The 56,151-nt window shown below is 71.4% G+C and carries 57 protein-coding genes and 1 tRNA gene (2 of these 58 running past the window's edge); 19 read left to right on the top strand and 39 right to left on the bottom strand.

Going from position 1 to position 56,151, the window contains the following annotated elements:
• Positions 1 to 325 carry the beginning of an enoyl-CoA hydratase/isomerase family protein gene (locus tag OG992_RS23170; RefSeq protein WP_238683049.1) on the bottom strand. Its footprint begins 443 nt before the window's first position, so the window shows 325 of its 768 coding nt (coding positions 1–325); it begins with the start codon at positions 323 to 325; its stop codon lies off the left edge, out of view.
• Positions 326 to 545: 220 nt separating this feature from the next.
• Positions 546 to 2,939, bottom strand: coding sequence for a M4 family metallopeptidase (locus OG992_RS23165; protein WP_266304293.1), 2,394 nt, complete (start codon positions 2,937 to 2,939; stop codon positions 546 to 548).
• Positions 2,940 to 3,090: 151 nt separating this feature from the next.
• On the opposite strand from OG992_RS23165, the gene OG992_RS23160 reads away from it, so the two are divergent.
• A complete protein-coding gene (locus tag OG992_RS23160) occupies positions 3,091 to 3,648 on the top strand; it encodes a hypothetical protein (protein WP_266304292.1) in 558 nt (185 codons plus the stop codon).
• On the opposite strand, the gene OG992_RS23155 is transcribed toward OG992_RS23160, so the two are convergent.
• The 6 genes from OG992_RS23155 to OG992_RS23130 all read right to left on the bottom strand — a co-directional run bounded on the left by OG992_RS23155 (position 3,636) and on the right by OG992_RS23130 (position 7,137).
• Positions 3,636 to 4,280, bottom strand: coding sequence for a histidine phosphatase family protein (locus OG992_RS23155; protein WP_266304291.1), 645 nt, complete (start codon positions 4,278 to 4,280; stop codon positions 3,636 to 3,638). The genes OG992_RS23160 and OG992_RS23155 overlap by 13 nt on opposite strands.
• 235 nt (positions 4,281 to 4,515) lie before the next feature.
• On the bottom strand, positions 4,516 to 4,935 hold the full coding sequence (locus OG992_RS23150) for a VOC family protein (RefSeq protein WP_210780869.1): 420 nt from the start codon (positions 4,933 to 4,935) through the stop codon (positions 4,516 to 4,518).
• A 35-nt stretch (positions 4,936 to 4,970) separates the two neighbouring features.
• Entirely contained in the window at positions 4,971 to 5,372 is a 402-nt protein-coding gene (locus tag OG992_RS23145) for a helix-turn-helix domain-containing protein (RefSeq protein ID WP_266304290.1), read from the bottom strand.
• Between the two features lie 111 nt (positions 5,373 to 5,483).
• On the bottom strand, positions 5,484 to 5,966 hold the full coding sequence (locus tag OG992_RS23140; RefSeq protein WP_266304289.1) for a hypothetical protein: 483 nt from the start codon (positions 5,964 to 5,966) through the stop codon (positions 5,484 to 5,486).
• Between the two features lie 172 nt (positions 5,967 to 6,138).
• Complete coding sequence (locus tag OG992_RS23135) at positions 6,139 to 6,708, bottom strand: hypothetical protein (RefSeq protein WP_266304288.1); 570 nt, start codon at positions 6,706 to 6,708, stop codon at positions 6,139 to 6,141.
• A gap of 352 nt (positions 6,709 to 7,060) precedes the next feature.
• Positions 7,061 to 7,137 (bottom strand) — tRNA-Thr (locus OG992_RS23130).
• Positions 7,138 to 7,479: 342 nt separating this feature from the next.
• Between OG992_RS23130 and OG992_RS23125 the strand changes: the two genes are divergently transcribed.
• Complete coding sequence (locus tag OG992_RS23125) at positions 7,480 to 8,571, top strand: ABC transporter ATP-binding protein (protein WP_091403085.1); 1,092 nt, start codon at positions 7,480 to 7,482, stop codon at positions 8,569 to 8,571.
• A gap of 141 nt (positions 8,572 to 8,712) precedes the next feature.
• On the opposite strand, the gene rlmB is transcribed toward OG992_RS23125, so the two are convergent.
• The gene (gene rlmB, locus OG992_RS23120) at positions 8,713 to 9,846 is read right to left on the bottom strand and encodes a 23S rRNA (guanosine(2251)-2'-O)-methyltransferase RlmB (RefSeq protein WP_238683042.1); all 1,134 of its coding nucleotides are present in this window, start codon (positions 9,844 to 9,846) and stop codon (positions 8,713 to 8,715) included.
• On the bottom strand, positions 9,846 to 11,261 hold the full coding sequence (gene cysS, locus OG992_RS23115; protein ID WP_266304287.1) for a cysteine--tRNA ligase: 1,416 nt from the start codon (positions 11,259 to 11,261) through the stop codon (positions 9,846 to 9,848). Before cysS ends, rlmB begins: the two co-directional genes overlap by 1 nt.
• 186 nt (positions 11,262 to 11,447) lie before the next feature.
• On the opposite strand from cysS, the gene OG992_RS23110 reads away from it, so the two are divergent.
• Positions 11,448 to 12,134, top strand: a complete 687-nt coding sequence (locus OG992_RS23110) for an IclR family transcriptional regulator (RefSeq protein WP_266305259.1) — start codon at positions 11,448 to 11,450, stop codon at positions 12,132 to 12,134.
• Positions 12,135 to 12,257: 123 nt separating this feature from the next.
• Here the strand turns inward: OG992_RS23110 and OG992_RS23105 are convergent, their stop codons facing one another.
• A complete protein-coding gene (locus OG992_RS23105; RefSeq protein WP_266304286.1) occupies positions 12,258 to 12,704 on the bottom strand; it encodes a hypothetical protein in 447 nt (148 codons plus the stop codon).
• Positions 12,705 to 13,112: 408 nt separating this feature from the next.
• Here OG992_RS23105 and OG992_RS23100 point away from each other — a divergent pair, with 408 nt between their 5' ends.
• On the top strand, positions 13,113 to 13,721 hold the full coding sequence (locus OG992_RS23100; protein WP_266304285.1) for an endonuclease domain-containing protein: 609 nt from the start codon (positions 13,113 to 13,115) through the stop codon (positions 13,719 to 13,721).
• A gap of 205 nt (positions 13,722 to 13,926) precedes the next feature.
• Here the strand turns inward: OG992_RS23100 and OG992_RS23095 are convergent, their stop codons facing one another.
• The 3 genes from OG992_RS23095 to OG992_RS23085 all read right to left on the bottom strand — a co-directional run bounded on the left by OG992_RS23095 (position 13,927) and on the right by OG992_RS23085 (position 17,581).
• Positions 13,927 to 15,621: a S8 family serine peptidase gene (locus OG992_RS23095; RefSeq protein WP_266304284.1), complete on the bottom strand. Its 1,695-nt coding sequence runs from the start codon at positions 15,619 to 15,621 to the stop codon at positions 13,927 to 13,929.
• A 179-nt stretch (positions 15,622 to 15,800) separates the two neighbouring features.
• Positions 15,801 to 16,496 carry an HAD family hydrolase gene (locus OG992_RS23090; RefSeq protein ID WP_238683037.1) on the bottom strand — a complete coding sequence of 232 codons (696 nt, stop codon included), beginning with the start codon at positions 16,494 to 16,496 and terminating at the stop codon, positions 15,801 to 15,803.
• Between the two features lie 119 nt (positions 16,497 to 16,615).
• On the bottom strand, positions 16,616 to 17,581 hold the full coding sequence (locus tag OG992_RS23085) for a DMT family transporter (protein WP_266304283.1): 966 nt from the start codon (positions 17,579 to 17,581) through the stop codon (positions 16,616 to 16,618).
• An 86-nt stretch (positions 17,582 to 17,667) separates the two neighbouring features.
• Between OG992_RS23085 and OG992_RS23080 the strand changes: the two genes are divergently transcribed.
• Positions 17,668 to 18,213 carry a CGNR zinc finger domain-containing protein gene (locus OG992_RS23080; protein WP_238683035.1) on the top strand — a complete coding sequence of 182 codons (546 nt, stop codon included), beginning with the start codon at positions 17,668 to 17,670 and terminating at the stop codon, positions 18,211 to 18,213.
• Here OG992_RS23080 and OG992_RS23075 read toward each other — a convergent pair.
• From OG992_RS23075 to OG992_RS23065, 3 genes are read right to left on the bottom strand one after another with little or no spacing between them, the layout of a single operon-like run.
• Positions 18,180 to 18,779 (bottom strand): GNAT family N-acetyltransferase, encoded by a 600-nt coding sequence (locus OG992_RS23075; protein ID WP_238683034.1) that lies wholly within the window; start codon positions 18,777 to 18,779, stop codon positions 18,180 to 18,182. The two genes, OG992_RS23080 and OG992_RS23075, sit on opposite strands and share 34 nt — an antisense overlap.
• Before the next feature lie 57 nt (positions 18,780 to 18,836).
• The gene (locus tag OG992_RS23070; RefSeq protein WP_266304282.1) at positions 18,837 to 19,019 is read right to left on the bottom strand and encodes a DUF397 domain-containing protein; all 183 of its coding nucleotides are present in this window, start codon (positions 19,017 to 19,019) and stop codon (positions 18,837 to 18,839) included.
• Positions 19,010 to 19,822 carry a helix-turn-helix transcriptional regulator gene (locus OG992_RS23065; RefSeq protein WP_266305258.1) on the bottom strand — a complete coding sequence of 271 codons (813 nt, stop codon included), beginning with the start codon at positions 19,820 to 19,822 and terminating at the stop codon, positions 19,010 to 19,012. Before OG992_RS23065 ends, OG992_RS23070 begins: the two co-directional genes overlap by 10 nt.
• A 757-nt stretch (positions 19,823 to 20,579) precedes the next feature.
• Here OG992_RS23065 and OG992_RS23060 point away from each other — a divergent pair.
• Positions 20,580 to 20,870 carry a hypothetical protein gene (locus OG992_RS23060; protein ID WP_238686985.1) on the top strand — a complete coding sequence of 97 codons (291 nt, stop codon included), beginning with the start codon at positions 20,580 to 20,582 and terminating at the stop codon, positions 20,868 to 20,870.
• Between the two features lie 49 nt (positions 20,871 to 20,919).
• Here the strand turns inward: OG992_RS23060 and OG992_RS23055 are convergent, their stop codons facing one another.
• From OG992_RS23055 to OG992_RS23035, 5 genes are all read right to left on the bottom strand, one after another.
• Positions 20,920 to 22,329, bottom strand: coding sequence for an aspartate ammonia-lyase (locus tag OG992_RS23055; protein ID WP_266304281.1), 1,410 nt, complete (start codon positions 22,327 to 22,329; stop codon positions 20,920 to 20,922).
• A 35-nt stretch (positions 22,330 to 22,364) separates the two neighbouring features.
• The gene (locus OG992_RS23050; RefSeq protein WP_266304280.1) at positions 22,365 to 25,343 is read right to left on the bottom strand and encodes a BTAD domain-containing putative transcriptional regulator; all 2,979 of its coding nucleotides are present in this window, start codon (positions 25,341 to 25,343) and stop codon (positions 22,365 to 22,367) included.
• Positions 25,344 to 25,601: 258 nt separating this feature from the next.
• The gene (locus OG992_RS23045; protein ID WP_238686987.1) at positions 25,602 to 27,269 is read right to left on the bottom strand and encodes a fumarate hydratase; all 1,668 of its coding nucleotides are present in this window, start codon (positions 27,267 to 27,269) and stop codon (positions 25,602 to 25,604) included.
• Positions 27,270 to 27,394: 125 nt separating this feature from the next.
• Positions 27,395 to 28,804 carry a PQQ-binding-like beta-propeller repeat protein gene (locus OG992_RS23040; protein WP_266305257.1) on the bottom strand — a complete coding sequence of 470 codons (1,410 nt, stop codon included), beginning with the start codon at positions 28,802 to 28,804 and terminating at the stop codon, positions 27,395 to 27,397.
• A gap of 105 nt (positions 28,805 to 28,909) precedes the next feature.
• On the bottom strand, positions 28,910 to 29,413 hold the full coding sequence (locus OG992_RS23035; RefSeq protein WP_266304279.1) for an Lrp/AsnC family transcriptional regulator: 504 nt from the start codon (positions 29,411 to 29,413) through the stop codon (positions 28,910 to 28,912).
• A 139-nt stretch (positions 29,414 to 29,552) separates the two neighbouring features.
• Between OG992_RS23035 and hppD the strand changes: the two genes are divergently transcribed.
• From hppD to OG992_RS23005, 6 genes are all read left to right on the top strand, one after another.
• Complete coding sequence (gene hppD, locus OG992_RS23030) at positions 29,553 to 30,758, top strand: 4-hydroxyphenylpyruvate dioxygenase (RefSeq protein ID WP_238686989.1); 1,206 nt, start codon at positions 29,553 to 29,555, stop codon at positions 30,756 to 30,758.
• An 11-nt stretch (positions 30,759 to 30,769) separates the two neighbouring features.
• Positions 30,770 to 31,471 (top strand): RDD family protein, encoded by a 702-nt coding sequence (locus OG992_RS23025; RefSeq protein ID WP_266304278.1) that lies wholly within the window; start codon positions 30,770 to 30,772, stop codon positions 31,469 to 31,471.
• Positions 31,472 to 31,547: 76 nt separating this feature from the next.
• Positions 31,548 to 32,594 (top strand): RDD family protein, encoded by a 1,047-nt coding sequence (locus OG992_RS23020; RefSeq protein ID WP_266304277.1) that lies wholly within the window; start codon positions 31,548 to 31,550, stop codon positions 32,592 to 32,594.
• Positions 32,591 to 33,694, top strand: coding sequence for a histidinol-phosphate transaminase (gene hisC, locus OG992_RS23015; protein WP_238686992.1), 1,104 nt, complete (start codon positions 32,591 to 32,593; stop codon positions 33,692 to 33,694). Before OG992_RS23020 ends, hisC begins: the two co-directional genes overlap by 4 nt.
• A gap of 139 nt (positions 33,695 to 33,833) precedes the next feature.
• Positions 33,834 to 34,388: a hypothetical protein gene (locus OG992_RS23010; protein WP_266304276.1), complete on the top strand. Its 555-nt coding sequence runs from the start codon at positions 33,834 to 33,836 to the stop codon at positions 34,386 to 34,388.
• A 127-nt stretch (positions 34,389 to 34,515) separates the two neighbouring features.
• Positions 34,516 to 35,439, top strand: coding sequence for a hypothetical protein (locus OG992_RS23005; RefSeq protein ID WP_266304275.1), 924 nt, complete (start codon positions 34,516 to 34,518; stop codon positions 35,437 to 35,439).
• A 95-nt stretch (positions 35,440 to 35,534) separates the two neighbouring features.
• On the opposite strand, the gene OG992_RS23000 is transcribed toward OG992_RS23005, so the two are convergent.
• From OG992_RS23000 to OG992_RS22975, 6 genes are all read right to left on the bottom strand, one after another.
• Positions 35,535 to 35,894 carry an LPXTG cell wall anchor domain-containing protein gene (locus tag OG992_RS23000; protein ID WP_266304274.1) on the bottom strand — a complete coding sequence of 120 codons (360 nt, stop codon included), beginning with the start codon at positions 35,892 to 35,894 and terminating at the stop codon, positions 35,535 to 35,537.
• Between the two features lie 102 nt (positions 35,895 to 35,996).
• Entirely contained in the window at positions 35,997 to 37,253 is a 1,257-nt protein-coding gene (locus OG992_RS22995) for a PQQ-binding-like beta-propeller repeat protein (protein WP_266304273.1), read from the bottom strand.
• An 81-nt stretch (positions 37,254 to 37,334) separates the two neighbouring features.
• Positions 37,335 to 37,817 (bottom strand): SRPBCC family protein, encoded by a 483-nt coding sequence (locus OG992_RS22990; protein WP_238686997.1) that lies wholly within the window; start codon positions 37,815 to 37,817, stop codon positions 37,335 to 37,337.
• A gap of 144 nt (positions 37,818 to 37,961) precedes the next feature.
• Entirely contained in the window at positions 37,962 to 38,171 is a 210-nt protein-coding gene (locus OG992_RS22985) for a DUF397 domain-containing protein (protein WP_030327888.1), read from the bottom strand.
• Positions 38,172 to 38,347: 176 nt separating this feature from the next.
• Positions 38,348 to 39,544, bottom strand: coding sequence for a fumarylacetoacetase (fahA, locus tag OG992_RS22980; protein ID WP_266304272.1), 1,197 nt, complete (start codon positions 39,542 to 39,544; stop codon positions 38,348 to 38,350).
• Positions 39,541 to 40,410, bottom strand: a complete 870-nt coding sequence (locus tag OG992_RS22975; RefSeq protein WP_238686999.1) for a hypothetical protein — start codon at positions 40,408 to 40,410, stop codon at positions 39,541 to 39,543. Before OG992_RS22975 ends, fahA begins: the two co-directional genes overlap by 4 nt.
• Before the next feature lie 94 nt (positions 40,411 to 40,504).
• On the opposite strand from OG992_RS22975, the gene OG992_RS22970 reads away from it, so the two are divergent.
• Entirely contained in the window at positions 40,505 to 41,671 is a 1,167-nt protein-coding gene (locus OG992_RS22970; protein WP_266304271.1) for a homogentisate 1,2-dioxygenase, read from the top strand.
• Positions 41,672 to 41,829: 158 nt separating this feature from the next.
• On the opposite strand, the gene OG992_RS22965 is transcribed toward OG992_RS22970, so the two are convergent.
• From OG992_RS22965 to OG992_RS22950, 4 genes are read right to left on the bottom strand one after another with little or no spacing between them, the layout of a single operon-like run.
• Positions 41,830 to 42,858 (bottom strand): lipopolysaccharide assembly protein LapB, encoded by a 1,029-nt coding sequence (locus OG992_RS22965; protein WP_238687001.1) that lies wholly within the window; start codon positions 42,856 to 42,858, stop codon positions 41,830 to 41,832.
• Between the two features lie 10 nt (positions 42,859 to 42,868).
• The gene (ispF, locus tag OG992_RS22960; RefSeq protein ID WP_196924679.1) at positions 42,869 to 43,354 is read right to left on the bottom strand and encodes a 2-C-methyl-D-erythritol 2,4-cyclodiphosphate synthase; all 486 of its coding nucleotides are present in this window, start codon (positions 43,352 to 43,354) and stop codon (positions 42,869 to 42,871) included.
• 13 nt (positions 43,355 to 43,367) lie between these two features.
• Positions 43,368 to 44,063, bottom strand: coding sequence for a 2-C-methyl-D-erythritol 4-phosphate cytidylyltransferase (gene ispD, locus OG992_RS22955; RefSeq protein WP_266304270.1), 696 nt, complete (start codon positions 44,061 to 44,063; stop codon positions 43,368 to 43,370).
• Positions 44,064 to 44,119: 56 nt separating this feature from the next.
• Positions 44,120 to 44,605, bottom strand: coding sequence for a CarD family transcriptional regulator (locus OG992_RS22950; protein ID WP_007073334.1), 486 nt, complete (start codon positions 44,603 to 44,605; stop codon positions 44,120 to 44,122).
• 328 nt (positions 44,606 to 44,933) lie between these two features.
• Here OG992_RS22950 and OG992_RS22945 point away from each other — a divergent pair, with 328 nt between their 5' ends.
• A complete protein-coding gene (locus tag OG992_RS22945; RefSeq protein ID WP_238687003.1) occupies positions 44,934 to 45,626 on the top strand; it encodes a hypothetical protein in 693 nt (230 codons plus the stop codon).
• A 6-nt stretch (positions 45,627 to 45,632) separates the two neighbouring features.
• Here OG992_RS22945 and OG992_RS22940 read toward each other — a convergent pair whose 3' ends face one another.
• The 4 genes from OG992_RS22940 to OG992_RS22925 all read right to left on the bottom strand — a co-directional run bounded on the left by OG992_RS22940 (position 45,633) and on the right by OG992_RS22925 (position 49,435).
• Complete coding sequence (locus OG992_RS22940; protein ID WP_266304269.1) at positions 45,633 to 46,286, bottom strand: hypothetical protein; 654 nt, start codon at positions 46,284 to 46,286, stop codon at positions 45,633 to 45,635.
• A gap of 24 nt (positions 46,287 to 46,310) precedes the next feature.
• Positions 46,311 to 47,360, bottom strand: coding sequence for a type III polyketide synthase (locus OG992_RS22935; RefSeq protein WP_238687005.1), 1,050 nt, complete (start codon positions 47,358 to 47,360; stop codon positions 46,311 to 46,313).
• 94 nt (positions 47,361 to 47,454) lie between these two features.
• A complete protein-coding gene (locus OG992_RS22930; RefSeq protein WP_266304268.1) occupies positions 47,455 to 48,621 on the bottom strand; it encodes an acyl-CoA dehydrogenase family protein in 1,167 nt (388 codons plus the stop codon).
• 40 nt (positions 48,622 to 48,661) lie between these two features.
• On the bottom strand, positions 48,662 to 49,435 hold the full coding sequence (locus tag OG992_RS22925; protein ID WP_266304267.1) for a methyltransferase domain-containing protein: 774 nt from the start codon (positions 49,433 to 49,435) through the stop codon (positions 48,662 to 48,664).
• On the opposite strand from OG992_RS22925, the gene OG992_RS22920 reads away from it, so the two are divergent.
• The 4 genes from OG992_RS22920 (at position 49,434) to disA (ending at position 54,100) form a co-directional block, all read left to right on the top strand.
• Entirely contained in the window at positions 49,434 to 50,321 is an 888-nt protein-coding gene (locus OG992_RS22920) for a UbiA family prenyltransferase (RefSeq protein WP_266304266.1), read from the top strand. The genes OG992_RS22925 and OG992_RS22920 overlap by 2 nt on opposite strands.
• A 140-nt stretch (positions 50,322 to 50,461) precedes the next feature.
• Entirely contained in the window at positions 50,462 to 51,241 is a 780-nt protein-coding gene (locus OG992_RS22915) for a hypothetical protein (protein WP_238687009.1), read from the top strand.
• A gap of 85 nt (positions 51,242 to 51,326) precedes the next feature.
• Positions 51,327 to 52,784, top strand: a complete 1,458-nt coding sequence (gene radA, locus OG992_RS22910; RefSeq protein ID WP_238687010.1) for a DNA repair protein RadA — start codon at positions 51,327 to 51,329, stop codon at positions 52,782 to 52,784.
• Positions 52,785 to 52,915: 131 nt separating this feature from the next.
• A complete protein-coding gene (gene disA, locus OG992_RS22905) occupies positions 52,916 to 54,100 on the top strand; it encodes a DNA integrity scanning diadenylate cyclase DisA (RefSeq protein WP_030327921.1) in 1,185 nt (394 codons plus the stop codon).
• Between the two features lie 6 nt (positions 54,101 to 54,106).
• Here disA and OG992_RS22900 read toward each other — a convergent pair whose 3' ends face one another.
• The 3 genes from OG992_RS22900 to OG992_RS22890 form a co-directional block, all read right to left on the bottom strand.
• On the bottom strand, positions 54,107 to 54,823 hold the full coding sequence (locus OG992_RS22900; protein ID WP_238687011.1) for a hypothetical protein: 717 nt from the start codon (positions 54,821 to 54,823) through the stop codon (positions 54,107 to 54,109).
• A gap of 106 nt (positions 54,824 to 54,929) precedes the next feature.
• Entirely contained in the window at positions 54,930 to 55,502 is a 573-nt protein-coding gene (locus OG992_RS22895; protein ID WP_238687012.1) for a peptide deformylase, read from the bottom strand.
• The gene (locus OG992_RS22890; protein ID WP_238687013.1) at positions 55,499 to 56,011 is read right to left on the bottom strand and encodes a glycine cleavage system protein R; all 513 of its coding nucleotides are present in this window, start codon (positions 56,009 to 56,011) and stop codon (positions 55,499 to 55,501) included. Before OG992_RS22890 ends, OG992_RS22895 begins: the two co-directional genes overlap by 4 nt.
• A gap of 96 nt (positions 56,012 to 56,107) precedes the next feature.
• On the opposite strand from OG992_RS22890, the gene OG992_RS22885 reads away from it, so the two are divergent.
• Positions 56,108 to 56,151, top strand: the beginning of a protein-coding gene (locus OG992_RS22885) for an A/G-specific adenine glycosylase (protein ID WP_238687014.1). The gene runs 868 nt beyond the window's last position; only the first 44 of its 912 coding nucleotides appear in the window; its start codon is at positions 56,108 to 56,110; the stop codon falls past the right edge of the window.

Genomic DNA, 56,151 nt, shown 5'->3' with positions numbered 1-56,151 from the left:
CCCCACCGCCGACGCAGGCACCCCGGACGGCCGCGATCGTCGGCTTGGCGAACCGGGCCAGCCGGTCCTCGGCAGCCACCGCGATGCTGGCGTCACCGGCGTCCAGCAACTCGGCCAGATCGCCGAGGTCGGCGCCCGCGCAGAAGGCGTCGCCGGCGCCGGTGAGCACCAACGCCCGTACGTCGGGGTCGGGCTCCAGCCGGTCGAGCAGTTCGGGAAGCTGACGCCACATGGCGGCGGTCATCGCGTTGCGCCGAGCCGGGTTGTGGATCACCACAGTCGCGACCGGTCCGGTCACCTCGACTGTCAACTCCGCGTCCGACACGTCCGCCCCTTCCCGCGCCACCGCCCGACGGCGCCGATCTGGCGAGCCGACGCCATGCACGCGTGCGGCGACCATAACGGCGCGGCGACGGGTCAGGTCACGCGGACTGCCAAGCAATCTTGGACAGTTTCCGTCATGCGCTGACGGAAACTGTCCAAGATTGCCAGGAAACCGGACCGGCGACCACCGTGAGGGGTGGCCGCCGGGCCGTCAGGTCAGGTCAGGAGACGGTGACCAAGGTGTCGTCGACCACGAAGGACGTCTGCAGTGAGGAATCCTCGGTGCCGGTGAACCTCAGGTTGACGGTCTGGCCGACGTACGCCGCCAGCGAGAACGACTTCTGGCTGTAACCGGTGGCCTTGTTCAGGTTCGAGTAGGTCGCCAGTGTGGCCAGCACCGTTCCGCCCGAGTTCAGCACCTGCACGCGCAGCGTGTCGTACGCGACGCTGGTGGTGGTCTCGGCCGAGTCGATGTGCAACCAGAAGCTGACCGTGTACGACGAGCAGCCGCTCGGCAGGCTCACCGACTGGGCGAGCGTGTCGGTGTGGCTGGTGCCGTAGCCGCTCAGCCATGCCTTGTACGTCCCGGTGCGGGCAGGCTGGCTGCTGGCGCTGGTGATCACGCCGGAGCTGGCCGACCAGCCGGTCGCACCGGACTCGAAGCCCGGGTTGGCAAGCTTCTGCCCCGGCGCGGTGCAGCCGCCGCCGGTGCCGTTCACGGTGAGCCGGTAGGTGGCGCTGCGGGTGACCGACCCCGCGCCGTTGACAGTGACCGAGTAGGTGCCCGGCGGTGTGCTCGCCGAGGTGCCAATGGTGAGGGTGGAGGAGCCGCCCGAGTTCACCGAGGCGGGGCTGAACGCGGCGCTCGCCCCGCTGGGCAGGCCGGACGCGGAGAACGTCACCGTCTGCGCCGAGCCGCTGGTGGTGGCGGTCGAGACGGTGGTGGAGACCGAGCTGCCCGGGTTCACCGAGCCGGCGGTCGGTGACAGTGCCACGGAGAAGTCGTTGCCGGTCGAGCAGGGCGCGTCGTTGCCGGCGACGTTCACTGCGGTCCAGGCGGCCTGCACGGCCTTGTACTCGGTGGAGCAACTGCCGTGCAGGTCGGTGGCCGCCCGCAGGCTGTAGGCACGGGCGGTGTTCGCCGGGTTGCCGGTGTTCACGTACGACGTGTTGGAGGTGAAGTAGACGTCCAACGCTCGGAACCAGATCTTCTCGGCCTTGGCCCGGCCGATGCCGGCGACCGCAGGGGCGGAACCGCAGACCGGTGAGGTGCCGTACGCGGTGGCGCCGGTGCCCTCGGCGAGGTTGAAGTAGAAGTGGTTGGCGACGCCGGACGAGTAGTGCACGTCCTTGTTCTTCGTGCTGCTCGACCAGCAACTGTCGGACGAGCCGTCCAGCGACGGGTTGTACATGTAGCGCAGGGGCGTACCGTTGCCATTGATGTTGATCTTCTCGCCGACCTGGTAGTCGCCCGGGTCGGCCGAGGTGTTGGCGTAGAACTCGACCATGTTGCCGAAGATGTCGCTGGTCGCCTCGTTCAGGCCGCCGGCCTCACCGGAGTAGGTCAGACCGCCGGGGACCACGTTCTCGGTCACGCCGTGGCTCATCTCGTGGGCTGCCACGTCGAGCGCGACCAGCGGGCGGGCGTTGCCCGAGCCGTCGCCGTACGTCATCCGCGAGCCGTCCCAGAAGGCGTTGACGTAGTTGTTGCCGTAGTGCACCCGGCTCGGCACTCCGGTGCCGTTGCCGAAGATGCCGTTACGGGCGTGCGTGTTCTTGTAGTAGTCGAACGTCTTGGCGGCGCCGAAGTGGGCGTCCACGCCGGCGGACTGCCGGTTCGCGGTGGCCCCGGTACCCCAGGTGTTGTCGGCGTCGGTGAACGTGGTGCAGCTCGACGTGCCGTTGTTCATATCGCAGGTCGACCCGTTGCCGTGGGAGGGGTCGACCAGCTGGTAGGTGCTGCCGGAGAGCGTCGTGTCGATGCTGACCGTGGCCGAGTAGAGGCTGTTGCCAGTGCCGGTCACCGACTCGATCTCGTCGTAGGCGCCGACGGCCGCACCGGTGGTGGCATCGGTGATGACATGCAGCCGGGACGGGGTCTGCCCGTCGGGCTGCCACCCGCTGACCACCGTCTCCCACGCCAGCCGCCCCTGCCCGGAACTGGCGTCGACGAACAACTCCGGCGTGCCCACCGCCTCGGCCCTGCCGGCGAACCGGTCGCTGGCGGCCTTCTTCGCGGCCGCCGCGCTGGTCCTGGCCGAGGTGGCGAGGGTCAGCGGCGCGGCCAGTCCGACCGAACTGCCGGCGTACGTGCCGTTCGGCGCGGTGTGGATGACGAAGTCACCGCCGTACACCCGCAGGCCCCGGTAGGTGCGGGTGTAGCGGGTGTGGGCGGCACCGCTGGCATCCAGCTTGGTGCTGTGCACCCGGTAGGACTCGGCGCTCGAACCCTGGACCGCGCCGGGGTTCGTCCGTAGGACGGTTGCCGCTCGGGCCACGGCGGAGGCGTCCGGCGAGGGAGCGGTGGGGGGAGCCGCGTGCGCCGGGGTGACGACGCAGGCCAGCAGGCCGCTGGTGAGCAGCAGTGCGCTGACGGCGGCAGGAGCTCGTTTCACGTGCCCTCCTGGAAGGAGAAGAGTGTGACGGGGGTAGTCACGCATGTACATTCAGCTACCAGGAGGGAGGAAGGACGCCTCGGACCGCTTCCAGACATCGACAATGGCCGTTCGGGTGAGGCTCTTGACAAGGGAACCGACGCCGCCGTCGATGCGTCCGACGACCATGAGACCCACCTCGACAACCGGCGTCGCCATCGCGCTACTGGTCGCCCTCCTGACCGGCTGCACCAGCGCCGAACGCACCACCACCACCACCACCCCGAGCCAGCCCCCGGTCACCACCGCTCCCGGCCCGACCGGCACCCTGCTTCCGACCACCGCCCCCAGCACCGCCCCCCAGGCCAGCGGCGCGGCCACCCGGGTGATGCTGCGAAGCTCCGGCGGCTTCGCCGGGCGCGGTGACGTGGTGACCGTCGAGCCGGACGGTCAGTGGACCGCCGTGGACCGGGCCGGCAGCCGGCGGTTTGGTCGGCTCAGCCCCGCCGACCTCGGCCGCCTGACAGCTCTGGCCGCCGACCCCCGACTGGCCGCCGAGGCGCGCCGGACGACAAGCCCGACCAACTGTGCGGACGTGTTCACCTACCGGGTCACCGTCGGCACGATCGAGACCGGGTACGCCGACTGCCCAGCCGAGGGGCCCCCGCCGCCGGCCACACAGGACGTGGTCAAGCTGCTGCTACGGGCCACCGGCACTCACACCAGATAATCCGGGGGCAGGCCGGTCGCACGCAGCTCCGGCGGTAGGTGGGCCACGTCGTTGACGGCGACCAGATTCGGCGGGCCGGCCGCGCTGTACCGGATGACTGTCAGCCCCGCGTTGTGCGTGTTCACGCCCAGCCACCGCCACTCCGGCGCGTCGAGGGCGTGCCGCACCAGCCAGGCGATCAGGAAGCTGTGCGTCACGACCAGCTCGCGGACCGGTTCGCCGCCGGCGGGCCCCTCGGCGACCGGGCCGGCGAACCGCCGCACCGCGTCCGCCGCCACTCGCGGCCCGTCGACCCGCTCGGCCGCCGAGAACTGCGTCAGGAATTCGGCGTACGCGGGCGGCAGGCCGGTCGGATCCGTGTCGTGTGGGAGGTGGTCGCCGGCCAGCTCCGTCTCGTACACCGGAACGTGGGGTAGCGACGTGGCGACCAACTCGGCGGTCTGCGCGGCCCGGCGCAGCGGCCCGTGGTGGACGGCGGCGAACCGCCGGGCCCGTAGGCGTTCGCCCAGCAGGGTGGCCTGCCGCCGGCCGCGCTCCGACAGGCCGGTATCCGGTTCGCCGGCCTCCGGCCCACTCGGCTCGGAGAGATCCTGCTCGGCGTGTCGGGTCAGGTACAGCAACCGGGTCACCATGAGCCCCACCCCAACACACCGGGAGGTACGAGTTCGACCCGTACCTCCCGGTCCTGCGGCCGTCGGCTCCGTCCGTCCGACCGGACGCCGCCCGCGCGAAGGTGACCGCCTGCACGATCGCCGAGCCGACGAAGATCGGGCCGGCGAGCACCCCGCCGATCAACAGCAGGCGGTCCCGACCGACGGCGGCCGGTCGTACCACGGGAAAGCCGCGGCCTGGCTCATCGCCCGCCCCCTACGCCCCGGGGAACATCTGGCCGATGCGGATCCGGTTGCCGAACGGGTCCCGGATGCCGAAGTCGATCCCGTACGGGCGCTCGGTCGGCTCGTCGGTGATCTCGACGCCCTTCGCGACCAGATCCTCGTGCGTCTTGCGGGCGTCGTCAGTGGTCATGAAGAGGTACCCGCCGAGGGCACCCTTGGTGAGCAGCTCCCGGACCTGCTCGGCGGTGGCCGGGTCCAGCGCGGGCGGACCGGGCTTCTCCAACAGGATCTCGCGCTCCGGGTCGCCGGGCAGGTTCACAGTGAGCCACCGCATGAAGCCGAGGTCCTGGTCGGTGTTGACCTCCATGCCGAGCTTGTTGACGTAGAAGTCAAGCGCGGCGTCCTGGTCGAGGACGTAGATCTGGGAGCGGCTGATCGCGTTCATCGTCATGCCCATGACGCTAGAGGTAGGCCCTGACCTGCGGCTTATCCAAAACTGCTGGGTCGGGTCCAGGATTTGGTGAAGCACGACGGCACATTGGTCGGCGCCACGCGCTGACGCCGGAAATCCGAGGGCGAGTCGCCGACGATCTGCCGGAACGTCCGACTGAACGTGCCCAGGCTGCCGAAGCCGACGGCGTAGCAGATGTCCGTCACGTCCCGATTGGTCTCCACCAGCAACGACATCGCCCGCTCCACCCGGCGGCGTTGCAGGTAGCGGTGCGGGGTCTCACCGAAGGTGGCTCGGAAGGTGCGGATGAAGTGCGCCTGCGAGACGTGCGCGATCCGGGCCAACGCGGGAATGTCTAGAGGTTCGGCGTACGCCCGGTCCATCGCGTCCCGGGCGCGCAGCATCGCCCGGTTCGACTCCTCCACCGCCCGACTCATTGGCCCCCGCCCCGCTCCGCGCTGCTCCGGCCCAGGTTACCGCCGGGCACAGCGTCGTCCGATCGGGTGGCGGCTCCGCGTTGTTCCTCGCCGGACCACCGGCGGCGTCGACTACCGGTTGGCCTCGCGCTCCGGGCAGTCGGCGTACGCCCAGGTTGCGGTGAGGTCCTCACTCGTCACGATCATCCTGCCGGCGAGACAGGCGATCTCGTGCCGGCACCCCTGCTCGTGCGGCAACACCTCGTCCAACATCACGTCGAGGAGTTGGGCCACATCCCACTCTCGGTCAGCCGGCTCGATCGTCAGACTCCGCACGCCACGGTAGCGAATGGTCAGGTCTTCCTCGTGCTTCCAACAGTTGTGCTGGAGGTACAGCTCAAGCCACCGGCTGCCGCCTGTCTCACCGGACGTCAGCCGCGCGGGCTTCAGGCTCTTGACACAGCGCTGGCCAACGAAGTCGTAGTGGCCGGGTTCCATAGCGAACCTGCGAGCCCCCTCAGGCAACGAGTCAGCAAGCGATGGCAACTGCTCGAGGTATGCCGAGGGATCATGAAAGATGCCGTCTCTGGTTCGTTCAAGGCTGACGTATCTCATTGCCGCCCCTCCGCCAATGCTCGACTCGCGGCAGCGCCCTCAGCGGTCCGTACGTGGACGGCAGGGTCTGCAGCACTGGCGGCGATTGTCTCCGACCCCGACAACCCCCGTGTGCCCACACCTGTGGGACACCGTGCGCCAGGAGGGACACCGGCTCGGTACGGCTGGGCTGTCACTCGCGGTAGTAGAAGTCGGCGGCCTCACCAGCGCGTGCCGGCGCGTTGATCTTCAGGGACTTTCCATGATCCTTCATGGTGGTGGTCAGCGTCAGTTTCGGACCATCGGTGGGACTCAGCTCGACCTTGATCGAGGTGGCCCAACCCTTGGCATCGGTGGTGATCGTGAACGGCGACAGGCGTATGCCGATCGAGACGATGCTCGGTGCGCCCACGGGGAGGAACGACGTGGCGTCCTTGCCGGTCGGGTCGAAACGGCCGGTGTAGGTGCGCGGGTCGACGCGGTCCACCGAGGCGATCGACGAGGTGAACGCCTTCAGGCCGGTCGGGTCGACCCAGTCGAAGCGGAGGAAGGGATCGTCGCGCTTCACTCGCTTCAGATCGACGTGCACCCAGTTCTTGTCGTCGGACGGCCGCACGTAACTGTCGTTGCCGATCACGATCCGGCTCCCCGCCGACGGGTACTTCCCACCGGTGACCGAGATCGTGGTCTGGAAACGGCGCTTCTTCGGATCGAAGGCACCCGTGCCGTTGACCTTCTGCCCTTCGGGCAGGTTGCCGCGCACCGCGTACCGGTGGGCAGCCCCCTGCGACCGCTGCAATGCCGCGACCAGCTCACCGCGGACGTCGGGCGTCGGGGACGGCGCGGCAGTGGCAGTGGCAGTGGCAGTGGCGGTGGCCGCAACCGGTTCGTCGGTGCGCGTGGGCTCAGTCGTCGGAGTGCAGCCGGCGGCGAACAACAGACCGCCGGTCAGACCCAACGCGAGCAGAATGGTGCGGTGTTTCATTGTGATTCCCCCGTGGACCGCCGCCTGATGGCGGGACGGAGGCACGATAGCGAACCTGGTCGACGTCCGGTTGCCCCTCAGGGCGGACCGGCAGAGGCACACGGTGCCGCTCGGATACGTCTGATGTAATTGGAGCCCCCGGCCGGGATCGAACCGGCGACATCTCGCTTACAAGGCGAGTGCTCTGGCCAGCTGAGCTACAGGGGCGCGTGCGTCGAGGTCAGCATAGCGACTGACGTCCGGATATCCCGATCGCGTGGCCTCCCGAGCACGGGAATCGTCAACAACCCGACGCAGACTCGTTTCCCATGGTGTCGATTGATGTCTGACCGTGCCCGAGTGACCGGAATGCGTAGCCCGCCTGGTGGGCTGGGCGGCCCCCCCGCCTTGGCAGCACGGGTAAACGCGTTTACGGTTCACTGACACGGACGACGACCGGGTGCCCCCGCGACCGCGCCGCCGTCCGCTGAACCGGCACGGACACGTGCCGGTTGCTCCTTCACTCGGATCGTCCGGCACGTTCCTGCCGGTGAAAGGAAGCGCTTCACCATGGCTACGGTCACCTATTCCAAGGCGTCCCGGGTCTACCCGGGCCAAGAGCGTCCCGCCGTCAACGAGCTGGACCTCGAGATCGGCGACGGCGAGTTCCTCGTCCTGGTCGGCCCCTCCGGTTGCGGTAAGTCCACCAGCCTGCGGATGCTCGCCGGCCTTGAGGACGTGGACGCCGGTTCGATCTACATCGACCAGCGTGACGTCACTCACCTTCCTCCGAAGGCCCGCGACATCGCGATGGTCTTCCAGAACTACGCCCTCTACCCGCACATGACGGTGTACGAGAACATGGCGTTCGCCCTCAAGCTGCGCAAGACCTCCAAGTCGGAGATCGACCGGCGGGTCAAGGAGGCGGCCGGGCTGCTCCAGTTGGAGGAGTACCTCAGCCGTAAGCCGAAGGCGCTCTCCGGTGGTCAGCGTCAGCGTGTCGCGATGGGTCGGGCGATCGTCCGCGAGCCGCAGGTCTTCCTCATGGACGAGCCGCTGTCGAACCTCGACGCCAAGCTCCGCGTGCAGACCCGTACCCAGATCGCTTCCCTGCAGGCCAAGCTGGGCGTCACCACTGTCTACGTCACGCACGACCAGGTCGAGGCCATGACCATGGGTCACCGGGTCGCGGTGCTGCTCGACGGTGTCCTGCAGCAGGTGGACACCCCGCGGGCGCTCTACGACACCCCGGCCAACGTGTTCGTCGCCGGCTTCATGGGCTCGCCCGCCATGAACATCAAGACCGTTCCGCTGAACGAGCGGGGCGCCGAGTTCGCCGAGCTGCAGATTCCGCTGACCCGCGAGCAGGTCGAGGCGGCCCGCGCCGAGGGTGGCGACGGCAAGGTCACCGTGGGCTTCCGTCCGGAGGACTGCGAGCTGGTCAGCCCGACCGAGGGCGGCATGCCGGTCGTTGTCGAGCTGGTCGAGGACCTCGGCTCGGACGCCAACGTCTACGGCCACGCCGCGCTGGGTGGCAACTCGGAGCGCTTCGTCGTCCGCACCGACCGGCGCAACATGCCGAACATGGGTGACACCGTGTTCGTCAAGCCGGTCGCCGGTCGCAGCCACGTCTTCCACGCCGCCACCGGTGGCCGGATCTGATGTAACGCCGTACCGACAGGGGCGGTCCGCTTCGGCGGGCCGCCCCTTCGTCGTACCAAAATTGGCCCTTCATCCTGCCTGGGCGCCGGACGACGAAGGCCCCTCCCGCGCTCGGCGGGAGGGGCCTTCGTTCGACGTGCGCTACAGCTCGACGGAGCGCCGGCGGGCGACCTCGGCCAGGGCGACCGCCGCCGCCACGCTGGCGTTGAGCGACTCGACCTCGGAGATCATCGGGATGCTGACGGTCAGGTCGCAGGTCTCCCCGACCAGGCGGGAAAGACCGCGCCCCTCGGAACCGACCACCACGACCAGGGGACCGACAGCGGCCTCCAGGTTGTAGAGGTCGGTGTCGCCGTCGGCATCCAGGCCGACGACCATGAAACCGGCGTCGCGGCACGCCTTCAGCGACCGGGTCAGGTTGGTCACCTGTGCAACCGGCACCCGCGCGGCCGCGCCGGCGCTGGTCCGCCAGGCGGTCGCGGTGATCCCGGCGGCACGACGCTCGGGTACGAAGACACCCTGCGCGCCGAACGCGGCAGCCGACCGGATCACGGCGCCCAGGTTGCGCGGGTCGGTGACACCGTCCAGCGCGACCAGCAGCGGGGCCTGCTGCTCCAGGGCAGCGGCGACCATGTCCTCGAACGGCTGGTACGCGAAGGGCGGCACCTGCAAGCCGACGCCCTGGTGCAGCACCCCGCCGGTCATCCGGTCCAACTCGGCCCGGCTGATCTCCAGGTTGGCGATGCCCCGGTCGGCGGCGGTCCGGATGATCTCGTTGATCCGGTCGTCCATGTCGATGCCCTGGGCGGTGTAGAGCGCCGTCGCCGGCACGTTGGCGCGCAGCGCCTCCAGCACCGGGTTACGCCCGACCAGCAGCTCCGGGGTGTCCTTGGACGGGTTGGACTTGCGCCCCGGCGTGACCCGGGGGCCGGACCGGCCGGTGGGCTTGCCACTCCGTCCGCCGGTGGCGGCACCCCGGCCGCCCGGTACGCCCCGACCGCCACCCCGACCCCAGGTGGTGTCCTTGCTGCCCGGCTGGCCGATCTTGGGGGCGCGCCCCTCCTCGGCCGCCGCGCGGCGCTCCTTGTCCTGCTTCCAGGCGGTGCGCTGGGGCAGCTTCTCGGTGCCCGAGTAGCCCTTGTGCCACGGCCGCTCGTCCGCCGGCAGGGTGCGACCCCGCCCGGCCAACGAGTCCTTGTTCTTGCCGCCGGTGCCCTTGGGGGCGCCTGCCTTCGACGTCAGTCGCCGGCCACGGCGCTGCGAGTTGCCGGCCATCAGTCCTGCTCTCCAATAGTCCAACGGGGGCCCTGGGGGGTGTCCTCGACCACCACGCCGGCCAGCTTGAGCTGGTCACGCACGGCGTCCGCGGCGGTCCAGTCCTTGCGGCCCCGCGCCTGCGCACGCTGCTCCAGGGCCAGCGCGATCAGGGAGTCCACCACGGCACGAAGGTCGTCCGATCGGCCGCCACCGGTCCAGGCCGGGTCGAGGGGGTCGATCCCGAGAATATCCAGCATTGCCCGCACCACGGCCAGCGTGGTGCGGACGGTCACATCGTCGCCGACGCTCAGCGCGGTGTTGCCGTCCCGAATGTGCTGTTGTAGCACGGCCAGCGCGGCGGACGTGTTGAGGTCGTCGTCCATCGCCGCGACGAAACCGGCGGGCAGCTCCCCGAGTTGCCCGGCACCGACCCGCTCGGCGGCCCGCTGCACGAAACCCTCGATCCGCCGGTACGCGGTGGCCGCGTCGCGCAGCGAATCCTCCGAGTAGTCGATCAGCGAGCGGTAGTGCGCGGCGGCGTAGTAGTAGCGCAGCTCCACCGGCCGCACCCCGAGCGAGTCCACGTACGCCAGGCCCAGCGCGTTGCCGGCGGACTTGCCCATCTTGGCCCCGCCGATGCTCAGCAGCCCGTGGTGCACCCAGTAGCGGGCGAACGGCAAGCCGGCCGCCTGGGACTGGGCGATCTCGTTCTCGTGGTGCGGGAACGTCAGATCCAGCCCACCGCCGTGGATGTCGAACTCCGGGCCGAGATAGCGCCAGCACATCGCCGAGCACTCGATGTGCCAGCCCGGACGGCCCAGCCCCCACGGCGAGGGCCAGTAGGCGTCCGCCGGCTCGTCCGGTTTGGCGCCCTTCCACAGCGCGAAGTCGCGCGGATCCCGCTTGCCCCGATCCGGGGCGTCCCCGGCGGACTGCATGGCGTCCGGAGACTGGCCCGACAGCGACCCGTACGCCGGCCAGGACGCCACGTCGAAGTAGACGTCGCCGGAACCGTCACTCGCCGGGTACGCGTGCCCGTCGGCGATCAACTTCGTGATCAGCTCATGCATCTCAGGGATGTGGCCGGTGGCGCGCGGCTCGTAGGTGGGTGCCAGCACGTTCAACGACCGGTACGACTCGGCGAGCAGCAACTCGTTGGCGTACGCGATCGACCAGAACGGACGACCCTGCTCGCCCGCCTTGACCAGGATCTTGTCGTCGATGTCGGTCAGGTTGCGAATGAAGGTGACCTCGTAGCCGGCGGCCATCAGCCAACGACGCAGCACGTCGTAGTTGACGCCGGAGCGAAGGTGACCGATGTGCGGCGGGGCCTGGAGGGTGAGACCACACAGGTAGATCCCCACCTTGCCGGCTTCCCGCGGGACGAAGTCCCGCACCGATCGGGTGGCGGTGTCATACAGGCGTAGCGTCACCGTACAAGGGTAGCTGTCCGTGCCTGTCCGGGTCCGCCGGTGCCGGGTCGTACGCTGCCAGGCGTGGATGCGACCGCACGCTCCGGTGGCTCCGGTGACCCGCCAGCCAACCCCACCGCCCCCGCCTTCGAACGCGCCACCGGGCCGACCGATGGGGCCTCCGGGCCTACCTCCGGCTCGGCTGACGTGGCCTTCGGGCCGGCCGAGGCTGGCGCGGGGCGGGCCGACGCGGTCGCGGGGCGGGGCGGGGAGACGTCGCAGACACTGGACCGGGGGTTGCGGCTGCTGCACCTGGTCGCCGACGCCTCTGGCGGTCTGACCGTCACCGAGGCCGCCAATCGGCTCGGCATCGGCCGGGCCGCCGTCTACCGGCTGGTCAGTGCGCTGACCGGGCACGGAATGCTGCGCCGCGACGGAGAAGGTCGACTGCGCCTCGGTGCCGGGTTGCTGCACCTGGCCCGACGGGCCCAGCCGCTGCTCGCCGAGGGTGCGCTGCCCGCGCTACGCCGCCTCGCCGAGCAGGCTGGCGCGACCGCGCACCTGACCGTCGTCGAAGGTGGAGAGGGCGTCGCCCTGGCCGTGGTCGAGCCGAGCTGGACGTCGTTCCACGTCGCGTACCGGACCGGGGCACGGCATCCACTGGACCGGGGAGCTGCCGGCCGGGCGATCCTGGCCGGTCGCGCCGGGGTGGCAGAGCCGGTGAGTAGCAGCGGTGAGTTGCAGGCCGGGGCGTACGGGGTGGCTGCACCAGTGCTCGGCGTACCCGGGCTGGAGGCCAGCGTCGGCGTGGTCGCGCTCGCCCCACTGGACGTCGACACGATCGGCCCCCAGGTGCTGGCCGCCGCACGAGCCATCACCACAGCCCTCAGCTGACCCCGCCTTGATCCACTCGGGTTCACGGAAGTCGCGGTGTCCCAGGCCCGGTGATCGCCCGACTTTCAGGAACGCGAGTGGATCACCGCCCGTCGGCGGCCCGGATGCCTGATCGGCCCGGTGTCATAGCACGATCGGCAGGCGGATTCGTGGTTGTCCACAGGTCCAGCGGCACCCGCACGCCGGGTTGTCCACAGGGGTTTCGGTGCCCGGTGCGCGGTCGGCAGGCTGCTCGGCATGCCCCCACGTCCGCATCGCCCCGATGCCCTGGCCTGGCAGGTCTTCCGCGGCTCCGACGCTGTCCGGGACGGCCTGCTCACCGAACATCAGTTGCGCAACTCCGCCTGGGTGCGGTTGCGCCACGACATCTACGCCGACTCGCGGCTGGACCGGGACCACGCCCTCGCCTGTCGTGCCGCCCTCCTCCGGCTCCCACCCGGCGTGGTGGTCGGCGGCCCGTCCGCCGCCTTCCTGCACGGCGTCCAACACGCCGCGAGCTTCACCGACGATGTGCACGTCCTCGTGCCCCGACCACTGCGGATCGGCCCACAGCGCGGCCTCCGCGTGCACGTGAACGCCATCGCCCCGCTCGCGGCGGGCGAGACCCCTGAGCCCGCCACGCCAACCACACGACGACCACCAGGGCGGCCACCGAACGCGAGCCGTCCGCCGACCCCAGGACATCAGCCAGCCGCAATCCGACCGTCAGACGCAGGCCGACCCCCAGGTGCAGGACGACCGCCGGACGCGGGACGACCGCCGGACGCGGGACGACCGCCGGACGCGGGACGACCGCCGGACGCGGGACGACCGCCGGACGCGGGACGACCGCCGGACGCGGGACGACCGTCGAGCGCTGGAAGTCCACGTGATTCAGCGCGACCTGCGGGAGTGGGCCGCCCACCTGCCGGCGGAATGTCACAACGACCAGCACGGCAGCTGTCCCGTCCGGCCGCCGTGTCCGTCGGAGCAGGGGGGATGGTGGTTGCCCGTCGGGGCGATGGGTGGGCGGCGGCCAGCCCGCCCAGGTCCACGGGGCGGGACCTCCCAATCCCCCGGTCGGACCCCGGCCGGGCCGCCTGGGAGACGGCTGTCTGGCTCGACCCGGTCCGGGCGGTCGCCATCGTCGATTCGCTGCTCGGGCAGGGGCTGGCCGATCGCGACACCCTGGCCGCCATGGCTGCCCGTAACGCTGACCGGCCGGGCGCACGACGAGCACGTTGGGTGTTCGACCTGGCCGACGGCGGCGCCGAGTCCCCGCCGGAGTCACACCTACGCGTGCGGTTGGTGCTGGGTGGGCTGCCGCGCCCAGCCGTTCACCATCCGGTGCGCCTGCCCACCGGCGTCGTTCTGCACCCCGACCTGGCCTGGCCGCAATATCGGGTAGCTGTGGAGTACGACGGCACGTGGCACTCCGACGTGGAGCAGCTGCACCGTGACCGCCGTCGGCTGAATCTGCTGGTGGGCGCGGGGTGGCTGGTCCTGCACGTGACCAGCCGGCGGCTGCACGGCGAGTTCCCGGCGGTGCTTCGTGAGGTACGCGACGCGCTGGTCGGCCGCGGCTGGCGACAGGGATCGTCCAAATGACCAGGATCACCTCGGTTTCCTGGAAACCGCGCCATCCTTCAGGCACCAACACCGCGCCTTCCAGTAAGCCGAGTCGATCATGTTGAGCGCCGGGCGGCGGCGGCCCGGGACAACGGGTCCGGACGACCGCAGGGCCCGGTCGACGAGGTGTCGACCGGGCCCCGACGGTGGTGGCGGTTGGGCCACCTCCGTAGTGCGATGTGCGCTACGGGCGGGCGTTCGGCTTGAGCGGGGTCTTCACCGCCGCGTAGGCGTCGACGATCCCGTAGCCGTAGAAGCCGTTGAAGTTGACCCCACCGGCGCAGTACGCGTCGTAGGTCTCGTCCCGGCCCTCGTTGCGGTACTGCTGGAGGCGCGGCTCCGGGCACGCGTGCTCGGCGGCCGTGCGGTAGAGGTGCTGCTCGACCTGGTCCGGCGACATCCCGAAGCCAGTCCGACCCTGCGCCTTTCCGTGCCGGCTGACGATCAGCGCGGCGACACCGGCGGCGTGCGGGGACGCCATCGAGGTGCCCTGGAGGTAGGTGTAGTAGCCGCACTCACCGTTGGCCTTGCACTGCTTGAAGACCGAATTCTCGAAGCCGGCGACGATGTTGCCGTCGGCGTCGACCGATTCTTCCTCCTGAAGCACGTGCTTCGGGTACGAGGAAAGGATCATGTTGGCGTCGGTACGGAAGGTGTCGGTGCCGAAGCCGTCCCGGAACCAGCCTCCCGGCGCGGCGACCGAGATCTGCTCGGTGCCGTAGTTGGAGAAGTCCGACTTCTTGCCGGACGGGCCAACCGACGAAACGCCGATCACGTGCGGGCCCTCGGTGGGGAGGTCCCAGCAGCTCTCGTTGTCGATCGGTCGGGGGTAAGGGTCGGCGCCGTAGTCGGGGCTCGTGACGTCGGTGCGCGGAGCACCCAGGTCCTCGTTGTTGTTGCCGAGCGCACCGACGAGGGTCACGCCCTTGTTGTGCGCGAAGACCAGCGCCCGCTTCATCGCCTTGATGACGGCCCGCTGCTCGGCCTGGTCCTCGAGGGAGTCGGCCGGGTTGGCGGTGCAGTTGTAGAGCCACGGGTCGACATAGAACGACATGTTGACCACGTCGATCCCGGACCGGCCGGCGTAGACCAGGGCGTTGACGACCGGGTCGAGGAAGAAGTAGCCAGAGTCCTGGCCGCCCTTGAGCTCGACCAGCGAGACGTTCGGGGCGACGCCAGAGAGACCGAAACCGTTGGCCGCGGCGCCGATGGTGCCGGCCACGTGGGTGCCGTGCCCGCCGTCGTCGGTGCCGACCGGGTCGACGCAGCTCGGCACCTCGCAGGGGCCGTCCACATCGGTCAGGTCGGGCGCGAAGTTGCGCGACAGCGACCAGTTGAAGTTCGGCGCGATGTCCGGGTTGCTGGCGTCGACGCCGGTGTCCAGCACGCCGACGGTCACCCGACGGTCGCCCGGCTCGATCTTGCGGGCCTTGTCGGCCCGGATCATCTCCAAGCCCCACAGCTTGTCATCGAGCGGATCGAGCTTGGTGCCCTTCTTGGCAGCACCGGCAGCACCGGCACGAGCACCGGCAGCGGCCAGCAGGTGCTCCTGCTCGACCCGGTCCAGCTTCGGCTTGCGGCCGATGGCCTTCTGCTCGGCGGCCCCGATCAGCGTCGGTGCGGCGGTCGCCCTGGCCGCGAAGTCAGCCCGGTCGCTGCTGACCTGGAACATGCCGACCTCATCGGACCGGGACACCACAGTGCCGCCAGCTGCGCGGATCGCGGCGACGGCGGTGTCAGTGGCGACGCCATCCTCGGCGACGACGGTGAAGGTCCGGGCATTGCTCGGCGCGGCGTTGGCCGGCACACCCAACCCCGTAGCCGTAAGTGCCAGCACAGCCGCGGTCGCGACCGTACGGGCGGTGAAGCGCTTGCTCACCACATCAGATCCTCTCGTTGAGGGACGTGGCAGCCATCACACAGCAACGATCCGGATTACGCCAGTTGAGCGCCCGTTATGGCCGTGAATCCCGTCAGTTCGAGCCGCACCGATACGGGCCGCACCGACACAGGCCGCACAGTCACCCGGCGCACAGACACACCACTGGCCACCTCGACCTACACACCTACCGCGTCGACACCAAGATTCGCCAGCGCGGCTGGCAGCTCGGCCATGCTGGAAACTTCGGCGTCGGGCTGGCAGCCGAGGGGGCGGGGCAGGCGGAGCCGGTTCAGCCACACCGATCGCAGGCCGGCCCGCCGAGGCGCCAGCACGTCGTGCTCCCACGAGTCGCCGACGTACACGATCTGGTCGGCTGGCGCCCCGGCCGCCGCGACCACCGCGGCGTAGAACTCCGGGGCTGGCTTCTTGGGCAGGCCGTTTTCGTGCGCGTACAGCTCGAAGGCGAACTCGCCGGCGAGCCCGCACCGCTCGGCGCGGCTGTTGCCGTTGGTGGCGAAGCCCAGCGTGTACCGGCCGCGCAGCGTGGCCAGCGCCGGTGGTACGTCCGGGAACGGGCGGGTCAGGGCGAACCGGCGACCGAAGAAGAGGTCTGCGATCTCGTCCAGGTGGTTGACCAGTTCGGCGCGGGCCAGCGACCGGGCCAGTGCCGCGCGCCGGATCTCCGCCACCGGGGCGGCGCTCAGTTCACCGAAGACGGCACCCCAGTCCGACTCCAGCTCGGCGAGCGTCACCCCGGCCGCCGCCGAGGTACGTCGCCGCATCTCGTCGAGGACCGCCACCAGCCCGCCCGTGACCGCTGGACGCAGGTCCAACAGCGTCTCGTCAGCGTCGAACACCACAGTGGTCAGCACGGCACCCAGTCTCTCACCGCCCGCGCGGAGCGCGCCGCCCGCGCGGAGCGCGCCGCCCGCGCGGAGCGCGCCGCCCGCCGGCACGCGCCAGCCATCAGGAGCACGCCGCCGGCCAACCCTCACCGACCGTCAAGCGCCAGTTCGGGTTCGGGCGTGGCCGGCGCGGGCGTCGAGGGCGACCCGCGCAGTTCGTCGAGGCGTACCAGGGCGACGCCGGCGACGATCAGCGCGCCGCCGAACAGTTGCCAGCCGGTGGGCAGCTCGTTCAGGAAGAGCCAGGCGATAAGCACCGCGAAGAGCACCTCGGTCAGCCCGACGAACGACGACAGGCGGGGCCCGAGGATCCGGGTGCCGGCGATGCCGGTGAGGTACGCGATGACGGCGGCCACCAACGACAGCCCGGCGATGGGCACCAACCAGCTGGTGGGTTGCCCGGCGAAGGTGACCTCACCGAAGGTGGCGTGCAGCGGCAGCAGGCCGGTCAGTCCGACGAGGAGCAGCATGGCGGCGCCGACGGCCATTCCACCGCTGGCCATGGCGACCGAGGGCAGCCGGGGGTCGACCCGGCCGGCGAGCACGAAGTATCCGGCCAGGCCGAACGCCGCGCCAAGCCCCCAGAGCACGCCCACCGGGTGGAAGTCGGCGGTGCCGGCGAGGTCGAGCACGAACGCCAACCCGGCGAGTGCGGCCACCGACCCGGCGACGGTGAGCCGGCGGGGTGGCTGCCCGTGCCGCAGCCACATCCAGACCACGACGAGGATGATGCCCAGGTATTCCAGCAGCAGCGCGACACCGACGGGCAGGTAGCGCACGGCGTTGAAGAAGCACACCTGGGCCAGCGCCACCCCGAGGAGCCCGAACATGCCGATGGCCGCGGCGTTGCCTCGCAGCACGTCCCATTTGCCCCGCAGCGACAGCAGGGCGGGGATCGCCAGCACCAGGGCGGCCACCCCGACCCGGGCGATCACCGCGGACTCGGCTGACCAGCCGGCCTCGATGAGCGATCGCGCGAAGGTGCCGGAGGTGGCGAAGGTGACTGCGGAGAGCAGCGCAAGTCCGACGCCGGCAGCAGGTCGTGAGTGCATGTCGCGCTCCTCGCAATGGGCACCGTGTCATGAGCAAACTATCCTTGTACTGATGACGCTAGGCGGAAGCCATGACAGGAGTCAAGTTGCTATTCGCTCATGACACCGAGTGTTCGCTGATCGCCGCCGCGGCGCTGGTCAACACCGCAGGTCGGGACGGTGAGCTGCTGCCCGACATCGCGGCGCTGGACGCGTTCTTCGACCGCCACTCCTACAGCGGCCGGCACGAGCACACCGAGGCCGAGCTGCGCGCCGTACGGGAGCTGCGTCCCCAACTGCGCCGCATCTGGCACGCCGAACCACCCGAGATCGTCGCGGTGGTCAACGGCCTGCTGCTGGAACACAAGGCGCTGCCCCAGCTCATCGAGCACGACGACGAGCCGTACCACCTGCACGCCGTTCCCCGCGATGCGCCGCTGGCCACCCGGATCGCGGTCGAAGCCGCCATGGCGATGGCCGACCTCGTCCGTACCGGCGAGCTGAGCCGTTTGCGGATCTGCGAATACCCGGACTGCGACAACGTCGTCGTCGACCTGTCCCGCAACCGGTCCCGGCGGTTCTGCGAGGCCGGCTGCGGCAACCGCGCCGCGGTGACCGCCTACCGCGCCCGCCGGGCCGCCGGCCGCTCCTGACCGACGGTCGCCCACTCCTCGGCTCGCACCTCGTACTCCACCTCGCCCTGCTCGGTGCCCGGGATCGGGTCGTCCCACTGCAGGTGAAAGGTCCGCACGTAGCGCAGCCCGGCCTTCACCATCACCCGCCGGGAGCGTTCGTTGACAGCCATCGTCTCGGCCCAGACCCGACGTACCCCGACAACGTCGAAGGCGTGCCGGACCAGCCCCAGCGACCCCTCGGTGGCCAGCCCGCGCCCCCACGTCGAGCGGCGCAGCCGATAGCCCAACTCGGCCTCGGTGCCGTCCGCTGACGGGTCCAACGCGAACCAACCCAGGAACTCGCCGGACTCCCGATCATGCGCCGCCCACCGCCCCAACCCGGGGAACCTGTCGTACTGGGCCAGCAGCCTCGGCAACTGCTCGTCACGCACGGTGGACAGCGGGGTCGCGACACCCCCGGTGAGGAAACGCATCACCTCGGAGTCGCTGTCCAACTCGACCAGCGCGTCCACGTCGCCCATGGTCAGCCGCCGCAGCCGCAGCCGCTCGGTCTCCGCCGGCACCGCCGCGCCATCGTCACCCATACCCCGGATCATCCGTCCTGCTCAGGACCGACCCCCGTCGCGGGCGAGGCGGTCGGATCAACGCGGGGGCGCGACCACGAAGAGCCGCCAGGAGTACGCGTCGACAACGAGCACGGGCCCGTCCGAGTCCTTACTGTCTCGCACCCCGACCACGTCCCCAAGATTCGTCGCCACCTCGACGCAGTTGTTGTCCTGGTTGCTGCGGCTGCTCTTACGCCATTGAGCGTCGGTCAACTCCACGACTCGGCCACCTCGCTGATCAATTCAATGGACGCCTGCGGGGGCAGGGCTTCGCCCAAGGTAGCCTCCCAGACCCGCTGCAACCGCAACAGATCCTGCGGCTGGTCCAGCTCCTGGCCGCGAACCTGGCACTCCATATAGGCCAATTCCGTGCCGTCGGGCAGGGCAGCGAGCGCGAACTGACCGCCGAGGCCCGGATACTCCTCAGCGGATCGTGGCACCACGTGCAGCCGGACCCGAGGATGCCCAGTGGCGATGCCGGCCAGGTGCAGCGTCTGGTCGCGCATCACCTTCCGCCCGCCCACCCGTCGCCGTAGCACCGCCTCGTCCAGCACCGCCACGATCTGCGGCGCACGTTCGCTATGCAGCACATCCTGGCGATTCATCCGGTCGGCCAATCGCCGGTCAACCTCGTCGGGAGCGAGCAGGCCGCCAGCCTCGAAGACCGCTCGCGCGTAGTCCTCCGTCTGGAACAGGCCGGGCACGTAGCGAGGCTCGTACCACCGGACCGTGCGCGCCTGCTCGAAGATCGCCTGCCAGCCGCGTAGCCAGGGCTGCGCCCGGTCCAGGCTGACCAGTTCGGTGGACATCCGGCCGAAGAGGCCGCCGGTGTCCAGGGCGCGGTCGACGAGTTCCAGGTACTTGGCAGTCGGCGGCTGCTGACCCAGCTCGACGGCGCTGACCATCGACGCCGAGTAGTTGACCGCCTTGGCCAGCTCGTCCTGACTCCAGCCACGTCGAACCCGCGCCCGGCGCAGCTCAGCGATCAGGAACGCCGCCGCAGTCATCTGTCCATCGGCCATGCCGTGCCCGCCCTCCACCTCGCCGACGATCATCTCCAGCCGGCCGCCAGCGGCGCTGCTACCCAAGACAGGGCGACTATGACGACGCGGCCAAACCCTTCCGACCGTAGTCGCCTGATCACCAGACTGTGAAGCGCGGCGCCGCTCCCCGTCCCCCGGGATCTGCCGGTACCGCACGGGACCGCCCGCTCCCCCGTGCCGGGCGGTCCCACCAGACAGCCACAGCCAGCGCGACCCACAGCCAGCGCGACCCACGACCAGAGCGACCCACAGCCGGAGTGCGCCACGACCAGGGCGCGCCACAGCCGGAGTGCGCCACGACCAGGGCGCGCCACAGCCGGAGTGCAACCACCAGGACAAGCGGAGGCGATGCCACAAACGAGTCAGGTCCAAAGCGTCAGCCCAAGACATTGCCGGACCCGCCGACACCTGCTACCCCGCCCACGCACACGCCGGCCACCCCGGGCCGACCACGCCCACCATTCCAGCCGCGCCCACCACCCGACCGGCCACGCCCACCACCCGACCAACCACATCGGCCACCGAACCCGCCGGCAGCCCCGACCGACCACACAAGATCGTGCTCGATCCTGGAAAGAGTGGGGTCCTGGCGTGCGGAAGCCACTACATCCAGGATCGAGCACGATCTTGCGCAGGGCAGGTGGCGCAGCGCAGGTGGCGCAGCTCCGACGCAAGTCCGGCGCGACCCCTAGCCCGGCGACACCCCGGCGCAGTCCGGTCAACGAAAGGCCACAGCATGTCCCGGATCGCCCCGGACGGCCGCGCGACGGCACCACTCCGACCGCACCTGCCGCTGCGCCCGCTCTGGCTCTGCCGGGTCTGCGCCGCGCCCTGGCCGTGCCCGGTCGCCCGACTCACACTGCGTCAGGAGTACGCGCACGACCGCATCGGGTTGAGCATCTACCTGTGCGCCGTCCTGCACGAGGCGGCTGCCGACCTGTACCGACTCAACCCGCACGACGGCCCCGACCCCGCCGCGCTCTTCGCCCGCTTCCTCGGTTGGGCGAGACCACGGCACCTACCCTGACCAGGGCAGGCTGCGGCAGGGCGGGCCGAGCCGGGCGGGGCAGGACGGGTCAGGGATGGGTCATCCGGAGCAGGTCCAACGTCTCGTCCAGCTGGGTCTCGGTGAGCTTGCCGGAGTCGACGTGCCCCCGGGAGATGACCACCTCGCGGATCGAGGTCTGCTTGGCCAGCGCCTCCTTGGCGATCGACGCGGCCTCGTCGTACCCCAGGTAGCGGTTGAGTGGGGTGACGATCGACGGTGAGCCCTCGGCGTACGCCAGGCAGACCTCGGCGTCCGCGACCAGGCCGACCACCAGCCGGTCGGCGAAGAGCCGGCTCACCGCGGAGAGCAGCCGGATCGACTCCAGCAGGTTGCGGCCCATCACCGGGAGCATCACGTTCAGCTCGAAGTCGCCCTGTGAGCCGGCGAAGCTGACGGTCGCATCGTTGCCGATCACCTGGGCGCAGACCTGCCGCATCGCCTCGGCGACCACCGGATTGACCTTGCCCGGCATGATCGACGAGCCGGGCTGGAGGTCCGGGATGCGCAGCTCGCGCAGGCCGGCGCGAGGGCCGGAGCCCATCCAGCGGATGTCGTTGGCGATCTTGTAGAGACCGATCGCCACGGTCCGCAACTGCCCCGATGTCTCCACCAGCGCGTCCCGCGCGCCCTGCGCCTCGAAGTGGTTTCGCGCCTCGCTCAGCGGCAACCCGGTCGACTCACGCAACCTGTCGATCACGGCGGCGGCGAAGCCGAGCGGGGTGTTGATCCCGGTGCCGACGGCGGTGCCGCCCAGCGGCAGCTCGGCCAGTCGGGGCAGCGCCCCCTCCAGCCGTTCGATCCCGTAGCGGACCTGGGCGGCGTACCCACCGAACTCCTGACCGAGGGTGACCGGGGTGGCGTCCATCAGGTGGGTACGCCCGGCCTTGACCACCGTCTCGAACTCGGCGGCCTTGGCCTCCAACGCCGAGGCCAGGTGCGCCAGCGACGGCAGCAGGTCTTCGACGATGAACTGGGTGGCCGCCAGGTGGATCGAGGACGGGAAGACGTCGTTGCTCGACTGGGAGGCGTTGACGTGGTCGTTCGGGTGCACCGGGGAGCCCAGTTCCCGGCTGGCCAGGGTCGCGATCACCTCGTTGGTGTTCATGTTCGACGAGGTGCCGGAGCCGGTCTGGAACACGTCCACCGGGAACTGGTCGTCGTAACCACCGTCGGCGACGTGCGCGGCGGCGGCGGCGATCGCGGCGGCCACGTTGGCGTCGATCACGCCCAGCTCGCCGTTGACCTCGGCCGCCGCGCCCTTGATCTGGGCGAGGGCCTTGATCTGGGCCGGTTCGAGGCCCCGGCCGGAAATCGGGAAATTCTGCACCGCGCGCTGGGTCTGCGCCCGCCACAGCGCCTCGGCGGGCACCTCCACCTCGCCCATCGAGTCGCGTTCGATGCGGTAACCGGTCGCCTCTGGAGTCGTCACGCGTACCATCCTGCCGCGCCCGTGGCCGACTCGCAGATGATCCGTCAGCCGAACTCGGTGAGCAGCCGTTCCACCTCGTGCTGATCCGGCGACTCGATCTGCCGAAACAGCGCCAGCGCTCGCTCCAGGTGCGCGCGGGCGGCCGCCGGATCGGTGGCCCGTACGCAGCGGGCGATGCCCTCCAACGCTAGGCCCTGCTCGCGTGGGGAACCCAGCCCGGTGGCGTCGACGAGCACCCGACGATGCAGGTCGAGCGCGCTTGTCACGTCCCCCTGATCCAGGATGGCTCGGGCCAGCAGGTTGCGCGAGCCGCACTGGGCGATGCGATCCCCCGCCTCGGTCATCGCGACCAGTGCCGCACGGTGCAGATCGGCGGCCCGTTCGGGACGGCCAGCCTCCCGTTCCATCATCCCGATCTCGTTCAACACCTCACCCTCGCCAAACCGGGTGCCCACCTCTCGCTTGATGCGCAGCGCCACCCGCAGCAACCGCTCGGCCGGCACCACGTCACCCATCCGATGCCGGATCATCCCGAGGTGCCCGAGGGCGTTGCCGATCCGGCGCGGATCGCCGACCTCGCGGGCGATCCCCAGGTGCCGCCGGGCGGTGCGCAGCGCCTCGTCGAACCGTCCCCAGAGAAGCAGGGTCATCGCGAGGTTGTTGAGCTCGTTCGCCAGCGCCTCCTTGTCGCGCAGCCGCGTCGCCAGCGCGCGGGCAGCGTCGTAGCACTCCCGGGCCCGGCGGAACTCGAAGTTGGCGGCGTAAGAGGTGCCCAGGTTGCCAAGGGTGTTGCGGAACTCACGGCGCAGACCGAGCCGGCGGAAAATCTCCAGCGACCTTTCCATCACCCGGATCGACTCGGGGAAAGCACCCAACCGGTAGTGGGCCGAGGCGAGATAGTTGAGCATTGTCGCGACCGCCCGATCGTCGCCCAACTCCTCGGCGGCGCGCAGGCCCGCGGAGTGCGTCTCGATCAACTCGTCCAGGCGGCCACTCTCGAACTGGGCGTGCCAGCACGCCCTCGCCAACTGCCAGCACTTCTGGAGAAGCCCCTCGGTCTCCGCCAACCGGACCAGTGCGGGCCACAGGGCAAGGTTCTCGTTGAGCCAGGTTCGACCCTGCTCGGTGACGATCGTGACCAGGTCAGCCCGAACCGGTACCGTCACCAAGATCAGCGGTTGGGTCGAGGAGAGCTCCCTCTCGCGAGCGATCGCCGTGGCGACGTGCAGGTGGTGATCGAGCAGACGCTCGATGGCGCCCCGCCGCTCGCCTGCCCGCTCAGGCTCGGCGACCAGCGTCCGCGCGTACTCCCGGACCAGGTCGTGCAGCCGGTAGCGGCTGGGCTCCGCCTCCTCCACCAGGTGCGCGTCGACCAACTCGTCGAGCAGGTCCTGGACCTCGGGCAGCGGCAGTTCGACCAGTACGGCCGCGACCAGGTTGTCGAACCGTACCCCCGGGTGCAGACCCAGCAGCCGGAACGCGCGCTGCGCCGCCGGCGACACCTGGGCGTACGACAGGGCGAAGGCTCGACCGACGGACCGTTCGCCCGCTTCGAACTCGGCCAACGGGTCCGGTCGGGTGCTCAGCCGCTCGGCCAGGTCGGCGATCCGCCAACGGGGTCGGTGTGCCAGTCGGGCACCGGCCAGTCGGATGGCGAGAGGCAGGTGACCACAGCGTCGGACCACCTCGGTGGCGGCCTCCGGCTCGGCTGCCACCCGGTTCATGCCGACCACCCGCCCCAGCAGCTCGACCCCCTCGTCGGTGTCGAGCACGGGAAGCGACGAGGGCCGGCCCTCGTCCACCCCGACCAGCCGTCGACGACTGGTGATCAGGATCAGGCATCGCGAGCCGTTGGGCAGCAGGGGTGTCACCTGGTCGGCGGTGGCCGCGTTGTCCAACACCAGCAGGGCCCGCCGGCCGGACAGCTCGGAGCGCCAGAGCGCCAACCGGTCGTCCTGGTTCGCCGGTACGCGCTCGTCGGGCACACCGAGTTGCCGCAGCAGCGTCGCCACCGCCGCAGCCGGCGTCAACGGCGTGCGCTCGCTGTGCCCATGCAGGTCGAGGTAGAGCTGGGCGTCCGGGTAGTCGTCTGCGAGGGCGGTGGCGAGGTGCACCGCGAGGGTGGTCTTGCCGCTGCCCGCCATGCCGTCGATGAGCTGGATCCGGGCCCCGGCCTCCACCTCCTTGACCAGGCGGGCCAGCGTCTGCTGCCGGCCGGTGAAGTCGCCGATCGCCCGGGGCAGCGAGCGGACCGGAGCGATCGGCCGCGCTTCCCGACCGGCCAGGGCCAGGTCACCGGCGAGCACCCGTTGGTGCAGTTCCTGCAACTCGGCACCTGGTTCGATGCCCAGCTCATCCGCGTAGAACCGCCGGCCCTCCCGGTAGACGGCGAGCGCGTCGGCCTGCCGCCCGACCGCGGACAGTGCCAGCATCAGTTGCCCACGCAGCCGCTCCCGCACCGGGTGCTGGTCGACACTTTCGGCGAGTTCGCCGATCAGCTCGGCGGCCAGACCGAGGCGCAGCTCGACATCGACGCACTCCTCCAGCGCGGTGAGACGCTGCTCGTCGAGTGCCTGTGCACGGCGGCGGACGCTCCGGCTCGGGATCCCACCCAGCGCCGGCCCGCGCCACAACGCCAAGGCGGCGCGGAATTCGGCACGCGCGTCTACCAGGCGACCGGCCGTCGCGGCGGATCGGGCCGCCTCCACACCCCGGGTGAAGACCTCGGCGTCCAGGTCGGTCGGTGCGGTACGCACCCCGTACCCCGCCGGGTCGGTGACGATGAGGTCCGGTGCCAGCTCGAGTTCGGTGAACCGGCGACGCAACCGCGACACGCAGGTCTGCAACTGCGCTCGGGCGGTGGCCGGCGGGCGGTCCTCCCACACCGCGTCAACCAGCTCGTCGACCGGCACGAGCCGACCGGCCCGCAACAAGAGCATGGCGAGCACGATCCGGTCGCGTCCGGCGGTGACAGTGGACTCGCCACCGCCCACCCGCAGAGGCCCCAGGATCCCGAACCGCATCTGCTCTCCCGCATCAGTGGTGCAACTTCCAGCAGAGTAGTCCGGTGATAACAGACCGCCTCGGTCAGGCGATAGTGATCTGAGAGCGGATCGACAGCGGTGCGCAGCACACTCATTCCGAGTTGTCGGTGACGGCATCCGACGGGGGCGGTGCGCCCGTCCCACCCCAGGGGGCGGGCGTACCGATGTCGGCAGAGCACGGGCGACAGAACGGGCGCCGGGCGAGTTCGCCCGGCGCCCGTTCGCGTACCTGTGGGGTCAGCGGCGGCCGACGGTGAGCACCGGCTTGGTGACCTCGGCGAAGAAGTCGTTGCCCTTGTCGTCGACCACGATGAAGGCGGGGAAGTCCTCCACCTCGATCTTCCAGACGGCCTCCATGCCCAGCTCCGCGTATTCGAGCACCTCGACGTGCTTGATGCAGTCCTGGGCGAGACGGGCCGCGGGGCCGCCGATCGAGCCGAGGTAGAAGCCGCCGTGCTGCTGGCAGGATCGGGTCACCTGACCCGACCGGTTGCCCTTGGCCAGCATCACCTGGGAGCCACCGGCGGCCTGGAACTTTTCCACGTAGGCGTCCATCCGGCCGGCGGTGGTCGGGCCGAACGAGCCGGACGCGTACCCCTCGGGGGTCTTCGCCGGGCCGGCGTAGTAGACCGCGTGGTCACGCAGGTACTGCGGCATCGGCTCACCGGCGTCCAGCCGCTCGGCGATCTTGGCGTGGGCGATGTCCCGGGCGACGACGAGCGGCCCGGAGAGGGAGAGGCGCGTCTTCACCGGGTACTTCGACAGTTCCGCGCGGATCTCGTCCATCGGCCGGTTCAGGTCGACCCGGACCACCAGCTCGGCGTCGAGCGAATCGTCGGTGACGTCGGGCAGGAACCGCGCCGGGTCGGTTTCGAGCCGCTCCAGCCACACGCCCGACGGGGTGATCTTGGCGACGGCCTGGCGGTCCGCCGAGCAGGAGACGGCGATAGCCACCGGGCAGGACGCACCGTGCCGGGGCAACCGGACCACCCGTACGTCGTGGCAGAAGTACCGCCCACCGAACTGCGCGCCGATGCCGAAGTTGCGGGTCAGCTCCAGGACCTCCGCCTCCAGCTCCAGGTCGCGGAAGCCGTGCGCGCTCATCGAACCCGTTGTGGGCAGCGCGTCAAGATACTTGGCGCTGGCGTACTTCGCGGTCTTCAGCGCGTACTCGGCGGAGGTGCCGCCGATGACGACGGCCAGGTGGTACGGCGGACAGGCGGCGGTGCCGATCAGCCGCAGCTTCTCCTCCAGGAACTGCATCATCCGCGTTGGATTGAGCAGCGCTTTCGTCTCCTGGTAGAGGTACGACTTGTTGGCCGAGCCACCGCCCTTGGCCATGAACAGGAACTTGTACGCGTCGGGGTGCCCGTCCGGGTCCTCGGCGTACAGGTCTACCTGGGCGGGCAGGTTGCTGCCGGTGTTCCGCTCGTCCCACATGGTCAGGGGAGCGAGTTGGGAGTAGCGCAGATTGAGCTTGGTGTACGCCTGGTAGACGCCCCGGGAGATGGCCTCCGCGTCGGCACCGTCGGTCAGCACGTGCCGACCGCGTTTGCCCATCACGATGGCGGTGCCGGTGTCCTGGCACATCGGCAGGACACCGCCGGCGGCGATGTTGGCGTTGCGCAGCAGGTCCAGCGCGACGAACCGGTCGTTCGGCGAGGCGGCCGGGTCGTCGATGATCGCCCGGAGCTGCGCCAGGTGTGCGGGGCGCAGGAAGTGCGCGATGTCGTGCATCGCCTCGGCGGTCAGCGCGGTGAGCGCGGCCGGCTCCACGGTGAGGAACCGACGGCCTCCCGGGCCGTGTACGACGTCCACGCCCTCGTCGGTGACCAGGCGATAGTCCGTCTGGTCCGGGCCGGTTGGCAGCAGAGGGGCGTACGAGAATGCGGCGGCACTGCTCATGAGCGGCAAGCCTAGGGCAGACCGGTCGATCACTCCCACCCGCCGGGCGGGTCCTGGGACGCCGCTCTCATCCACCGGGCGCGCCGGGCCCGGCCGCCATCCCGATCTTCGGACGAACCGCCCGCTCAGCCGTCCTTGCCGCCGCCCGGGTCGGGGCAGAGTTCCCCCTTCGGCCCGCAGTCGCCGTCGTTCGGCCCGCCGGGGCCGGGGCCGCCCGGCCCGGGATTCCCACCGTTGCCGGGCGGCCGGGTGGGCGAGCTTCCGGACGCGCCGAAACGGACGTACCCGATCTCCCGCCCCTCACCGATGATCATCCCCTGTGACCCGACGGCGAGGGCGTTCGCCGAGGTGCGCAGGGCGGCCAACTCCCGGCCGGTGCGTGGGTCCAGTGCCGCCAGCCGGGACGGCTTCTCGTCGGCCACCACCGCCGCGTACGGGGTGAGCGCGGCCCCGGCCTTGCCGCTGGCCTGCCGCGTCCAGAGCACCTTCTCGGTGCCCAACTCGCGGGCGATGACCGAACGTTTGTCGGCGGCCCGGAACACCGCCGAACGGTCGTCCACCGCGATCGGCTTGGTGCCCGGCTCACCGACCCAGAGCAGCCGGCCGTCGTACCCGTCGATGACCGCCTCGCGGCCGTCCGGGGCGACGCCGATCAGCACGTTCCGCGCACCCTGCGGGTCCTCGCGTTGCACGCAGCCGGCGGAGTCGGCGGTGCGCAGGTTGATCCCGGCCCGCTGCCAGGCTTCCTGCCCGGTGGCCGAGTCGCGGGCGGAGATGGCGAAGTAACAGGTGCCGTCCTGGGAGCGGGCGGCGATCCGCAGCAGTCGGCCGCCCACGACGGAGAGCCGCTCCTCCCGGCCGGGCTCGACGTTCTGCAGCACCCGGCCGGTGGCGGTGTCGACCACGTGGACCCGACCGTCGACCGGGAAGCCGAGCAGCGGTGGCGCGGCCTCCGCCCCGGCCACGCCGTCGTCGATCCGGGTGGCGGTGAGCCGGCGGGTGCCGCGCAGACCCGGGTTGTCGGCGAGCAGGCCGCTGTGCACCCCGGGCAGGAAGGCCGTCCAGAGCGGCGCCGTGCCACGCGGGTCCCAGGCGCTCAGGGTGCAGTCGGTGGCGTCCGTGCACCTGGCGTCGAGGAGCAGGTTGCGGTACGTCCAGACGGCCACCGCGTCATCGTCACGCCGCCGGGTCACCCCCGTCGTCGGGTCGAGCAGCTCGTACCCCTTGACCAGGAGCTTGCCCACGGCCACTACCGGGTCCCGGTCGCCGCCGGCGACCGCCGCCCAGTCCGCCTTGCGCTCCCAGAGCTGGGCGCCGGTGGCCAGGCTGCGAGCCTCGACCCGGGTGCGCTGCTCGACCACGACGGCGTCGCCGGCGATTGTCACGCTGCGCGGAGTGCCACCGACCCGTTGCTGCCAGACCACGTCGGGCTCGGAGATGGGTTCGCTGCGGTCCACCCAGTCCCACAGGCCGGGGAACGGGTTCCACACGCCTGTCGCGGCGAGCGCGACGACCACGGCGAGGCCAAGCAGCAGCCCACCGCGCACGCTCCCCTTCGCCACCCGCACACCGTAGCCACGATCACGGATCTTCCGTACGCCCGCGCCGCCGTGTCGCCGCGCTTTCTGCGCTCGGAGGTGTTACAGCGTCCTTCCCTCGGACCGAACAGCGCTGCGCACCAGCGGAAGCGTGCGGTAGGGGATCTGCTCGGCCAGCGCGATGATCGTCGAGGCGCGGGTGATGCCGACGGACGACACGATCTGGTCGATGACCCGTTGCAGGTCGGTGTTGGAGCGGGCCACGATCCGGCAGAGCAGGTCGCTGGAGCCTGTGATGGTGTGCGCCTCCAACACCTCGGGGATGGCGGCGAGGTGAGCGGTGACCGGGTCGTGGCCGTGCCGCTGACTGATCTCCAGGGTGACGAAGCTGGTCACCCCGAACCCGATCGCGGCCGGCGCGATCTCGGGGCCGAAGCCCTCGATGACCCGCCGCTCGACAAGCTTGTCCAGCCTCGCCTGCACGGTGCCCCGGGCCACCCCGAGCCGCCGGGAGCACTCCAGCACCCCGATCCGCGGCTCCTCGGCGAGCAGTTCGATCAAGCGCACATCGAGCGAGTCGAGCTGTACATTCTGCTCACCATTCATGAGTGAGCACCATACCGAATGCGCAACCTGACCAGCATTTCCGCCAACAGTTGCCCACTCGATGCCGGGCCAGCGATCCTCGCCACAAGAACCGACCACGGCGGCCCACAAGGCCGGCCGGTACGCGAGGGAGCCCACCATGACCCAGGCGATCGACCGACCCCAGTCGACCGAGGACGTCGACGTCGACCGGCTCGTCGGCGCTGTCGACCACGACATCAGCCACGACCCGTTCCCGGTCCGGGGCCTCGACCACGTGCACTTCCTGGTCGGCAACGCCAAGCAGGCCGCCCACTACTACTCCACCGCGTTCGGCATGACCTGCGTGGCGTACCGCGGCCCCGAGCAGGGCTACCGGGACCACGCCCAGTACGTGCTGACCAGCGGATCGGCCCGGTTCGTGCTGACCGGCGCGGTGCGCCCGGACGCCGAGGGCGCCGAGCACGTGGCCCGGCACAGCGACGGGATCAGCGACATCGCGCTGGAGGTCCCGAACGTGGACGCCGCGTACGCGCACGCCATCGCCCAGGGCGCCGCCAGCGTCGTCGAGCCGCACGAGGTGACCGACGAGCACGGCACGGTCCGGATGGCCTCCATCGCCGCGTACGGCGACACCCGGCACACGCTCGTCGACCGGTCCCGCTATAGCGGCCCGTTCCTGCCCGGCTTCGTGGCCCGGGGCCCGATCGTGGACCGGCAGCCGATGATCGACGCCGGCATCCAGCCGAAGCGCTTCTTCCAGGCCGTCGACCACGTGGTCGGCAACGTGGAGCTGGGCCGGATGGACGAGTGGGTCGAGTTCTACAAGCGGGTGATGGGCTTCTCCAACATGGCGGAGTTCGTCGGCGACGACATCGCCACCGACTACTCGGCGCTGATGAGCAAGGTCGTGGCGAACGGCACCCGCAAGGTGAAGTTCCCGCTCAACGAGCCGGCGATCGCCCGCAAGAAGTCCCAGATCGACGAGTACCTGGAGTTCTACCAGGGCCCGGGCGCGCAGCACATCGCCGTCGCCACCAACGACATCCTGGCCAGCGTCGACGCGATGCGCGCGGCGGGCCTGGAGTTCCTGGACACCCCGGACTCGTACTACGACGACCCGGAGCTGCGCGAGCGGATCGGCAAGGTGCGGGTGCCGATCGAGGAGCTGAAGGCCCGCAAGATCCTGGTCGACCGGGACGAGGACGGCTACCTGCTCCAGATCTTCACCAAGCCGGTGCAGGACCGTCCCACAGTCTTCTTCGAGCTGATCGAGCGGCACGGCTCGCTGGGCTTCGGCAAGGGCAACTTCAAGGCGCTCTTCCAGGCGATCGAGCGGGAGCAGGAAGCCCGCGGCAACCTGTAACACTTGCGAGCGTGACGCAACCTCCGTCGTACCCGACGCCGCCGGCCGGTGGGCCCCGACCCACCGCCGGCGGCTTCGCGCCGCAGCCCGGCCCACACCCCCACGGGTACGCCGCGCCGCCGCAGTACGCCCCACCCGGGTACGCCCCGCCGCAGTTCTACGGCGGACCACACCGACCGGTGGCCCCGCCCCCGACGCTGACCCCGGGCGGACAGCCGCTGGCCAGCTTCAGCGATCGACTGCTGGCCATGTTGCTCGACGCCGCGGTCTTCATGGTGGTCGGCCTGGTGCTCGCGGTGCCCGCGGCGATCATCTTCCTCGTTGTCGTTGCGCCCGATCTCGCCCTGTTCGCGTCGGACGGCTCGATCCGCGAGCCCGACTATCTCCGTGAACTCCTGCTGCCCCTGCTGTGGCTGGACCTCGGGATCATCGCGATCTCGCTCGTGCTCGCGTACGTCTACTACGTCGAGATGATGTTCAAGACCGGCCAGACCTTCGGCAAGAAGATGATGAAGCTGCGGATCGTGCCGCTGGACCCGACGCGCTCCCTCGACCGCCGGGCCGCCGCGAAGCGGTTCCTGGTGCAGCAGTTCTCTGGCTTCGTCCCGGGGCTGAGCTACCTGGACGGGTTGTGGCAGCTCTGGGACAAGCCGTGGCAGCAGTGCCTCCACGACAAGTTCGCTCAGACGGTCGTCGTTAAGGTGTCCCAGTGAGCGAGCGCAGCGAGCGAACCAGCAGGCTCAGTAGGGTGGCGCCTCGCGCCGTCGCGAAGCGAAGCGGAGCGATGGCGTGAGCGTTCAACCTGGTTGGTACGTCGACCCCGCCGACACCGAGACCCGGCGTTACTGGGACGGCGAGGGTTGGCTCGGTGCGCCCATTCCCGTCGACGCGACCCCGCCGGACGGTCCGCCGCCGGCCGAGCCGCCGCCCGCACCGGTCACCCCGGCCGCGCCCGGGGCGTCGACGACCCCCGACTCGGCGACCGGCGCGCCGGGCTGGTCGCCCCAGCAGGGCCCACCCCCTGGGTACGGCCCACCCCCTGGGTACGGCCCACCCCCTGGGCACGGCCCACCCCCTGGGCACGGCCCGCAACCGGGGCACGGCCCTGGCTGGGGACCCCAGGCTGGCCCTCCCGGTTGGGGTCCGCAGGGCGGTCCGCCGGGCTGGACCCCGCCGGGCGCCCCTCCTGGCTGGGCGCCGCCGGCCGGTCACCCCGGCTGGCCCGGACGACCGCCAGAGCCGCGACCGCACGGCCTCAGGCTGGCCGGCTACGGCCGTCGGCTGGTCGCCCGGCTGATCGACTTCGGCCTCGTCTTCGCGCTGAACGTGGTTGTCAACGGCTGGTTCGTCTGGCGCTGGGCGCAGGAGTGGGCGCCGTACTGGCAGGAGGTCTTCCGGCGCGCGTCGCGCGGCGACACCTCCGCCGACGGCCTGCCGATCCCCAGTGAGCAGGCCAACTCTCTGCTGGTGGCGATCCTGCTGATCGCCACCGCGCTCTGGCTGGCGTACGAGGTGCCGACAATGGCCTCCGGCGGGCAGACAGTCGGCAAGCGGGTGATGCGGATCCGGGCGGTGCCAGTGGCCGCCGACCAGCCGCTGGGCGTCCGCCGGGCGCTGAGCCGCTGGAGCACGCTGGGCCTGCCGACTCTGCTCTGGTACTGCGCCGGGCTCGGCCTGGTGCTGCAACTGGTCGACGCCCTCTCCCCCCTCTTCGACCATCCCCTGCGCCAGGCGCTGCACGACAAGCGCGCGCAGACGGTGGTCGTCGAAGTCCCCCCGCACACCGATACCGCCCCCTCGAACGACCGTAACCAGCCCTCGGGAGACACCCCATGACCGACTCCGGACGTCACCAGCCGGCGCTGCGGCTGACCCGCGTCGACCTGGACGCGCTGCCCAGCTACGTGCCGGGGCGCAGCCCCGCCGACCTGGCCCGGGAGTTGGGCCTGCCGGAGGCCATCAAGCTGGCCAGCAACGAGGTGCCATACGGGCCACTGCCCGGCGTGGTGGAGGCGGTCACCGAGGCGATCACCACGTCGCACCGCTACCCGGACATGGGTGTGGTCGCGCTGCGGGACGCGCTGGCCCAGCGGTACGGGGTGGACGCCGACCGGATCGCCACCGGCTGCGGTTCGGTGGCGCTGGCCGAGCACCTGGTGCGTGCCACCTGCCTGCCCGGCGACGAGGTGCTCTACTCGTGGCGGTCCTTCGAGGCGTACCCGATCATCGTGGCGACCAGCGGCGCGACCAGCGTGCGGGTGCCCAACGACGCCGGGCACGGGCACGACCTGGCGGCGATGGCCGCGGCGGTGACCGACCGGACCCGGGTGATCTTCGTCTGCAACCCGAACAACCCCACGGGTACGGCGCTTCGCCGGGCCGAGCTGGACCGGTTCCTCGACGCCGTGCCGGACGACGTGCTGGTGGTCATCGACGAGGCGTACCGGGAGTTCGTCACGGACGCGGAGGTGCCGGACGGTCTCGACTACCTGGACCGGCCGAACGTGGCGGTGTTGCGCACCCTGTCGAAGGCGTGGGGGCTCGCCGGGCTGCGAATGGGCTGGCTGGTTGCCCAGCCGGTGGTGGCGGCCGCCATCCGCAAGGTGGCGACCCCGTTCTCCAGCAGCACGGCGGCCCAGGCCGGGGCGCTCGCGGCGCTGACCCAGGTGGTGGAGATGGAGCGCCGCTGCGCTCTGGTCGTTGCCGAACGGGACCGGGTCACCGAGGCGCTGCGCAAGTTCGTGCCCGACGTGCCGACGAGTCAGGCCAACTTCGTCTGGCTGCCGTTGGGCGAGCGGGCCGTGGCGTTCGGCAAGGCGTGCGAGGCGCGCGGGGTGATCGTGCGGCCGTTCGCCGGGGACGGGGTCCGGGTCACGATCGGCACCCCGGCCGAGAACGACGCGTTCCTGGCGGCTGCGGAGGCGGCGCTGACCTGAGCACCGAACGACCTACTGTGACCAAGTGATGACAGATGGGTTGTTTGTCCGTTTTAGCACCTCGTTGCCCCTATCTTCCGAAGTAGCCAGACGTGCCGAGGATCGCGTCCGGCTCACTTCGAGAACGGGGTAAACCACAGTGCGTACTGCCAAGATCTGTCTTGCCGGGGCGGCCGCCGCGGCGATGGTGGGCTTCCTCGCCACGCCGGCCGCCGCCGCGCCCACCGACACCACCACCGTCACCTTCGAGGTACTCGCCGGCACCCTCGACATCGACGCGCCGGCCGCCGCCGACCTCGGTGACGGTGCCCCCGGTGGGGTCATCACCGGCCAGCTCGGCGTGGTGACGGTCACCGACTCACGAGGCGCCGCCGACGCCTCCTGGGTCGCCTCGGTGACCGCGAGCGTCTTCCAGACCGGCGGCGGCTCACCGCCCGAGACGGTCCTCCCTGAGGAGATCGACTACTGGTCCGGCCCGGCGACGGCCACCACCGGCACGGGCACCTTCACGCCGGGGCAGGCCACCGCCGGCGACGCCCAGCCGCTCTCCAGCGTCACCCCGCTCACCGCGTTCACCCACAGCGGCGGCACCGGCGGCAACACCGCCAGCTGGAACCCCACACTGGACGTCAACGTCCCGCTGGACAGCATCGCGGGCGTGTACACCGGCACGGTGACACATTCGGTGGCGTAGCCGCCGGGGGCGGTCGACCATCGCGGTCGCCCTCGCCCTGTTCTGCCTCGCCGGTCCGGGTCTGTCGACCCGGGCCGGCGCGGTCGAACCGGAAGCGGGATCGGACGACGGCACCATCGGGATCCGGTTGCTGGAAGCCCCGACCGAGCGCCGCAACGACCCTCGGGCGCTGCGCTACATCGTCGACCACCTACCGCCGGGCACCACCATCAAGCGGCAACTGCTGATCGTCAACCGCACCGACCAGACCCGTCGGGTCGACGTGTATCCGGCGGCCGCGACCCTGGAGGACGCGGCGTTCCGCTTCGGCGAGGGTCGCGCCGAGAACGAGCTGACCTCCTGGGTCACCCTCGACGAGCGCTCGGTCGAGCTGGGACCGTGGGAAGAGACCCGGGTCCGAGCGACCGTCACCGTGCCGCCGGCCGCCTCCCGGGGCGAGCGGTACGGGGTGGTCTGGGCATCCACCGCCTCAGCGCCCCGGGCCGGCGGCGAGATCATGCAGGTCCACCGGGTCGGAGTCCGGATGTACCTCGACATCGGGCCCGGAGGCGAACCCGCCTCCGACTTCTCGATCGGCGAGGTACGCCCGGCCCGCAGCCCCGAGGGCGAACCGTCGATGACCGTCCAGGTCACCAACACCGGAGGCCGTGCCATCGACCTGACCGGCGCTGTCACCCTGAGCGAGGGCCCGGCCGGCAGTCGGGCCGGCCCGTTTCCGGTCGGGCAGGGCGTCACGCTGGCGCCGGGCGCCTCCGGGCAGGTCATCGCCCGGCTCCCGACCACGTTGCCGAACGGCCCCTGGAAGGCGGAGGTGAACCTGGAGAGCGGCCTGGTGAAGCGAAGCATCACCGCGCGGGTCACGTTTCCCGACGCTGGTCAGGTCGGCAAACGGGGCAGTGTCGTCTCCCGGATCCTCTCCGGGTGGACAGCGGCGGCGGCAGTTTTGGGCCTAGTGCTGATCGTCGGCCTCGCCATGCTGGCCCGCCGTTCCCGCCGGTCCGGTCGGCCTCCCACCAGCCGCCCCAGGGAGCGCACCCCGGCCAACCGCTGACTGCGGAGTGCAGCCCGACCACCGGCTGCGGCCGGCCTGTCAGCTCGGCCGGCTGCGGCGGGGTTTGTCAGCTCGGCCGGCTGCGGCGGGGTTTGTCAGCTCGGCCGACTGCGGCGGGCGGCGAACCACCCGGCGGCGAGTAGGGCTGCGCCCAGCACGGCGAGGAGCAGCACCGACCCGCCCGACCCTGTGACCGGCAACTCACCATGACTCGGTGTGGGCTGGGGCGGTGCCGTCGGTGTGGACGTGGGTGGCGGCTGGGTCGGGGGCGGGGTCGGCGACGCCGGCAGGATCTCGAAGGTGACGCCGGTGTCCGCCGAGGGCTCGGCCCGGACAGCGCCGAACCCCCGCGCCGAGGCGGGGTCGGCGGCCAGCACCGGCGACACCGCCAACGCCAGGCTCGCGGTGGCGGCGAGCGCGCCACCCACGAGGTAGTTGGCTGCTGTCCTGGCCATGCGCCGACCCCTTCCACCGGAAACCTGAACCGTGAAAAACGTACCCTTTCACGACAAAGGGAATGGAATGGTTGGGTGTTTCCGAGTCCCAAGACGCCACGATCAGGTGGCGGCCAGAATCACCGTCTCGCCTGTGTAGTAGTAGCGCCGGTCGTCGCCGGTGGGGTCGACAGGCCTTCGGAGCCGCTCGATCGCCACGAACCCGTCCTCGGCCGTCACCGCCCCGGGTGTCCAGCCGGTCCCGTCCGAGCCGACGTTGAGAACGAAGCGGGACAACTGCCTACCGGTCACCGGATCCAGCGTCACCAGATCGTTCGCCTCGGTCAACAGGTGCACCCGGCCAGGTTGCCCAGCCAGCACCCGGGCCGTTCCCAGGCCCGGGGACCGCCACAGCTCCGTGCCCGTACGCGCGGATCGACCCACCACTACCCCGTCGAGCACGGCGACGGACTGCTCACCGACCAGCGCGGCGTCGGCCGGGTCCAACGCGGGGGCGGCGACCGGCGACCCGGCAGCCAACAGCCAACCCCGACCGCCCTCGTCACCCGGCCCGGCGGTCCGCAACCCCAGACAGTCCGACCCGCCGGTACGACAGCCGAGCGGCGTCACCACGAACCCGTCCGGGCCGCCCGGCGGGCGCCAACGCTCACGCACCTCGCCCGTCGCCGCGTCCCGGAACTCGACAGTGGCCGCCCCGGCGCAGGTGTCCAGACCGATCAGCAGCCCGGTCGCGCTGGTGCCGACGTCGCTACGACACCTGCCGGGCAGGTCGACCCGCCACAGTTCCCGGCCGCCGCTCAGCTCGACCCCGCGCGCCTGGGCATCCCCGGTCACCACCACCACGACCCGCCCGTCGGGGAGGTCGGTGAGCTGGAGCCCGGGCGCATCCCAGACGGCCGCCGCCCAGGTACGACGCGCCGGCGCCGTGCTCCCGACGGGCTCCGGGCCGTCGGCTCGCCAGAGCACCCGGCCGGTCCGGGCGTCCAGTGCGACGAGGTGCCCGTCGGACCAACGGCTGACCACGGTGCTGCCGCTGGCCACCACCCCGGTCAGCTCCGCTGGCCACCGCCGGTACGACCAGTACGGGCTGGTCCGGTACCGCCCGTCGACCGGCCGGTCGGCGTAGACCTGGCGGTGTGCGGCGTACACCCGCAGTCTCCCGTCGACGATCAACGGGGCGACCGGCAACCGACCGATCACGCCGGCAGCAGGTCGGGCCGGGGCCGGATAGTCGGCCCGCGCCACAGTGCTCACCTCTGCCGGTGCGAGGACCCGGTGGACGATGACCACGACGGCCGCCGTCGCGAGCAGCGCCGCGACCGCGATCGCGAGCCGTCGCCGGCCTCTCGGGAACCTCATGCCGCACCTCCGCCCGGCACCCTACCCAGCGGAGGGGGCCGGACCCCGTTCAGGTCATGGCGAGGGCTGAGCGCCTGGCGCTCAGGCGGCTTCGACGGAGCCGGTGGCACCGGCCGCGACGGCAAGGTCGGCGAGATCACGCCAGAGCGCCGCCTCGACCGCGCGTACGGCCAGCCCGCCGAGCAGCAGCGCCACCACCCGACCGTACGGAGCTGTCGGCACCGCCTCGTGGGTGACGGTGACCGCTGTGCAGCCCCGACGGCGGCGGCGGACCGGCCGCAGGCTCCAGGTGATGCGGTAGTCCGCGCCGGTGCCGGAGGAACAGAGCACCAGTCGCTGCGGCGCGAGCGCCTCGACCACCAGGAACTCCTCGGTCAGCGTGCCACCACCCGGCTGGGTGCGTTCCTCGCGCCAGGAGGTGCCCGGCCCGAACGAACCCGGGGTGAGCACCTCGATCGGGCCGGCTGCGGTCAATCGGGCCGCGCGGCCGGGCAGGTCGGTCAGCAGACGCCAGACGTCGACAGCGTGCGCCTCGATGATTCCGGTAATCGCCACCGTCGACATGACACCCTCCCGTGTCCTCGACGGTACGCGGAGTGAGGGCGGGACGGGGCCCCCGGAGCGGAATTTTCACCACCCGGGGGCCACGCTGTCCGATTGGGCGGTCGCTTCGGCACCGGTCGTCGTGGACCGGCGCCGAAGCGCCGGTCAGCGCTCGAAGCGACCGGCCCGAATCGCGCCGATGAACGCTGTCCACCCCGGCGGGCTGACCGCGAGTGTGGGACCGGCCTGGTCCTTGGAGTCGCGGACTCCGACCAGACCATGGACGTCGACCAGGTTGTCCGCCACTTCCACGCAGAGCCCCTGGTCGTTTGAGCGGCTGCTGGTACGCCAGACCGCGCCCGCAAGATCGTGCATCGTCGTTACCTCCGTGTGCGTCGGGATTGCCCCACCGCTGGCGGCCGAGCGGAGCCCGGCTCGGATTGCGCGGTGTGGCAACGGAATCCGGACGATCAACGGATCAACCAGGGCCGGTGATCGCACAGCCGGTGCGATCGCGGGTCCCGTGCACGAGACGGATGGCGGTTGCCCGCTCAGCGGGCCGGGCGAACCGTGCCGGATACCTCACCGAGGGCGATGGTGGTGCCGTCCGGGCCGGGGGCGGTGGCCGTGATGGTCACCGTGTCGCCGTCGTCGAGGAAGGTACGGCTCTCGCCGCCCACAGTGACCGGCTCGGCGCCGCCCCAGGCCAGTTCCAGGAAGGAGCCGACCTGCCCTCGGTCCGGGCCGGAGACGGTCCCGGAGGCGTACAGGTCACCGGTGCGCAGCGAAGCCCCGTTGACGGTGAGGTGCGCCAACTGCTGGGCGGGGGTCCAGTACATGGTGGCGAACGGTGGTTCGCTGACCTGGTCGCCGTTCCACTCGACCGCCAGGCGCAGGTCCAGGCCCAGGTGCGGCACGTCCCGCAGGTAGTCCACCACCGGCGGGTCCTGGTCGGGGGCCGGCACGAAGGCGTCGGCGAGGGCGTCCAGCGGCGTCACCCAGGCCGAGACCGAGGTGGCGAACGACTTGCCGAGGAACGGGCCGAGCGGCTGGTACTCCCAAGCCTGGATGTCCCGGGCCGACCAGTCGTTGACCAGCACCACCCCGAAGACGTGCTCGGCGAAGTCGTCCACGGAGACCCGATCGCCCAACGCGCTGGGTACGCCCACCACGAAGCCCACCTCGGCCTCGATGTCGAGGCGTACCGATGGGCCGGTGAGCGGGCCCTCGGCGGAGGCCCGCTGCCCGGTCGGCCGGGTCACCGGCGTGCCGGAGACGACCACGGTGCCGGCCCGCCCGTGGTAGCCGATCGGCAGGTGCTTCCAGTTGGGCAGCAGCGGCGGCTGGCCGGGGCGGAAGATCTGCCCGACGTTCGACGCGTGGTGCTCGGAGGAGTAGAAGTCGACGTAGTCGGCCACCTCGATGGGGAGCAGCAGCTCCACGTCGTCGAGGGACACCAGCAGTGGCTCCACCGCGTCCCGGTGCGCCGGGTCGGTGAGCAGCTCGGTGATCCGCTGCCGTACCGCCGTCCACTGCGGACGACCCAGGGCCATGAAGTCGTTGAGCACGGGCCGGCACAGAGTGCCGGCGGCCAGCACCAGCTCGGCGGCCTCGGCCGCCGCGAGGTCGAGGACCCAGGACCCGATCCGTACGCCGATCCGCGACGAACCCCCGTTCTGCCGGAACACCCCGTACGGCAGGTTCGTCACCCCGTACGGCGAACCGTCGGCGCCGGTCACCCAGGTCATGCGTCGTAGCCCCCGTTCACCAGCCCAAGCCGGATCAGATCGGTCAGTGGTTCCAGAATGCTGCACGAGCCGAAGCCCACCCACAGGGGGCGAGGCCCGCCCAGCCGTGCCGTCGCGCGCTCCACCAGGGGGCGCGGGTCGACAACGGTCAGCAGCTCGGCGACCGAGCGCACACCGTCACCGTCGGCGGCTGCCAGGGTCGCGGCCAGCACGTTCGCGTAGCCGTGGTGGGTGAACCCGGTCTCCGGGTCCAGGTGTCGGATCGCCTGGTGCAGCCCGGCGGTGAGCTTGAACGGCAGGCCCCGGTCCCGGCAGGCGCAGATCACAGTGGCCAGCTCGGTCGGGGTGGGGAAGAGTTCGGCGGCCAGGCCGCCGGTGCGGAACTTGGCCGCGATCGGCACCCCGTCGGCCCGCGCGGCGACGAGCGCGTCCAGTGCGCCCATCAGCCCGAAGGTCAACGGCAGTTCGGCGTAGACGGCCTCCACACCCGGCAGCGCGTCGGTCAGCCGCAGCAACTCGGCGATGCCGGGCAATGGGTCCTCGCCGCGCTTGGCGACCGCCACCTCGACCTGACGCGCGGTGACGCCGTCGGGGGCGAGAAACGACAACGCGAACGGCAGGTTCCCGATCCCGGTGTCACCGATCACGCCGACCACCAGGCCCTCGCCCGGGTCGACGAGACCGCTCAGCTCACCGGCGGCCACGTCCGACGCGGGGATCAGCAGCGGGCCGACCAGGTCGGCGTACCAGGCGGCGCGGTGTTGGCGGTGGGCAGCCAGGGCGTCGTGCAGCGCGGCGCTGCCCGGTGGGAAGACGGCGGCGTCGTCCACCAGGCCGTGGAGGAGTGCTGGCACCTGCGTTGACACGGAATAAGAATGTACGGGACGCTACGAGGAACGGACAACAGCGTCCGATTATCGGACGCCTTTGGCCGGTGAACGGGAAATTTCGGGAGGCGAGATGCCGTACTACCGCAGCGTCGGCGAGGTGCCGCGCAAGCGCCACACCCAGTTCCGGCAGCCCGACGGCAGCCTCTACGCCGAGGAGCTGATGGGCCAGGAGGGCTTCTCCTCCGACTCGTCCCTGCTCTACCACCGGCACGCGCCCACCGCGATCCTGGCCGCCGACGAGTTCACCCCGCCCGCGTTCACCCGGGCACCGAACCTGCCGCTCAAGCCCCGCCACCTGCGCACCCACAAACTGGGCACCGGCGGCTCCGACCCCATCCTCGGCCGGCAGTACCTGCTCGCCAACGACGACGTACGGATCGGTTACGTCCTCGCCGACCGACCCTCACCGCTGTTCCGCGACGCCACCGGCGACCACTGCCTCTACGTCGAGTCGGGCACCCTGCGGGTCGAGTCCCCGTTCGGGGTGCTGGACTCCGTCGCCGGCGACTACGTCGTCATCCCCACCTCGACCATCCACCGGCTGGTGCCCACCGGCGACCAGCCCGTCCGGCTGCTCGCCGTCGAGGCGTCCGGGCACATCGGCCCACCCAAGCGCTATCTCTCCGTACGCGGCCAGTTCCTGGAGCACTCGCCGTACTGCGAGCGGGACGTCCGCGGCCCCGACGCCCCGCTGCTCGTCGACGGCGAGGAGGTCGAGGTGCTGGTCCGGCACCGGCGCGGCTGGACCCGCTACGTCTACGCCCACCACCCGTTCGACGTGGTCGGCTGGGACGGGCACCTCTACCCGTGGGCGTTCTCCATCCACGACTTCGAGCCGATCACCGGCCGCATCCACCAGCCCCCGCCGGTGCACCAGACCTTCCAGGGCCCCAACTTCGTCATCTGCTCGTTCGTACCGCGCAAGGTCGACTACCACCCGCAGTCGATCCCCGTGCCGTACAACCACCACAACGTCGACTCCGACGAGATGCTCTTCTACACCGGGGGCAACTACGAGGCGCGGCGCGGCTCCGGCATCGAGCAGGGCTCGATCTCCCTGCACCCGTCCGGTTTCACCCACGGCCCCCAGCCGGGTGCCGCCGAGCGTTCCATCGGCGCTGACTACTTCGACGAACTGGCCGTCATGGTCGACACCTTCCGCCCGCTGGATCTCTGCGACGCCGCCAGCTCCTGCGAAGACGAGGGGTACGCCTGGACGTGGGCGCGTTCTGTGTAGTCGGCCTTTGGGGTTTCGCCGGAGCCCGCCCCGCTCCGGGCGGTCAGGCTTGATCCCTGCGCGGGTCGGGCTCCGGCGAAACCCTGACCTGGTCGAGCTACGTGACGCTGGTGATCTTTACGGGTTACGCCGGGGGTTGGGGCCGGGGTGGGGCTGGGTTAGCGGATGGCGGTTCGCGTGAATACGGCGAACTCGGCTACCGCCGTGACGGCGATGGCCAGCACCAGGGGCCACGGGGAGCCGACCATGGCGTACACCAGCAGCAGCAGCGGCGCGGCGGCCACGGCGTAGACGGCCAGCGCCATCGCCCGGTCCGAGTGCAGCAGAGCGGGCAGGACGGTCCGGGTCAGCCCGGGCAGCCGGGCTGCGAGCTGCCAGACGATGATCCCGCCGGTGAGCGCGGCGAGCACCGCCAGGACGCGGGACAACCCGTCGCCCGCCGACGCCGCGAACGCGACAAGCACCGCCGCCACCAGCGACCAGCCCGCGCCGTAGAGCACCAGGCGGTGCAGCCCGTACGCGAGCGTTCGTGGCGAGTCGATCCGGCTCGGGCTGACCGTCACCGCCTCGGCGACGTGCTCCAACGCCTCCGACCAGCGGCGCTGCTCGAGCCGCATGACACCCACGTCGTGGCCGGCCTCGCCGAGCCGCGGGTCCAGCCGCAGCGCCTCGCGGTAGGCCCGCTCGGCCAGGTCGAACAGGTTCAGGCGGGCGGCGACCAGGCTGAGCACCAGGTGCGCCTGCGGCTCCTGCGGGGCCAACTCGACACCGCGCCACGCCGCGTTCAGCGCCGGCTGACCGTTGCGGGTGCCGGCCAGGATCGCCGCCGCGCTCCGCTGGGCGTACGCGTCGGCCGGGCCGAGGGTGAGGATTTGATCGGCGGTGGCCGCCGACTCGCTGTAGCGCTCCAGGTCGGCCAGGGCCATGCCCCTGGCGACCAGCGGCGGCAGGGCCTCCGGCGCGGCGGCCACTGCCGTGTCGGCGGCGGTGAGCGCCTCGGCCGGGCGGCCGGCGGCCAGGTGCACCCGGGCCAGCATGGTGAGCGCGTCGACGTCAGCCGGCTGGAGGGCCAACCCGAAGGCCAACTCCCCGGCCGCCTCGTCGTAGCGGCCGAGTTCGCCGAGGAGTTGGGCCCGCTGGACGTAGCCGTCGGCGGCGGACTGGTCGGGGGCGGGGTCGCTGGACATCGCGGCGAGCTTAGGCGGCCGGCGCGTCGTACACCAGGGCCACAGCGACCCCGGCCAAGCCTTCCTCACGGCCGGCGAAGCCGAGCCCGTCGGTGGTCGCCGCCGAGACGGTGACCGGGGCGCCGACAGCGGCGGAGAGGACCTCCTGCGCCTCCGCGCGGCGGCGGCCGATCTTGGGGCGGTTGCCGATGACCTGCACGGACACGTTGCCGATCTCCAGGCCGGCGGCGCGCACCCGACGGGCCGTCTCGGTCAGCAGAGCCACCCCGGACGCGCCAGCCCACTCCGGCTGACCCACCCCGAAGGCGGAACCGAGATCACCGAGACCAGCGGCGGAGAGCAGCGCGTTGCAGGCGGCGTGCGCGGCCACGTCCGCGTCCGAGTGCCCGGCGAGGCCGTCCTGGTCGGGCCAGAGCAGCCCGGCCACCCAGCAGGGCCGACCCGGCTCGAACGCGTGCACGTCGGTGCCGATGGCCACCCGGGGAACGATCATGATCAGAGGGTACGCGTCAACCGGCTGCGGCAAGCAGATGCTCGGCCAGAGCCAGGTCGAACGGTCGGGTGATCTTCACTGCGTACTCCGAGCCGGGCACGCAGCTCACCGCGACGCCCTGCTTTTCGACCAGCCCGGCGTCGTCGGTGAGGGAGTCACCGGCGGCGGCGTGGGCGGCGCTGAGCACGGCCCGACGGAAACCCTGCGGGGTCTGCACCGCACGTAGGGCGGAACGGTCGACGGTGCCGAGCACCACCTCGTCGGCGTCGACTTCCTTGATCGTGTCGACGACCGGCAGGACCGGGATCACCGCGTCACGCCCGCCACGCACCGCCGACGCGACGGATTCGACCAGCTCGGGTGGGGTGAGCGCCCGGGCGGCATCGTGCACCAGGACGATCGTCGGGCCGGCGGGCACCGCAGCCAGCGCGGCGGCCACCGACGCCTGTCGTTCGGCACCGCCGGGCACCACGATCACCGGGGCGACCGGGGCCAACAGCTCGCGGACGGCCTGCACCTCGGCGGCCGGCGCAGCCACGACGATGGTGTGCACCGACGGCGCGGCGGCCAGTCGACGCACTGCGTGCACCAACAGCGGCTCACCGGCGAGCAGGCGCAGCGCCTTGGGTCGGCCGGGGCCGAGCCGTACGCCGGCACCCGCCGCAGGCACGAGGACCGCGACGTCACCGCGCGGATTGAGCTGCGCGGTCACGTCGCGGTCCTCGGTGGTTTCTTCACTACGAAGTGGGTACGACGATGCTGTGCGGACTAGGCCTCGGTGAGGACCTTGTCGAGCAGCGTCTCCGCCTCATCCTTGGTGCTCTTCTCGGCCAGCGCGACCTCGCCGACGAGAATGTCGCGGGCCTTGGCGAGCATCCGCTTCTCGCCCGCAGAGAGGCCCCGCTCCCGCTCCCGGCGCCACAGGTCACGCACGACCTCGGCGACCTTCAGCGGGTTGCCGGAAGCCAGCTTTTCCAGATTGGCCTTGTAACGCCGCGACCAGTTGGTCGGCTCCTCGGTGTGCGGAGCCCGCAGAACGTCGAAGACCTTCCCGAGGCCCTCTTCGCCGACCACCTCGCGGACGCCCACGATCTCGGCGTTCTCGGCCGGCACCCGGACCGTCAGGTCACCCTGCGCGACCCTCAGGACGAGGTATTGCTTAGGCTCGCCCTTGATGACCCGAGTCTCGATTGCCTCGATGAGTGCGGCCCCGTGGTGGGGGTAAACAACGGTCTCGCCGACACTGAAAACCATAGGTTCGAAACCCCTTTCGCTGTGTCTAGGGTAACACGCTCAGGCACCGATGTCTCACCGATGTCCTGACCGTTGGCGCAGCTCAGGGGCCCTGTGAGAGGTCTTGCTTCAGCTTGACAGGCGGTCAAACCGATGGTTCGAACACGCTCCGTAACGCGGGAATGACTGCCCGGTACGGGTGAACAGAACGTCGAGATCAAGGGCTATGCGCTTCTCCCATGGTAGCCCGGTCAGCAGGACCGCGCCCAGATGTAGCGGGAGGAGCCCCTGGTGCGCGACCCTGGAGACCGAGCCGCACTCAGCTCTCGAGACGCTTCCAGGAGGTCCGATGGGCAAGCCGGACGCAGAGGGTCACGGGCCAGCCGACGGCCTGCCTGGCCTACCGCCCGAATGGGGCCGCGTGGTGGTCCCCGACGACGCCTCCGCACTGGCCGCCGAGGCCGCTCAGGTCCGCCGTGAGCTGCGCGGGGCCAGTGGCCTCCCGGGCGGTTACCGGGCCCTGGGCCTGCCGCTGGTGGTCCTGCTGGTGGCGGTCCTCACCACGCTGGCCGGCCTGCTGGCGGTCACCTGGCCCCGGGCCAACCGCGGCGCCGACCGGCCGACTCCGGCCCCCTACTCACCACCCGCGACCCTCGTCGGTCGGGCGCTGCCCGCACTGGACCTGGTCGACGCGGACGACGCACCAGTGCCACTGCGCGGCCTGCTACCCGCCGTGATCATTCTGTTGGACGGCTGCCCCTGCCCGGACCGGGTCACCGACGCCCTGGCGGCCGCGCCCGCCGGCGTCTCCGTGGTCACCGTCAGCGCAGGGCGGACGGCCCCAACCAGGCCCACCATCGAGCGGCAGGCTCGCGCCCTGGCCGACCCCGCCGGAGGCCTGCGTTCGTTCCTGGGCCAGCCGGCCCGCCCCGGCGCCGCGACCGCCCTGCTGGTCGACCGGGCCGGCACAGTGACCCGAGTGCTACCTGACCTGGGCGCTGTCGAGTCCTACCGGAGCGACCTGAACGCCCTCACCGCCTGAGCGGCCCTACTGGCGAGGGGGCAGGGCGACGAGCTGCGCCTCAATGTCGATGGGCCGGTCGACGGCCGACAGCGACACCTGGAACGGCCCGCCACCGGGCAGCACCTCGGCATTGGCGATCGTGCCGTCGCAGTCGATGCGCACCGGACCGTTGATCTTGGCTTCGTCGCTCGTCACCGCCATCGTGCCGGGGCGGGTGCACCGGTACTGGAGCAGGTAGCGGGCACCGTGGTTGCCGGCCTGCCGGGTCACTTCCTGGCCGGGGGCGAGGTCCCGCTGCTCCCGCCAGATCGTCTCCTGGAACAGGGGCAGGTCACCCGCGGAGAAGAGCCCCCGGGGATCACCCTCGATGTCGCTTATCGAGCCCGTCGCCGGGTCGATCACCAGTCGCGGGCCGCTTCGCACCCGGAGGACCTCGCCGGTGTCGGGGTCCATCCGCACCGTCAGCCGCTCGTCGGGCTGCGCAGCCGCGAGGAGACGTTCCATCCGGGTGCTGACGCTCGGCCCGACCGATGGCAGCGCCGCCGCCGAAGGGATGCCCGTCCCGGCCGTCGACGCGGGCGCGGCGGCACGCCACCACCAGCCGCCGACAACCAGGACGGCCGCCGCCGCGCCAAACAGCACCACCGAGCGCAGCCGGTCGTCCGCCGTCGCATCCACCCCCCGAGCGTACCGGCCGGAGGCTCAGTCCTGTCGATCCAACAGGGCTGCGTACAGGGTGAGGCCGGGGCCGAAGGCCAGCATGACGATGCGCCGAGCCGCAGGTGTCGCCCGACCCAACCGGTCCAGGATCAACAGCACGGTCGGCGACGAGCAGTTGCCGTGCTCGTCGAGCGTCGCCCGGGACGCCGCCAGCCCCAGCGGGGGCAGCGCCAGTTCCCGCTCCACCACGTTGAGGATCCGTGGCCCGCCCGGGTGCACCGCCCAACCGTCCACCTCGGAGCTGGTGACGCCGTGCCGGGCCAACAGATCGTCGACCAGCCCTCGGACGTGCCTCGACAGCACCTGAGGCACCTTCGGCGACAACCCCATCCGGAACCCGGCGTCGGTGACGTCCCAGGTCATGTGGTCGGCGGTCGAGGTGTCGGTGACCGCGGTGACCTCGCGCACCGCGTACCCCGAGCCGCCCGGCACGACCACGGCGGCGACCGCGGCGTCCGAGAAGAGCGCGTGGGAGACGATCTGCTGGGTGTCCACCCGGGCGCTGGACGGCTGGATGTGCAGGCTGGTCAACTCCGCGCAGAGCAGCAGTGCCGGTCGCCCCCGGGCGGTGACGAAGTCACTCGCCGCGCCGAGCCCCGGCAACGCCGCGTAACAACCCATGTGGCCGATGAACATCCGCTGGGTGTCCGCTGCCATGCCCAGGTCCCGGGCGAGCAGGATGTCCAGCCCCGGCGTGGCGTACCCGGTGCAGGAACAGACGATGAACAGCCCGATGTCGCCGGCGCTCAGCCCGGCCGCGGTCAACGCCCGACCCACCGCCTCCTTGCCCAGCGGCAGCGCCTCCACCTGGTAGCGGCGCATCCGGCGCTCGGTCGGCCAGTCCGAGACGTCCTCCAGCAGCGGATTGACCGCGGCCTGCCGACGGGTCACCCCCGAGTTGGCGAAGATTCGCTGGGCCAACGACCGGGTGGTGCCGGAGAAGTGCCGGGAGAAGAAGCCCTCCCACAACTCGGCCTGCGAAGCGGACGGCGGCTGCGCTGTCCCGAGCCCCGCGATCACTGGTACGAACACGATCCCCACCTCTCGTCAGATGCTGTCCTCCCCCTGGCCGTCCCACCAGCCACCTCGGCCGGTCGTTCCTCCGTGCGAGCCCCGTGCGGCGGGCTCACCAACGCGGTGCCGACCCGTCACGATCCGGGTCACCGCCCAGGGCGGCGATGCCGAGCCAGTCGGCGCAGACATCCGACGTGGCCGGGTGCAGCGAGCCGCAGCGGGCGTCGCGGTACAGCCGCTCCAGCGGATGTCCACGGCGGGTCGCCGACGTGCCCGCCGCCTCCAGCACCGACGCCGCCACCTCGGCGGCGGTGGTCCCGGCGAGCAGCTTCGCCCGCCACACCCAACGGTTGGTCTCCTCGTCACCGGGCGCCTCGTCCACCCGGCGGGCCGCCTCGGCCACCACCAACTGCGCGGCGGCCGTCGCCGCGTCCGCCCGACCCAGCCGGGCCCGCACCGCCGGCAGACCGGCCAGGTTGCGGGCGTTGAGGTGCTCGGCCGCCGCGTCGATCGCCGCACGGGCGACCCCCACGTAGACGGCCGCGTAGCTGGCCACCAACCAGTGCGGCATCAGCTGGGCCACCACCAGCGCGAGCCCCTCCACCCCACCGAGCAGCCGGTCGGCGGGCACTGTGACGTCCAGGTGCAGGTCGTGGGAAGAGGTGGCGCGCATGCCGAGCGAGTCCCAGGTCGGCTCCACCGTCAGCCCGTCGCCGGCCGGCACCAGGAACTGTGAGACCACCGACTGGTCGACCGCGCTGCGCGCCGCCACCAGGTAGCCGTCCGCGTGCCCGGCGCCGGAGCAGAAGGTCTTGCTGCCCTTGATGTGCCAGCCCCCGTCGGTCGACTCGTACGCCGTGGTCAGCTGGGACAGCCGCGCGCCCGCGCCACGCTCGCTCATGGCGACCGCGTACCAGGAACCCTGAGCGGCCGCGCTGAGCAGCCGGTCGCGAGCGGCCAGCGCCTCGTCCGGTACGCCCAGCGCCTCGGCCAACTCCTCGGTGACAGCGCCCAGAGCGCCGGTCACCGAAGCGTGCATGTTGAACACCAGGGCCGTCGCGCCGTTGCCCCGGGCAAGCTCAGTGGCCACCGCGGCGTACTCGGCGAAGGTGGCGCCCAGACCGCCGAGCGCCCGGGGGACCATCAGCCCGAACAGGCCGGCCTCGCGCAGGTCGGCGAAGTCGTCCACGGGGAAGGAACCGTCCCGGTCGTGCTCGGCCGCCCGCGCGGCGAACCGCGGCGCCAACCGGCGTGCTGCCTCAAGCGCGTGCACCGTCATCTCGTTCCTCCTCGGCGTTCCATACCCCGCCACGGCCTGACTATCCTTTGCGGACCCCCCGGCCCTGATAGAGCACGGCGGTGGAGCGGGTCGGCACGATGCGCGGCGCGCGGCCGGTGGGCACCGCCCCAGCCGTTCGGCTCGCGCGAACGCGGCGCAGCAGCCAGGCGAGCATGCCGCCGACCTGCGGACGGATGCCCCGCAGGCGCAGGTCGACACCGTGTCGGGCGCACTCGGCCACCAGCGTCCGGGAGTCCACGAACAACTGTGGGTCGTGGATGCCACGGGGCACCGTCGGCAGCCGCTCGGCGATCCGGACCGCGACCAGCCGGGCCAACGCCGTGTCGTTCAGGGTGTCCAGCACCAGCACGCCACCGGGGCGCAGCAGCCGACACGCCTCGGCCACCGCGCGCGGCCAGGCCGGCACGTGCTCCAGCAACTCACCCGCCGAGACGACGTCGGCGCAGCCGTCGGGCAGCGGGACCGCCGTGGCATCACCCTGGACCACCAGCACCCCGTGCTCGGCCGCCTGGACGAGCGCCGAGCGGGTCAGATCCACCCCGACGTGGCGGTAGCCCTTGCCGGCCAGGTGCGGCGCGAGCAGGCCGGCGCCGCAGCCCAGATCGACAAGCAACGCGTCCGGACGGGTGGCCGGCGGCACCAGCGCGGCACGGGCCTCGGCCAGCCAGTGCAGCATCGCGAACGCGCCATCCGGCCGCCACCACTCACCGGCCAGATCGTCGTACTGACGCGGATCGTTTCGCGGCAGCACCCTCGGACCGGTGGGCGCCCCGGCCGCAGCCACGTCTCGCATGGAACCGAGCGTGGCACGACTGCTCGGTAACGACCAGACTTCCCTTATGTCGTCGAGGGTGTTAGGGCTGGTCAGAGCGAGCCATCCGGAACCGGCCGCGGCGGTGACCACGGTGGCCGGTCTGCTGGCCTGGGGAGTGGGCCACCGGCCGGCCGGAATCGTCTCGGTGGTGCTCGCCGTGCTGGCCAGCCAACTCGCCGTCGGCTGGACCAACGACGCGCTCGACGCCGAGCGGGACGCCACTGTAGGGCGTACCGACAAACCGGTCGCCAGTGGCGCGGTCGGTCGGCGCGTCACTGCCTGGGCCGCCGCTGCGGCCGCGGTGGCTTGCCCGCTGTTGGCGCTGACAACGAACCCGGTGGCGGCGTTCTGGCTGACGCTCGCCCTGGTCTCCGCCCTGCTCTACGACTGGCCGCTCAAGGCCACCGCGTTCTCGGTGCTGCCCTACGCCGTGTCGTTCGGCGCGCTGCCCGCCTTCGTGGTGCTGGCGCTGCCCGGTCAGCCGGCCCCGCCGGTCTGGCTGGTGACGGCGGCGGCCTGCCTGGGCGCCGGCGCGCACTTCGCCAACGTGCTGCCCGACCTGGCCGACGACGCCCGCACCGGCGTGCGCGGCCTGCCCCACCGGCTGGGCGCCGCCGGCAGCCGGGTGGCCGCGACGGGTTTCCTCCTCGCGGCGACCGCGACACTGGTCCTCGGACCACCCGGGCCGCCGTCGACGATCGGCTGGGCGGCCGTCGGCACGGCCGCCGTGGTGCCGCCGCTGAGCTGGTACGCCGGGCGCTCGGCGATCCGGGCCGGCCGGCGGCCGGTGGCGGCCTTCCGGGCGGTGATGCTGGTGGCCCTCATCGACGTGGTTCTGCTGGTGGCGAGCGGTCGGGTGGTGTGAACGCCACCCGGGCAGGTGGCATTGCCGGGTCCGCGTGCGGGCCTCGATCAGTCCCAACTACCCTGGAGCGCGGTCTGCGCGGGTATGGCCACCGTGCCCGGCGTACGGCCCGGGTGGGGATTGTGACGAGGAGGACCGACGTGACGCGCTCGATCAGGGGATCCCGGCGGGCGGCCCTGTTGCTGTCCGGGATTACGGCGGCCAGTCTGCTGGCTTCCGGATGCGGCACGGGTCAGATCGCCGAGACCGCGTTGAAGGAGCCGTCGGTCCAGGGCGTCAACCTCACGACCAACAACGGCTCCTTCTCGGTGCGGGGCCTGCTCGTGGACTACCCGAGCCCCGAGGGCTACAAGGCCGGGCAGGACGCGGGGCTCGGCGCGGTGATCTACAACGACTCCAAGGAGACGGTGACTGTCACCGTCACCACGGAGAGCGCCCGCGAGGTGGTGATCAGCGGCGGCTCGGCGAGCCCGTCGCCGTCCGCCTCGGAGTCCGCCTCCATGAGCCCGTCGCCGTCCGGTTCGGCCAGCCCGTCGAACTCGACGTCCGGTTCGCCGAGCCCGTCGGCGACGCCCTCCGAGACCGGATCGTCCTCGGCCACCCCGTCCGCCCCGGAGTCGGCGCGGGCGTCCGGTTCGGCAAGCCCCTCCGCCCCGGGTCAGCCGGCCCGGATCGAGCTGGCGCCGCTGAGCTACATCCAGTTCAACTCCGAGTCCACCACGCAGCTTCGGCTGATCGGCCTGACCGAGGCGCTGCGCTCCGGCCAGAACGTCGTCGTGACCTTCGACTTCGGCAACGGCAACACTGTCACCGGGCAGGCGCCGGTCGCGGTGCCGCTCACCCCGGCAGCCCCTCCGTCGCCGATCATCGAGCGCGAGGGTGGCTACGAGGGCAACGAGGGTGGCACCACCCACGAGTGACCCGACCCGCACATCGACAAACGCCCCGGCGTGGTGACCACCACGCCGGGGTGTTTTCGTCGTACGCGAGGGCTAGCGTCCTGATGTGACCACCTCCCGATCGACCCCTCCGCGTGGCGGCACGGCCGGTGCCGCCCGTGGTCGGTCCGCCGCCCGCGATCCGCGTCCGGCCTACCAGTGCGACGCCTGCGGTCACCAGCCGCCCAAGTGGGTGGGGCGCTGCCCGGAGTGCGGCGAGTGGGGGGCGGTGGTCGAGCACACGGTGACCGGCCCGACCGTCTCCGGTCGGGTGGTCAGCTCCCGGATGCCGTCCGAGCCGGCCCGACCGATCGCCAGCATCAGCGCCGCCCCGGCCCGCGCCGTGCCGACCGGGGTGAGCGAGCTCGACCGGGTGCTCGGCGGTGGCCTGGTCCCCGGTGCCGTGGTGTTGCTCGCCGGCGAGCCCGGCGTGGGCAAGTCGACCCTCCTTCTCGATGTGGCGCAGCATTGGGCGGTCGGTGCCGGCAGCCCTTCGCTGGTGGTCAGCGGCGAAGAGTCGGTCAGTCAGGTGCGCCTGCGCGCCGAGCGGATGGGCACCCTGCACGAGCGGCTCTACCTCGCCGCGGAGAGCGACCTCGCCTCGGTGCTCGGTCACCTCGACGCGGTCAAGCCGGGCCTTCTGGTGCTCGACTCGGTGCAGACCATCTCGACCACCGGCACCGAGGGGGTGCCCGGTGGGGTGACCCAGGTCCGCGCGGTCACCGCCGCGCTGGTCTCGGTCGCCAAGGAGCGGGGCATCGCCACAGTGCTGGTCGGGCACGTCACCAAGGACGGCCAGGTGGCCGGGCCCCGGGTGCTGGAGCACCTGGTCGACGTGGTGCTGCACTTCGAAGGCGACAAGCACTCGTCGCTGCGCCTGGTGCGCGGCGTGAAGAACAGGTTCGGGGCGGCCGACGAGGTCGGCTGCTTCGAGATGCACGAGGGCGGCATCAGCAGCCTGGCCGACCCGTCCGGGCTGTTCCTGACCCGCTACGCGGAACCGGTCCCGGGCACCTGCGTGACGGTGGCCATGGAGGGGCGGCGGGCCCTGGTCACCGAGGTGCAGGCACTGATCGGCGCGACGGTGGCGGGTTCTCCCCGACGCACCGTCTCCGGCCTCGACTCGGCGCGACTGGCGATGGTGCTCGCGGTGCTGCAACGGCGCACCGAACGGCTGACCCTGCACGACCGGGAGGTCTTCGCCGCCACGGTGGGCGGGATCCGGGTGGTGGAGCCGGCCGCCGACCTGGCGGTGGCTCTGGCGGTCGCCTCCGGCGGGCTCAACCTGGCGATCGCGCCGCACCTGGTGGCGATCGGTGAGGTGGGGCTGACCGGCGAGGTGCGCCGGGTCGGGGCGGTGCCGCGCCGGCTGGCCGAGGCCGCCCGGCTGGGGTTCAAGGTGGCCCTGGTGCCGCCCGGCTGCGGCCCGGCCAGCACCGGCGCGGGCCCCGAGCAGATGCGCGTGACCGAGGTCACCGACGTCCGTGCGGCCCTGCACCATGCGGCCCGCGCGTCCGCCGAGTGACCCACCGTGCCGACGAGGGCGGCCAAACCGGACAGCACGTCGCAAGCGGGAAACGTTGGAAAGGGCGGCATCGTGACACATCACAGTAACCACGACAGCACCCACCGCACGGCAGTCCGTAGACTGTGCCCGTGCCGATCGACCGCGATACCACCAAGCCAGCCGGCGCGCCGCCCCAGGCCCGCACCGGCGCCGTGGGCTCGCCCGCCCGCCCGATCAGCGTGAGCGTGACTGCGGGAGCCGCCGGGAGCGCCGGAGATCCGCTACGCGCCAATCTCGCCCTGATGGCCCCGGGCACCGCCCTGCGCGACGGTCTGGAGCGCATCCTGCGGGGTCGCACGGGCGCGCTCATCGTGCTCGGCTACGACAAGGTGGTCGAGGGCCTCTGCACCGGCGGCTTCCCGCTGGACGTGGAGTTCTCCGCGACCCGCGTGCGTGAGCTGTGCAAGATGGACGGCGCTGTCGTGCTCTCCAGCGACGGCACCAGGATCGTCCGGGCGGCAGTGCACCTGATGCCCGACCCGTCCATCCCGACGGAAGAGTCCGGCACCCGGCACCGCACCGCCGAGCGGGTGGCCCGCCAGACCGGCTATCCGGTCATCTCGGTCAGCCAGTCCATGCGGATCATCAGCCTCTACGTCAACGGCCAACGGCACGTGCTCGACGACTCGGCGGCCATCCTCTCCCGCGCCAACCAGGCGCTCGCCACCCTGGAGCGCTACAAGCTCCGGCTGGACGAGGTCTCCGGCACGCTCTCCGCCCTGGAGATCGAGGATCTGGTCACCGTGCGGGACGCGGTGGCAGTGGTGCAGCGACTGGAGATGGTTCGCCGGATCGCCGACGAGATCGCCGGCTACGTGGTGGAGCTTGGCACCGACGGCCGCCTGCTCGCCCTCCAACTCGACGAGCTGATGGCCGGCGTGGACGCCGACCGGACGCTGGTCATCCGGGACTACCTCCCCGTCGGCCGCAAGTCGCGCACGCTGGACGAGGCTCTCGTCGAGCTGGACCTGCTCGGTGCCACCGAGCTGATCGACCTGGTGTCGGTGGCCAAGGCGATCGGCTACCCGGCCGCGTCCGACGCGCTCGACGCCGCGGTCAGCCCGCGCGGCTTCCGACTGCTGGCCAAGGTGCCCCGGCTGCCGGTGGCGGTGGTCGATCGCCTGGTGCTGCACTTCGGCAGCCTCCAGCGTCTGCTCGGCGCGACAGTGGAGGACCTGCAGGCCGTCGAAGGAGTCGGCGACGCTCGGGCCCGTGGCGTCCGTGAGGGGCTGTCCCGGCTTGCCGAGGCATCCATCCTGGAACGCTACGTCTGACCCGGCTCAGCCGGTGACGGTGAGCTTCACCGGGTCGCTGAGCTTCGTGCCGACCCGAGCGAACACCTGGTACGACCCGGCCGGCGGGAACGGCCCGTTGGCGAGCGCGCCGTCACAGCGGCTGGTGTCCCGCCCGTTCCACGGCACCTGGTAGGAGCGCTCGAAATTCGGCGTGAAGGACTGCACGTCCGAGCCCTCGACCTTGCCGCAGGTGTCCGACGACCAGACCTTCTCGGCCCCGGACTTGATGAAGATCTCCTGGAGGTCGGCGCCGACGTTGCGGCTGCACGTCCGGTCCGACGTGTTCTTGATCCGCAGTTGCAGCTCGACCACAGCGCCCCGCTGAACAGAGGTCGGGCTCGCCGACGAGACCACGCTGATTTCCTCGTCGGTGCAGGCGCCGTCGTCCTCCGAACCGGCCGCCGCGCCCAGTGGCGGTGTGTTGCTGGTGATCGCCGGGCTCGGACTCGTCGCACCCGAATCAGCGGACGCGGACGACGAAGGACCGCCGGTCTGCGGTGTCAGCACCGGCCCAGCGGGACCTGATGTCGCGGCCGATGTCGCCGACGGCGAACCTCCCGCCTTCGGCTCCTTGTCGCCGGAACGACCCGAACCGGTACAGGAGTAGAGCAGGACAATCAGGAACAGGAACCCCGCTCCGAGTACGACGGCGCGACGCCGCCAGTACACGGCGGGTGGCAGGGGGCCGACCGTCAGACGCATGATGCCCTCCACCGTAGCCGCGCCGTACCCGGCAGTGCGGCGCGACGCGCCGGAGCCACACCGAGGCGCCCGCGCCACCCTCCATTGAGGACGGCCCGGCACCCGATCACAGGTAGACCTTGCGCTGATAGACCGCGTGCGCACCGGCCACCCGGTCCAGGAAGAGTAGCCCCGCGCAGTGGTCGATCTCGTGCTGCAACGCCCGAGCCTCGAAGCCGTCGGTCACCAGCCGGACCGGCACGCCGCTGCCCGGCAGGTCACCCTCCACCACCAGCCGGCTGGCCCGCTTCACGTCCCCGGTCAGGTCCGGCACCGACATGCAGCCCTCCCGGCCCGGCTTCCACCGCGTCGCCTCGACCACGCGCGCATTGCACAACACGAAGGTGCCGTGCACCGTCACCGCCTTCGGGTGCCCCGTCACGTCGACGGCGAAGACCCGAGCGCCCACCCCGACCTGCGGCGCGGCCAGCCCGACGCAGCCCGGCGAGACCTTCATCGTGGCTATCAGGTCGGCGGCGAGTTGGACAGTCTCCTTCGCCGTGGGGTCGACCTCGTCGGCGGCCCGACTCAGCACCGGATGCGGGGCCGACACCACCGCACGCACCTCACCCGGCACGTCCAGCGACTCCGGTGTCCACTCCCCCAGGCCGACCTCCGGCCCGCGCTCCTCGCCGTTCACAACAGGTCCGGGTCCGCCGGCCGGAGAGTGACCTCCACGCCCAGCTCGGCAGCCGTCCGGTGCAGCCGGTCGAGCACAGTGTCCGCCACACCGGCCGGCAGCTCGACCTCCGCCAGGACCACATAGAGCGCACCGGTCAACCGGGTACTCAGGTCGGTGACATTCCCCCCGGCATCCACCAGCACCCGCGTCATCGCCGCGACGATCCCCATCCGGTCCGAACCGTGCACCGCCATCACGTACGGCTCACCCACCGGAGGAACATCGCCGTCCGGGGTGACCGCGCGTACCGTCGCCAGCAGCTGACCCTCGGCGGCCAGCGACGCCAGTGCGGCCTCGACCTCGGCGGCGGCCGGGCCGGTACAGATGAGGGTCATCGCGAAATGCCCCCGCAGCCGCGTCATCGTGCTGTCGGTGAGGTTCGCGCCCAGTCGGGCCAGCACCTCCGCGACGTCGGCAACGATGCCCGGCCGGTCCCGACCGATGACGGTGATCGCGAGCTCGTTCATCCGCGCATTCTCCCCCGTCCGCCGAACGAGGACGTGGCACCCCGCCCGAGCCGCCCACCCAACGGGAACGCCGGGCGTGACATCATCGACGACGCCATGACTCAACCCGACTTCGCCACCGTGGTCAGCCGGTGGTTCCA

The sequence above is a fragment of the Micromonospora sp. NBC_00362 genome, assembly GCF_026342155.1.
In the GTDB taxonomy this organism is placed as follows: Bacteria; Actinomycetota; Actinomycetes; order Mycobacteriales; family Micromonosporaceae; genus Micromonospora; species Micromonospora hortensis.
The sequence above is the reverse complement of the archived record's forward strand: the minus strand, read 5'-3'. Positions and strand labels throughout refer to the sequence as shown.

Bases quoted from the DNA above. Each gene is read 5' to 3' on its own strand.
- OG992_RS23160 (WP_266304292.1), top strand. From the start codon at position 3,091: ATGCGTCCGACGACCATGAGACCCACCTCGACAACCGGCGTCGCCATC.
- OG992_RS23155 (WP_266304291.1), bottom strand. From the start codon at position 4,280: ATGGTGACCCGGTTGCTGTACCTGACCCGACACGCCGAGCAGGATCTC.
- OG992_RS23150 (WP_210780869.1), bottom strand. From the start codon at position 4,935: ATGACGATGAACGCGATCAGCCGCTCCCAGATCTACGTCCTCGACCAG.
- OG992_RS23145 (WP_266304290.1), bottom strand. From the start codon at position 5,372: ATGAGTCGGGCGGTGGAGGAGTCGAACCGGGCGATGCTGCGCGCCCGG.
- OG992_RS23140 (WP_266304289.1), bottom strand. From the start codon at position 5,966: ATGAGATACGTCAGCCTTGAACGAACCAGAGACGGCATCTTTCATGAT.
- OG992_RS23125 (WP_091403085.1), top strand. From the start codon at position 7,480: ATGGCTACGGTCACCTATTCCAAGGCGTCCCGGGTCTACCCGGGCCAA.
- rlmB (WP_238683042.1), bottom strand. From the start codon at position 9,846: ATGGCCGGCAACTCGCAGCGCCGTGGCCGGCGACTGACGTCGAAGGCA.
- OG992_RS23100 (WP_266304285.1), top strand. From the start codon at position 13,113: ATGGTGGTTGCCCGTCGGGGCGATGGGTGGGCGGCGGCCAGCCCGCCC.
- OG992_RS23085 (WP_266304283.1), bottom strand. From the start codon at position 17,581: ATGCACTCACGACCTGCTGCCGGCGTCGGACTTGCGCTGCTCTCCGCA.
- OG992_RS23075 (WP_238683034.1), bottom strand. From the start codon at position 18,779: ATGGGTGACGATGGCGCGGCGGTGCCGGCGGAGACCGAGCGGCTGCGG.
- OG992_RS23065 (WP_266305258.1), bottom strand. From the start codon at position 19,822: ATGGCCGATGGACAGATGACTGCGGCGGCGTTCCTGATCGCTGAGCTG.
- OG992_RS23060 (WP_238686985.1), top strand. From the start codon at position 20,580: ATGTCCCGGATCGCCCCGGACGGCCGCGCGACGGCACCACTCCGACCG.
- OG992_RS23055 (WP_266304281.1), bottom strand. From the start codon at position 22,329: ATGGTACGCGTGACGACTCCAGAGGCGACCGGTTACCGCATCGAACGC.
- OG992_RS23050 (WP_266304280.1), bottom strand. From the start codon at position 25,343: ATGCGGTTCGGGATCCTGGGGCCTCTGCGGGTGGGCGGTGGCGAGTCC.
- OG992_RS23045 (WP_238686987.1), bottom strand. From the start codon at position 27,269: ATGAGCAGTGCCGCCGCATTCTCGTACGCCCCTCTGCTGCCAACCGGC.
- OG992_RS23035 (WP_266304279.1), bottom strand. From the start codon at position 29,413: ATGAATGGTGAGCAGAATGTACAGCTCGACTCGCTCGATGTGCGCTTG.
- hppD (WP_238686989.1), top strand. From the start codon at position 29,553: ATGACCCAGGCGATCGACCGACCCCAGTCGACCGAGGACGTCGACGTC.
- hisC (WP_238686992.1), top strand. From the start codon at position 32,591: ATGACCGACTCCGGACGTCACCAGCCGGCGCTGCGGCTGACCCGCGTC.
- OG992_RS23000 (WP_266304274.1), bottom strand. From the start codon at position 35,894: ATGGCCAGGACAGCAGCCAACTACCTCGTGGGTGGCGCGCTCGCCGCC.
- OG992_RS22995 (WP_266304273.1), bottom strand. From the start codon at position 37,253: ATGAGGTTCCCGAGAGGCCGGCGACGGCTCGCGATCGCGGTCGCGGCG.
- OG992_RS22990 (WP_238686997.1), bottom strand. From the start codon at position 37,817: ATGTCGACGGTGGCGATTACCGGAATCATCGAGGCGCACGCTGTCGAC.
- OG992_RS22985 (WP_030327888.1), bottom strand. From the start codon at position 38,171: ATGCACGATCTTGCGGGCGCGGTCTGGCGTACCAGCAGCCGCTCAAAC.
- fahA (WP_266304272.1), bottom strand. From the start codon at position 39,544: ATGACCTGGGTGACCGGCGCCGACGGTTCGCCGTACGGGGTGACGAAC.
- OG992_RS22970 (WP_266304271.1), top strand. From the start codon at position 40,505: ATGCCGTACTACCGCAGCGTCGGCGAGGTGCCGCGCAAGCGCCACACC.
- OG992_RS22965 (WP_238687001.1), bottom strand. From the start codon at position 42,858: ATGTCCAGCGACCCCGCCCCCGACCAGTCCGCCGCCGACGGCTACGTC.
- OG992_RS22950 (WP_007073334.1), bottom strand. From the start codon at position 44,605: ATGGTTTTCAGTGTCGGCGAGACCGTTGTTTACCCCCACCACGGGGCC.
- OG992_RS22945 (WP_238687003.1), top strand. From the start codon at position 44,934: ATGGGCAAGCCGGACGCAGAGGGTCACGGGCCAGCCGACGGCCTGCCT.
- OG992_RS22930 (WP_266304268.1), bottom strand. From the start codon at position 48,621: ATGACGGTGCACGCGCTTGAGGCAGCACGCCGGTTGGCGCCGCGGTTC.
- OG992_RS22920 (WP_266304266.1), top strand. From the start codon at position 49,434: ATGGAACCGAGCGTGGCACGACTGCTCGGTAACGACCAGACTTCCCTT.
- OG992_RS22925 (WP_266304267.1), bottom strand. From the start codon at position 49,435: ATGCGAGACGTGGCTGCGGCCGGGGCGCCCACCGGTCCGAGGGTGCTG.
- OG992_RS22900 (WP_238687011.1), bottom strand. From the start codon at position 54,823: ATGCGTCTGACGGTCGGCCCCCTGCCACCCGCCGTGTACTGGCGGCGT.
- OG992_RS22890 (WP_238687013.1), bottom strand. From the start codon at position 56,011: ATGAACGAGCTCGCGATCACCGTCATCGGTCGGGACCGGCCGGGCATC.